The sequence below is a fragment of the Streptomyces sp. NPDC054834 genome (assembly GCF_053611185.1).
In genome coordinates, this window is the sequence record NZ_JBSGZV010000006.1 from 57330 (window position 1) to 113616 (window position 56287).

The window sequence follows — 56287 nt, forward strand, 5'->3', positions numbered from 1 at the left end:
TGCGTTCACATTCACAAGCCATTATGACGCATGGCCGTTCGACAGCGGAGAGGCGGGGGGTCCTTCAGTCGGGCCGACCGGTCCCACCAGGCAGGATCCGGTCGGCCCACGGCCCGTCTAGGACTCCTTGCGGAACGCTTCCGCCACCTTCAGGAAGATGTCGTTCGCCTCGGTCTCCCCGACGGTCACCCGCACGCCCTCGCCCGGGAACGGCCGGATCACGACACCGTGCTGCTCACAGGCCTGCGCGAACGCGACCGTGCGCTCCCCCAGCCGCAGCCACACGAAGTTGGCCTGGGTCTCGGGCACGGTCCAGCCCTGGGCGCGCAGCGCGTCGACCACGCGGTTGCGCTCGCACACCAGCGAGCCGACCCGGCCGAGCAGCTCGTCCTCCGCGCGCAACGAGGCGATCGCCGCCTCCTGCGCCAGCTGGCTCACGCCGAAGGGCACCGCCGTCTTCCGCAGCGCCGCCGCCACCGGCTCATGGGCGATCGCGAAGCCGACCCGCAGCCCGGCGAGACCGTACGCCTTGGAGAAGGTCCGCAGCACGCAGACGTTCGGCCGGCTCCGGTAGAACTCGACACCGTCGGGCACCTCGGGATCCCGGATGAACTCCCGGTAGGCCTCGTCCAGCACCACCAGCACATCGCGGGGCACCCGGTCGAGGAAGCGCTCCAGCTCGGCCCGCCGCACGACGGTGCCCGTCGGGTTGTTGGGGTTGCAGACGAAAATCAGCCGGGTCCGGTCGGTGATCGCGTCCGCCATCGCGTCCAGGTCGTGCACATCGCCCGGCGTGAGCGGCACCTGCACCGACCGCGCCCCGCTGATCTGCGTGATGATCGGGTACGCCTCGAAGGACCGCCAGGCATAGATGACTTCGTCGCCCGGCCCGCTGGTGGCCTGGATCAGCTGCTGGGCGACGCCCACGGAGCCGGTGCCGGTGGCCAGGTGGGAGACCGGCACGCCGAAGCGGTCCGACAGCTCGTCCATCAGACCGGAGCACGCCATGTCCGGGTAGCGGTTGAAGGAGCAGGCCGCCGCCGTCACGGTCTCCATCACCCCGGGCAGCGGCGGGTAGGGGTTCTCGTTGGAGGACAGCTTGTACGCGACCGGTCCACCGGCCGCGGCAGCCTTGCCCGGCTTGTAGGTGGGGATACCCTCCAGCTCGGCGCGCAGCTTGGGGCTCGTCTCGCTCACCGCAGTCCTCCTCGCGACCACCGGCGGACCGTCAGCGCCGCCGGCTTTTAATACTCCTCACCTTATGAGGATTCGGCGTTTCTGCGTACAGCTGAGCGGTGACCTCGTACGGCTCGCTGAACAATGCGTTCCGCCGGACCGGCATCAAGGGCATCACCACCCAAGGCGTACGTATCGGGGGGGCGCGCCTCACATATATCTATGCGCCGGTGGCTCGCGCCCTGGCGCGCATCACCCGTGAAGGTGAGTTGAGACCTCTTCGAAACATCGGGCACTTAGCAGGCCTATACGCGCCGACAAGCCACGTCTTGCCTTTGGAACGTTCAACTACCTTTGTTTCTAAGGTAGTTGGCCCTCTATGACCATGCAGAAACGTGCCTGTCAACGCGTGCATATGCGTCCGCACTACCCCACCGCATGAGCCCTACTATCGGCTCGCCATGACAGCAGCAGGGAAGCACCAGGTGAGCCGCGCGGAAACCTCACGTCGAGGCAGTCGGCCGGGCCGGGCGGGCATCAGAGACGTTGCCGCCGCCGCCGGGGTCTCCATCACGACCGTCTCCGACGCCCTCAACGGCAAGGGCCGGCTCCCGGATGCCACCCGCCGCCATGTCCGTGAGGTCGCCGACCGGCTGGGGTACCGCCCCTCGGCCGCCGCCCGCACACTCCGTACCGGCAAATCCGGTCTGATCGGCCTGACCGTGACGACCTACGGGGATGAACCTTTCACCTTCACCGAGTTCGCGTACTTCGCCGAGATGGCCCGCGCGGCCACCTCGGCCGCGCTCGCCCGCGGCTACGCCCTCGTGATCCTGCCCGCGACCTCCCGCCACGACGTGTGGTCGAACGTCGCCCTGGACGGCACGGTCGTCATCGACCCCTCCGACAAGGATCCCGTGGTCAGCGAGCTGGTCCGGCAGGGCCTGCCGGTCGTCTCGGACGGCCGTCCCGCCGGGTCCCTCCCGGTCACCGCCTGGGTCGACAACGACCACGAGGCCGCGGTCCTCGGCATCCTGGACCACCTCGCCGCCGCCGGGGCCCGCAGGATCGGCCTGCTCACCGGAACGACCACGGACACCTACACCCACCTGTCGACCACCGCGTACCTGAACTGGTGCGAGCGGGTCGGCCAGGATCCGGTGTACGAGGCCTACCCGGCGCACGACCCCTGCGCCGGAGCCGTCGCCGCCGACCGGCTACTCGCCCGGCCCGACCGGCCGGACGCCGTCTACGGCCTGTTCGACCCGAACGGCACCGACCTGCTGGCCGCCGCCCGCCGCTACGGCCTGCGCGTCCCGGACGACCTGCTCCTGGTCTGCTGCAGCGAGTCCACCGTGTACGCCAACACCGAGCCGCCCATCACCACGCTCTCCCTCAAGCCCCGCCGCATCGGCACGGCCGTGGTCCAGCTACTCATCGACGCCATCGAGGGCGTGGAGTCGGACCACCCGGTGGAGCAGGTGATACCGACGGAGCTGATCGTGCGCACCTCCTCCCAGCGCCGGCCGCCTCGTACGACCATCAGCCCGCCGCGCGCGCCGGAGAGGAGCTGACGGCCGGTCCTGGCGCCGCGACGGAAAGGGAGTGCCCGGAGACTCGCCGACGAGGCCCGAGGGGGGACCACAGTCGGCCGACACCGAAATCAACAGTCGGCCGAACCCCTGCCCAAACGGGGCGAATGCCGCGGTGAACTGGCGTCTTGCTCCGATTCACCACCCCTGGGTCATCACACGGCGCGATCCGCATTCCTATGATGGGCCCACGACACCGCGGGCCGCTGCGACCAGGCAGTCCGATGCGGTGCAGCTGCGGCGCGATGGTGGAGGGGTCTGATGACTCAGGGGGCCGGTCAGGGACCCGAGGTGGAGCGGACGACGACGTTGCGCGACTTCCGGGTGCCCGCGTACATCCACGAGACCGGTCCGTACGTGCGCAGCACCCACCCCGGCGACACCGTCCCCACCGCCGAGGAGGCGTATCCCGAGGGGTACACGCCCACCGAGCGCGACCTGCCCGTCATCAACCGGGGCGACACCGTCCAGGTGACCGTCGAGCCCGGGCCCGCACCGGCCGCGCAGCCCACCACCGGACCGGGCCCGCTGTACGTCGTCGGCGACGTGCACGGCTATCTCGACGAGCTGATCGCCGCCCTCCAGGAGAAGGGCCTGATCGACGCCGCCGGCCAGTGGTGTGCGGGTACCGCCCGGCTGTGGTTCCTCGGTGACTTCACCGACCGCGGCCCGGACGGCATCGGCGTCATCGACCTGGTCATGCGGCTGTCCGCCGAGTCCGCCGCCGCCGGCGGCTACTGCAAGGCACTCATGGGCAACCACGAGCTGCTGCTGCTCGGCGCCAAGCGGTTCGGCGACACCCCCGTCAACTCGGGCGCCGGCACCGCCACCTTCCAGGCGGCCTGGCTGCTCAACGGCGGCCAGAAGACCGACATGGACCGTCTCCAGGACCACCACTTGCAGTGGATGGCCCGCCTGGACGCCGTCGAGGAGGTCGACGGCTACCTGCTCGTGCACTCCGACACCACCGCCTATCTCGACTACGGCGACTCCATCGAAGCGGTCAATGACACCGTCCGCGAGACCATCACGCGCAACGACGCGGACGAAGTCTGGGACCTGTTCCGCAAGTTCACCAAGCGCTTCTCCTTCCGCGAGGGCGGCGCCGAAGCAGTGCGCTCCCTCCTCGATACGTACGGCGGCACCCGCATCGTTCACGGCCACAGCCCCATCCCCTACCTCCTGGGCGAGGTCGGCTCCGAGGAAGAGGACGAGGACACCGGCCCCGTGGTCGAGGGACCCCACGTCTACGCGGACGGGCTGGCCATCGCGATGGACGGCGGAGTGACGATGGCCGGAAAGCTGCTGGTCCAGCAACTTCCCCTGGGTGGCTGAGCGTTCGCCGGGCAGGTGTTCCCCCGGTGGCGTTCGTGCAGGCCGGCACCCAATTTCCGGCAACCCCCTGTCACCACGCGCCGTGACGGCTCTACCATCGGCTTATCCGTAGCAGGCTCCCCTCCGTTTCTGCCCGACGGCTCGTCGACATGCGAGCCCCAAGCCCTACGGAGCATCGGGGGATGCACATGAACAGCGTTCCGCAGCACCTGCTGAACGAGGACCGCCAGGAATACGAGCGGATCCTCGATGAGGCGCTGCGCTCCGCACCACACCGTCCGGAACTGGTCGCTGTAGGACAGCGGCTCAACCCCGAACAACTGCGCACCATGGCGCTCAACGCCACCGCACTCATCACGGCGGCCGCGGCGAGCGAGTACCAGCACTACGTGAAGGTCCGCGAGGAACTGCGCCGGCCGGCGCCGCCCACTCCGTCCTCCGTTCCCCTGTCCGGGTCCGCGGAGCCCGGCACGGGTCCGATGGGGCTCGCCACCTCCCTCGGCGAGGCCGCCGAGGGAGGTGGCGCGGGCGCCGTCGCCATCGTCGCCGTCCTCGCTCCCGTGCTCGCCGGCACCGCCGCGGCGATCTTCCTCCTCGTCGGCTACATCCTGAAGATGCTGGACCCGGCTCCGGCCTTCGCCCAGACGATGATCACCACCGGCTGGGTGTTCGGCGCCATGACGGCGGCCGCGATCCTGGTCGCCGCCGTCGGCCTGCTCCTCACCGCCCTGCGCAACAGCCCCTCGCTCGAGGACGGACCGCACGGGGAGGCGACCGCGGAAGTGACCCGGGCCAGGGAGGCCTGGCACGAGGCCCTGCTGGAGCGCGGAATCCTGCCCTTCCTCCAGGAGGCGCTCGCCGCCCCCGGCACCAGCACACTGCACCGCATGACCCCTCCCGCGCCGCCCGGGCGCATGCCCCGGCTCGGCTACGACCGACCGGGATTCAGCAGCCCCGACGACGGCACCACCCCGGGCCAGCGCCCGAGCTTCACCAGCCCGGACTACACGAGCCCGGACTTCGGTGGCCCGGAGCACCAGCCGGAATGACTCCCGGCTTGCGCCCCCGCCGGGGGCGCAAGCCGGACAGGCGGCGCCCCTGTGTCAGTCCGCGATCGGCAGATACACCCGGTTCCCCGCCTCAGCGAACTCCTTCGACTTCTGGAGCATCCCCTCGGCGACCTCCTCCGCCGACGCCCCCTCAGCCGCAGCACCACCGAACCGCTCTGTGATGCTTTGACTAATCTTCATGCTGCAGAATTTCGGCCCGCACATGGAGCAGAAGTGGGCCGTCTTGGCGGGCTCGGCCGGAAGCGTCTCGTCGTGGAACTCCCGTGCCGTGTCCGGGTCGAGGGCGAGGTTGAACTGGTCCTCCCACCGGAACTCGAAGCGGGCGTCGGACAGCGCGTCGTCCCATTCCTGGGCACCGGGGTGCCCCTTGGCGAGGTCGGCTGCGTGGGCGGCGATCTTGTAGGTGATGACGCCGGTCTTGACGTCGTCACGGTTGGGCAGGCCCAAGTGCTCCTTGGGCGTGACGTAGCAGAGCATCGCCGTGCCCCACCAGGCGATCATCGCGGCACCGATGCCGGAGGTGATGTGGTCGTACGCCGGTGCGACGTCCGTGGTCAGCGGGCCGAGCGTATAGAACGGAGCTTCATCGCAGATCTCCTGCTGAAGGTCGATGTTCTCCTTGATCTTGTGCATCGGGACGTGTCCCGGGCCCTCGATCATGGTCTGTACGTTGAAACGCTTGGCGATCCCGTTGAGTTCCCCGAGAGTTCGGAGTTCCGCGAACTGCGCCTCGTCGTTGGCGTCCGCGATCGAGCCGGGCCTGAGCCCGTCGCCCAGCGAGTACGTGACGTCGTAGGCGGCGAGGATCTCGCAGAGCTCCTCGAAGTTCTCGTACAGGAACGACTCCTTGTGGTGCGCCAGGCACCAGGCCGCCATGATCGAGCCGCCGCGCGAGACGATGCCGGTCTTGCGGTTCGCGGTCAGCGGCACGTACGCCAGACGCACGCCGGCGTGGACGGTCATGTAGTCCACGCCCTGCTCGGCCTGTTCGATGACCGTGTCCTTGTAGATGTCCCAGGTCAGTTCCTCGGCCTTGCCGTCGACCTTCTCCAGTGCCTGGTAGAGCGGCACCGTGCCGATGGGGACGGGGGAGTTGCGCAGCACCCACTCGCGGGTGGTGTGGATGTTGCGGCCGGTGGACAGGTCCATGACCGTGTCGGCGCCCCAGCGGGTCGCCCAGGTCATCTTCTCGACCTCCTCCTCGATGGAGGACGTCACCGCCGAGTTGCCGATGTTGGCGTTGACCTTCACCAGGAACCGCTTGCCGATGATCATCGGCTCGATCTCCGGGTGGTTGACGTTGGCGGGCAGCACGGCCCGGCCGGCCGCGATCTCCTCGCGGACGACCTCGGGAGAAACGTTCTCCCTCAGCGCCACGAACTCCATCTCCGGCGTGATCTCACCTCGACGGGCATAGGCGAGCTGGGTGACCGCCTGGCCGTCCCGGCCCCTGCGTGGCTGGCGGGGCCGTCCGGGGAAGACCGCGTCGAGGTTGCGCAGGCCGCCCCGGGGCGAGGTGTGCTTGATCCCGTCGTCCTCAGGACGGACGGGACGGCCCGCGTACTCCTCGGTGTCACCGCGGCCGATGATCCAGTTCTCCCGCAGCGGCGACAGGCCCCTGCGGACGTCGGTCTCGACGAGTGGATCGGTGTACGGGCCGGAGGTGTCGTACAGCGTGACCGACTGCCCGTTGCTGAGGTGCACCTGACGGACCGGCACGCGCAGGTCGGGGCGCGAGCCCTCGACATACCCCTTGTGCCAGCCGATGGACTTCCCGGCCTCCCCGTCGCTGGAGAGCTGCGTGAAGGCAGGCGTGCGTGCGTCCTTGTTGGTCATGAGACCTACTCCCTACGCCGGCATTACCCGGTAACAGGTTCGGCGGTCGACGCAGCGGTTTCCGTCTCTCGGTGTTCCACGTGAAACATCGCGAAGACGGAGGTCAGCGCCCTCTCAGCCCGGTGCTCCGAGCTCCCGCGTGTGCAAAGGTGTCTCCACGCTAGCGTCATTTGTGGCGCGGTCAACAGTGCCCCCCTGCCCGTTCTTGCAATGATCGGGCGGTGACCACGACACAACCGTCTCCGTACCCGCCCCCCGAGCCGCCCCACAGGCACGGCCCTGGCGACGGCTCAGGACTCGGCCATGACGCCGGTGAAGGGCACGGGCACAGCAGGGGACACGGGCACTCCCACAGTCACAACCACGGCCCCGCCGCCCCGGTCTCCAAGCATCTGCGCAAGGTCATCGCGGCCGTTCTGATCCCGTTCACCGCGGCGGTAGCGGTCGGGCTCGTGGTTCTCTGGCCCGGCGGCGCCCCTCCGCACCAGCGGACGGGAGTCGGCTTCGACCGGCAGACCCAGCAGGCAACGGTCACCAAGGTGGTCGAGGTCAGCTGCAAGTCGGTGAACGCCTCCGGGGGCACCCCGGCCGGCGACACCTCCACCGCCGAGGGCAGCTCCGCGCAGCAGGGGGCGAGTGGCACCTGCAAGAAGGCGACGATCCGGGTCGACAGCGGCAAGGACAGGGGCCGTACGTTCACGGAGATCGTGCAGCCGGACCAGTCGCGACAACTGCACCAGGGCGAGAAGGTCGTGGCCGCCTACGAGCCCTCGGCGCCCAAGGACTTGCAGTACTCGGTGACCGACGTCAACCGAGGCTTCCCGATGGCGCTGCTGGCCGGGATCTTCGCACTCGCCGTCGTGGTCGTCGGGCGGATGCGTGGCGTCATGGCGCTGGTCGCGCTGGCCATCAGCTTCCTGATCCTCAACTTCTTCATCCTGCCCGCGATCCTCCAGGGGTCGAACCCGCTGATCGTGGCGGTGGTCGGCGCCAGCGCCATCATGCTCATCGCGCTCTACATGTGCCACGGCCTGTCGGCCCGTACGTCGGTGGCGGTCCTCGGCACGCTGATCTCGCTGTCTCTGATCGGTGTCCTCGGCAAGCTGTTCATCGGCTGGGCCGCCCTCACCGGCAATACCGACGACAGCACCGGTCTGATCCACGGCCTGTATCCGTCGATCGACATGAGCGGTCTGCTGCTCGCCGGTGTCATCATCGGTTCGCTCGGTGTCCTGGACGATGTGACGGTGACGCAGACCTCGGCCGTGTGGGAGCTGCACGAGGCCAATCCGTCGTTGGGCTGGCGGGGGTTGTACCGCGCGGCCATCCGTATCGGCCGCGACCACATCGCATCCGTGGTCAACACACTCGTGCTGGCCTATGCGGGTGCCGCGCTGCCACTGCTGCTGCTGTTCTCCATCGCCCAGAGCAGCGTGGGCACGGTCGCGAACAGCGAGCTGGTGGCGGAGGAGATCGTGCGCACACTGGTGGGCTCGATCGGTCTGGTGGCCTCCGTACCGGTCACCACCGCCCTCGCGGCTCTGGTGGTGGCGGCCGATCGTCCGGCAGCGGACCCGGCCGCGGCCGCCGTGAGCTCGTCGGCTCCGGCACGCGGCGGACGGGGCAGGCGCCGGAAGCGATGAGGCTGCGTCGGGAGTTGGCGGCGCCCGCGGAGAAGCGTTACTGCAAGCTCCCCAGTGCCGAGGCGGAGCTTCCGAGCCCTGCGGCAACGCTTCAGCCGGCGCTCTGTTCCTCGGCCAGGATGCGGTCCAGGGCCTCGTCGAGGTGGGCGTCGAAGTCGGCCAGCGCCCCCTCCTGCCCCAGCGGCACCAGCTTGTCCGTACGGTCGAGGAAGGCCACCAGCGGGGGCGTCGAGGAGCGGAACAGGGCCTGATCGGCCCCCACCTGAAGCCGGATCAGCACCTCGCCCAGCGCCTCGGGGCCGGCGGGCGAGATGCGCACATCGCCGTCGCCGCACGGCCGGCCCACCCCGTCGATCAGCAGCTCCCGCCCGAAGGCCCAGGTCACCGGGGCATCACCGGGCAGGTGGAAGGTCAGCCGTACGGCATAGGGATCACATGTCTCGTACCGCAGTTCCACGGGGATGCGGAAGGAGAGCTCCTCCGACACGAGAAAGCTCATCATGACTTCTGCCTGTACGGACTCGCGCATCGCCCATCCCGTCATAGGACACCGACTGGCCGGTAAGGACACCTTTGACACTGATGAAATCTTGCTGAAAGTACACATGAGATCACAAGGAGTGAGTTTTCAGATACTGATAGAGACCGCGATCGAGCCCAGGTGCCGTCCGACCTCCGTCTGGAGCCGCTGGACCGCGGGCAGCAGCCGGTCGGCCTGGTGGGAAGGCAGGGAGATGGCCATCGTGGCAGCCGTGGTGCCGACGGTGATCGGGATCGCCGCGCAGACCGTGCCCAGCGCGTACTCCTGCCGCTCCGTCACCGGTTCCATCCGCCGGATCCGCTCGAGGCGCCGCAGCAGGGCGCGGTCGTCGCGCACCGTGTACGGAGTGAGGGACTGCACGGGGTAACGGCCGAGGTGGTCACGGCGGGCCTCCTCGTCCAGCTGGGACAGCAGGCACTTACCGATGGCGTGGGCGTGCCCGGTCTCGCGGAAGTCGGCCCACTCCTCGACCGCGGGGTTGCCCGGGGTGTCGGAGACGCACATGACCTCGATCTCGCCCTCGCGGTACATGGCGTAGTACACCGGTACACCGATGGAGTCCCGGCAGTGCGCGAGCGCGTCGGCGACCGTGCTGCGACGTTTCTGCTTCGCTCCGCTGCTGCTCAGCCGTTCGGCCGCTTCACCGAGGAAGAACAGTCCCTTCTCCCGGCGCAGATAGCCCTCATGCACCAGGGTGCGCAGCAGGTGGTACGCCGTGGGGAGGGCGAGGCCGGTCTCGCGGGCCAGTTGCTTGGCCGGGGCTCCGTACTCGTGACCGGCGACGGTCTCCAGCAGGCGCATCGCGCGCTGCACGGATCCGATGAGGGTCGCGGACTGCCGCTGTTCGGGGATCGCCACGGTGTGCGGCCGCCCGGCCGGAGGTGTGGCGGTGCGTGGCGGGGGCTGGGTGGGGGGTGCGTGCGGTTCCGTGGGTACGGTGTCGACCGTGGCCAAGAGGTCACTCCCGAAGCGCGAGGGGGCAGCCCGTGCAGGAGGAACACGGGGGTGGGGGTGTATGCCGTCCCCGGGGCTGGGCCCCGTGGCGAATTCCGGACTCTAATCGCCCGCCACCGCCCGCGGACCGCTCGCCCGGAAAACTTCCCTCGCCCGAGGGAACCGGCGATCCCTGTTACCGTCGCCGGCTCCCGCGGCGGCTCACCAGTCGCTGCGCGACGAGGAGCCCGCCATGAACTTCCGAACTATGTAGATGAGTCCGCCGACCAGGGCCACGAAGACCAGCGCCTTGAAGAGCAGGCCGATCACGAACCCGACGACGGTGGCTATCAGGCCGCCGAACACGACCAGGGCGATGACCGGCACCGCGACCCACTTCACCCACCACGGCAGACCCGCGAAGATCTCTCGCATTGCCCTTGTCCCTTGCTCTCGAAGTCGTGCTCCAGATGTCCTGCCTCGATGCTAGGTCCGCGGGCGGGCCCGGCGGGGGCCTCGCACCCCTTGTCCTCCCCTGACCGTTCCCCTAGGGAATCACCGGGGACGGCCTCACGCCTCGGGCGGAGAGAACACCACCAGGACCCTGAGGTCCTCGCTGATGTGGTGGAACTTGTGAGCGACCCCGGCCGGCACGTACACCACGCTGCCCCGTGCCACCTGGGTTGTCTCCAGGCCGACCGTGAGGGAGGCGCGGCCGCTGACGACGACGTACACCTCGTCCTGGTTGTGCGGCTTCTGTGGGTCGTGCTCGCCCGCGTCGAGGGCGTACAGGCCGACCGACATGTTCCGTTCGCGCAGGAACTGGAGGTAGGCGCCCTCGTTGGCGGCGCGCTCCGCCTCCAGTTCGTCCAGCCGGAATGCCTTCATCCTGTTGTCGCCCTCGCCCTACTGCTCGCAGCCGTTCAGGTCTGCCACGATCAGACACATGAAGAATTTCATAGTCAAGACGATCGCCAACGCAGGCGCCCTGGCGGTCGCCGTATGGCTGCTCGACAAGATCACTCTGACCGGTGACAACACCGCCAAGAAGGCCGGCACGCTGATTGCCGTCGCCCTGGTCTTCGGCCTGGTGAACTGGCTGGTCAAGCCGCTCGTCAAGGTGCTGACCTTCCCGTTGTTCATCCTCACGCTCGGTCTGTTCACCCTGGTGGTCAACGCGCTGATGCTGCTGCTGACCTCGTGGGTGTGTGACAAGCTCGACCTGAGCTTCCACGTGGAGGGCTTCTGGACGGCCGTGCTCGGCGGCCTGATCATCTCGCTCGTCTCCTGGGCGCTGCACGTCGTCCTGCCCGATGAGGACTGAGCCCGCCATGGCCTACCGCGTCTGCTTCGTCTGCACCGGCAACATCTGCCGGTCCCCGATGGCCGAGTCCGTCTTCCGCGCGCGCGTGGCGGAGGCCGGGCTGGAGGATCTCGTCGAGGTCGACAGCGCCGGCACCGGCGGCTGGCACGAGGGCGACGGCGCCGATCCGCGTACCGTCTCCGTCCTGGACGACCACGGCTACGACAGCGACCACACCGCCCGCCAGTTCCAGGCGTCCTGGTTCGCCCGTCTCGACCTGGTGATCGCCCTGGACACCGGCCACCTCAAGGCCCTGCGCCGCCTGGCGCCCACGGAGGAGGACGCACGCAAGGTGCGGCTCCTGCGCTCCCATGATCCCGACGCGGGCGACGACCTCGACGTACCGGATCCGTACTACGGGGGCCTGGACGGCTTCGAGGAGTGTCTTGAGATGGTGGAGGCGGCGAGCACCGGTCTGCTCGCCGCGGTACGGCACGAAGCGGAGGGACGGGCGGCATGAGCGAGCCGGCTGCGGGCAACGCCGGCCCGGGCGCCGAGAAGGGCCCTGGAGGCGCCGGGTACGGTCTCTCCGGCCCCGGCGAAGGCACGCGCGCGGTGCGGGCCGGGCTGCCCGAGCCGGTCAAGCACGAGCCCGCCCTGCCCGGGCCCGTGTTCGCCGCCCACTTCCACCTGCCGGGCGATCCCACGGGGCCGTACACCTACGGCCGCGACGAGAACCCCACCTGGACCCTGCTGGAGCGCGCCATCGGCGAGCTCGAGGCCCCTGGGCGGGACGGCGTGGAGACGCTGGTCTTCTCCTCCGGCATGGCCGCCACCTCGTCCGTGCTGTTCTCCCAGCTGCGTACCGGGGACGCTGTCGTGCTGCCCAGCGACGGCTACCAGGCGCTGCCGCTGGTGCGCGCCCAGCTGGAGGCCTACGGCATCGAGGTGCGCACCGCGTCCACCGGCGGCGACGCGCAGCTTGAGGTCCTCGACGGGGCGAGGCTGCTGTGGATCGAGTCGCCGGCCAATCCCGGGCTCGACGTCTGCGACATCCGGCGGCTCGTGGGCGCGGCTCACGCGCGTGGCGCCCTGGTCGCCGTCGACAACACGCTCGCGACGCCGCTCGGGCAGCGGCCGCTGGAACTGGGCGCCGACTTCTCCGTGGCCAGCGGCACCAAGCAGCTCACCGGGCATGGGGACCTCCTGCTCGGATACGTCACCGGCCGAAGCGGCGAGGCCATGGCAGCAGTACGCCGCTGGCGCAAGATCGCCGGAGCGATCGCCGGGCCCATGGAGGCCTGGCTGGCCCACCGCTCCCTGGCCACGCTCCAGCTGCGGGTGGACCGGCAGAACGCCACCGCCCTGACTCTCGCCGAGGCCCTGCGGGGACGGCCCGAGGTGAACGGGCTGCGATATCCGGGGCTGCCGGACGACCCCGCGCACGAGATCGCCGCACAGCAGATGCGCCGCTACGGGTGCGTCGTCTCCTTCACGCTGCCTACGCGCGCGCGTGCCGACCGTTTCCTCGACGCCCTCCGGTTCGTGGACGACGCGACCAGCTTCGGCGGGATCCGTTCGACGGCCGAACGGCGCGGCCGCTGGGGCGGGGACGCGGTGCCGGAGGGATTCATCCGACTGTCGGTCGGCGCCGAGGACCCGGAGGACCTGGTGGCGGATGTGCTCCGGGCGCTGGACGAGTCGGCGGACTGACGGCGGGACGAGGACCCGATGGGTTCCGGCCGTGCACGACGGACGGTCCGAGCCTCCCCCCTCGTGGCTCGGACCGTCCCGGTTCCGCGCGCGAAGAACCGCGCGAACAAGGCTAGTTGACTCTCTGTCAGTGTCCAATCACGCTAGCGACAGAGACCTATCGACTTATTTATAGTTGGACCTGCCGGGGGGCGGGAGAAGGGCAGGGAAAGGGGAGGGCGTTCCATGGATCTGGCCTTGCTGCGCACCTTCGTGACCGTGCACCGGGCCGGCTCCTTCACCCGCGCCGCCGCGCTTCTCGGTCTCTCCCAGCCGGCCGTCACCTCCCAGATCCGCACCCTGGAAAGACAGCTGGGCCGCCCGCTGTTCCTGCGGCAGGCCCGCGGGGTGACCCCCACGACCATCGGCGACGAGCTCGCGCACAAGGCCGCGCCGCATCTCGACGCGCTCGTGGAGATAGCCGAGACCGGGCTCGACGACGAGTCCTCGCTGCGCACCCTGCACCTCGCCGGGCCGCCGGAGTTCACCGCGGAACGCGCGCTCCCCGCCCTCACCGAGCTCGTCGGGGACGACGGGCAGGGCTTCGCACTGCGCGCCTCCTTCGGGACCGCCGAGGAGATTCTGGAAGGGCTCGCCGCCGGGCATCATGATCTGGTCATCTGCACGGCCCGTCCGCGCGGTGCACTGCTCACGGCGACTCCGCTGTGCGATGAGGAGCACGTCCTGGTCGCCGCCCCTCGCTGGGCCGAGCGGATCGACTCGGGGAAACCGCACCGCAAGGGGGCCGCCGCCCTGGAGAACCTGCCCGTGGTCGAGGTTCACGAGTCGCTGCCCTTCGTGTCCCGCTACTGGGCCTCCGTCTTCGACTCCCGTCCCTCCGCGTCCGGCACCGTCATCGTTCCCGACCTGCGCGCCGTCCTTGCCTGTGCGACCGCCGGGGCCGGGCTGGCGGTACTGCCCCGCTATCTGTGCACCGCCGCCGTCCAGCACGGTGACGTGGTCGCGCTGCACGAGCCGGCCGTGCCCCCGCTGCGGACATACTTCCTGGTGGTGCGCACCGGCACGCTCGCGATGCCCCATATCGCGCGGGCACACGAGTGGCTTCAGCGGGCGGCCACCGACTGGTGCTGAGCAGGGGGCGCACCGCGGTGACGGCGTGCGCTCGCCTGGTGGCGCTTTGCGATGTTTCACGTGGAACCAACCGGGTGACATTTCTCCCATGACCGTCCGACCCGTGGTCAAGCGCACCGCCCGTGCCGTTCTCCTCGACGGTGACGACCTGATCCTGATCAAGCGCACCAAGCCTGGTGTCGATCCCTACTGGGTCACGCCCGGTGGCGGGGTGGAACCGAGCGACACGACCGTCGTCGACGCCCTGCACCGCGAGGTGCACGAGGAACTCGGCGCCAAGATCACCGATGTGGTGCCCTGCTTCGTGGACACCGTGGAGCACATCGGCGAGGACGGCGGCGCGACCGGCGTGAAGGTGCAGCACTTCTTCGTCTGCCGGCTGGAGTCCATGGATCCCTCGCTTCGCCACGGGCCCGAAATGGACGAACCCGCCGGCGAGTACGAGATCGTCCGTGTGTCCTTCACGCGGGTCGGAATCGCCTCCGTCCACCTCGTCCCGCTGTCCTTGCGGCACTACCTGGACGGCAACATCGAGGGCGTGCGGGCCATGCACGCCCCGGATCTGGGCTGAGGCTCAGTTCCCGGCGACCACGAGCTCCTCGACCGAGTCGTGGCGTATCCGCTCCGAGGGGATACCGACGTCCCTGAGCGCGTCGACGCCGCTGCGGATCATTCCGGGCGGCCCGGAGAGATAGGCCTCGTACCGGGTCCGCGGGCCGTATTCGCGCACGGCGTCCGGGAGCTGGAAGTGTGCCTGCTGGTCGACGATGGCGCGGACGGAGAGCCAGGGATGGCTCTGCTGGAGCCGCAGCATGGTGTCGATGTCGTACAGGTCGTGGTCCGTGCGGGCGCCGTAGAACACCTCGACGGGACGGCGCTCGCCGTGCTCGGCGATGTCCTCGACCAGCGCCTTGATGGGCGCTATGCCGGTGCCGCCACCGAGACAGAGCAGACCGCTGTCGGTGGTGTGGTCGACGGTCATCGACCCGGTGGACGGACCGAGCCGGATGACGTCCCCGGGGCGGGCCCGGTGCACCAGGGCATTGGAGACCCAGCCCCCGGGAACGACCTTCACGTGGAACGTCAGCAGCCGCTCTCGCTGGATGTCCATCGCGGGCGGGAACAGCGGTCGCAGGCCGGGGTGGCGTACGAAGAGCAGGGCGTAGAAGTACGAGGTGACCTGGTCGGCCACGGGGGCGATCTCGGCCATGGTGCGGCGGATGAGGAGGGCGTCCGGGGAGGCGCCCACGGCGGCGGGGAGCTCCGCGTGCTCCATGGGGGCGGGAGCATCCGTGGAGGGGTGTTCACGCACGGGATGTATGCGTCTCACCCCGGACGTGAACCGGAGTCGACCCTACCGGCCACCACCCGCCACACAAGTCCCCCCTCGCTCCCCCGTGAATCGGGACCGGCCCCGAACCGGTGATTCCCTCAACTACCGGTCAGCGCCCACCAATTGGTAGGCATCCCAGAGATCCCGTCCTGTGTAGGAGTGTGTCGCGAGCCCCGTGAGGCTGGCGTCCGCATTGACCGCGACGGACACCGGCACCACCGTGAAGAGATCCCGGTCCGACATCGAGTCGCCGTAAGCGACACAGTCGGCACGCGTCACCCCGAACTTCTCGCACAGCTGGTCCGCGATACACACTTTGGCCGCGGAGTTGAGCGCACCGTCCGGGTCCACCGGCTCGGTGAACGGCACGGCGGGAAAGCGAGACCCGAACGCGGCATGCGCTCCCCAGTCCAGGAGCCGTTCCACGAAGAAGGAAGGCGAGAGCGACACCACTGCGCAATAGTCACCGGCACCCCTGATCTTCGCCCACACATCACGGATCCGGGCCAGCCAAGGAGCCCCCTCGAAAGCGGCGACCACATGCGCCTCGGTGAGTTCCGCCCACAGCGCACGTACATGGATCGCGTATTCCGGTGGTCCGATCCGCCCTGCCGCGATCTCCAGATCGAGGGCCAGCGCCTCGGCTTCCAGCCCGAGTTGGCGGGAGATTTCCACTGGCGCGGTCGTGCCATGCAGCAAAGTGCCATCAAGATCGAAGAGATGAAGTCTCGGCATGGCCTAGAGGCTAATGGGATGACTTGATGGCTCTCCTGCGGCCTGCCGGATGCTCGTCGTTCGCCGACGTTTCACGTGAAACACCCCGTGCCTGTCCGTGCGCTGTGTGGATGGCTACGACATGGCCAAAAGCACCTGCGTATGCCTCGAAACAGGTGGACGCAGAGGCCACCGGTCGGACAGCCTGACCTGCGTGCCGACTCCATCCCTCGACGCTCTGCCCATTCGCCGTCTGACGCTGCGCGATCTCACCGCCTGCGCCGACTTGTCCGAAGATCGGGGGTGGCCACGCGAGGAACACAAGTGGGGCTTCCTCCTCGTCGCCGGACGGGGTTACGGCATCGACGATCCCGATGGTGGTCTGGTCGCCGCGTGCGTCGTCACGCAGTACGGCCCGCAGGACCGCCCGGCTCTCGGTGCCCTCGGCATGGTCCTGGTCGCCGGGCGGCATGCCCGCCGGGGCGTCGGGCGCCGCTTGATGCGCCACGTCGTCTCCGCGGTGGGAACCACGCCCCTGACCCTGCACGCGACGCCGTACGGACGCCCGCTCTACGAGGAGCTCGGTTTCAAGGTCATCGGCCGGGCGGAGATGGTGATGGGGCACTTCACCCCGGGTGGGCCGGAGCACGGCGTCCCGACGCGTGCGGCCACCGCCGAGGACCTCACCTCGATCCTCCGGCTCGACGAGGAGGTGTTCGGGGCCGACCGCACCCACATCATCACGCGGCTTCCCGCCTTCGCCGACCAGTTGCGCGTCGCTGAGGAGAACGGCCGGATCACCGGGTACGCGGGCGCCTGGCCCAACATGGACACGCAGGTCGTCGGCCCGCTGGTCGCCCGGGACACCGAGACGGCGCGGGCCCTGCTCGCATCGCTCGCCGCCCACACGGACCGCCCGCTGCGGACCGACATCGACGTACGGCACGAAGGGCTGCTGGCGTGGGTGAAGGAGCGCGGGCTGGAGTCCGTCGCCTTCAACTCCGTCATGACGTACGGCGTCACAGACCTGCCCGGGGACTGGACTCGCCGATTCGCTCCACTGACGGTGGCGGCGGGCTGAGACGTCCCTGCACGCGGAACACCGGCCACCGCTGAAACGCGGGGCCGGTGTTCACCTCTGACGGTCTCCGATCAGGCGAGCGTCTCCACTGCGGTGAGGGCGAAGCCGTGGTCCTGTTCCGGGGTGCCACCGCCGACGCCGATCGCTCCGATCAGGCGGCCGTCGCGGTGGACCGGGATGCCGCCCGCGATGAACAGCAGGGGCCGGTCGAGCGCGGTGGGCAGGGTGTGGAAGGGGGCGCCGGGCTGGACGGCGTCGACAAGGTCGGCGGTGGGGGCGTCCAGCTGGAGCGCCGTGTAGGCCTTGCGGGTGCTGGTCTCACCGGAAATCAGTACGGCCCGGTCGTCCCGGCGGAAGGCCAGCAGGTGGCCGCCCGCGTCCAGCACGGTGACGCTCACGGTGGCTCCGGCGGCCTCGGCCGCTTCACGGGCCGCCTGCACGAGGGATTCGGCGTCCTGCGTGGTCAGCGGGGTGACGGTGGTGGTGCTCATGAGGGGTGCTTCTCCTTGTGGTGTTCCGGACATCGCGCTCGGGGAGCGCGGTGGTTCAGTGATGGACGGCTGCGCGCTGCTCGGCGGTCGTACCGGCGGCCATCACCGTGCCGCGAGCGCTGTCGCGGCGTTCGAGAGCCGCGGAGAACAGGGCCAGTACCAGGGCCGCCGCGGCGAGGACGGCACCGACCCAGTTGGGGGCGGTGTAGCCGAGGCCTGCGCTGATCACCAGGCCGCCGAGCCAGGCGGAGAGGGCGTTGCCCAGGTTGAAGGCGCCGATGTTCACGGCCGACGCCAGTGTCGGGGCGCCGTGCGCCTGGTCGAGGACACGCTTCTGAAGGGGCGGCACGGTCGCGAAGCCCAGGGCGCCGATCAGGGCGATGGACACCGCTGCCGCGATCTTGTTGTGCGCGGTGAGCGTGAACAGCGCGAGTACGACGGCCAGGGCGCCCAGCGAGACGTAGAGCATGGGCATCAGCGCGCGGTCGGCGAACTTGCCGCCTACCAGGTTGCCGCCGACCATGCCGAGGCCGAACAGCACCAGCAGCCAGGTGACGGTTCCGTCGGCGAATCCGGCGACGTGGGTCATCATCGGCGCGATGTAGGTGATGGCCGCGAAGACACCGCCGAAACCGAGAACGGTCATCGCCATGGCCAGCAGGACCTGGGCGTTCTTGAAGGCGGCCAGCTCGTCGCGCAGGTGCACGCCCTCCGGCATGGGCACCTCGGGCACCAGCCTGGCGATGCCGGCCAGGCCGACCACACCGAGGGCCGCGACGATACCGAAGGTGACACGCCAGCCGACGTGCTGCCCGACGAGCGTGCCCAGCGGGACACCGACGACATTGGCGACAGTCAGGCCCGTGAACATCATCGCGATGGCGCCCGCCTTCTTGTCCGGTGCCACCAGGTCGGCCGCGACGACCGAGCCGATGCCGAAGAACGCGCCGTGCGCGAGGGAGGCGACCACACGGCCGATCAGCATGACCGCGAAGACGGGCGCTACGGCGGACAGCAGGTTCCCGGCGATGAACAGACCCATCAGCAGCATCAGCATCCGCTTGCGGGAGATCTTGGTGCCGAGCACGGTCATCAGGGGAGCCCCCAGCACCACGCCGAGCGCGTAGCCGGTGACCAGCAGGCCCGCGGTGGGGATGGAGACCCCGAAGTCGCCCGCGACCTCGGGCAGCAAGCCCATGATCACGAACTCGGTCGTTCCGATTCCGAAGGCCCCGATCGCGAGGGCCAGTAGCGCGAGAGGCATGTGGGGGTAGACCTTCCCAGACGATTGCATGAGCGCTTTCCAAGCGTCGACAATAGTTGCAGACGCGGGCTAAATGCAAGTGCGGGCTATTGCGCCACTGTCCTATCCTTGGATTGCAGCCGCTCCGGGACAGAGGAGAACGCCACATGACAGCGACGGACCCCGCGCTCACCGCGCTCGCACAGGGCTGGTGCGCCCTCTCCCTGCTGCACGGGAGAATCGAGGCCCACATCGAGCGCGCCCTCCAGAGCGGGCACGACCTGAGCGTGCGCGAGTACTCCCTGCTGGACGTGCTCAGCCGCCAGCACGACGGCGAAGGAGGGCACCTACAGATGAAGCAGGTCGCCCACGCCGTCGTCCTCAGCCAGAGCGCCACCACGCGGCTGGTCACCCGGCTGGAGGACCGCGGGCTGCTCGAGCGCTACCTGTGCCCCACCGATCGCCGTGGCATCTACACGAACGTCACCGAGGCCGGGCTCAAACTGCTTGCGGAAGCGCGGCCCACCAATGACGCCGCCCTGCGGGAGGCACTCGACGAGGCGGCGAGGAGTCCTGAACTGGCGCCGCTGGTACGCGTGGTGGAGTCACTGAACGTGGCCGCATAGGGTGCGCCCATGGGAGATCATTTCGAGATACGCGCCGCCGTCGCCGACGACGTCCCCGCCATCATCGGCATGCTCGCCGACGACCCGCTCGGCGCACAGCGCGAGTCACCGGATGACCTGGCCCCGTACCTGACCGCGTTCGAGCGACTCGACGCCGACCCGAACCAGCATCTGGTCGTCGCCGAACGCGAGGGCCGAGTCGTCGGCACACTTCAGCTCACGATCATTCCCGGGCTGTCGAGGCGCGGGGCCACCAGGTCGATCATCGAGGGCGTCCGCATCCACGCGGACGAACGGGGCAGCGGCCTGGGCACGCGGCTCATCGAGTGGGCGATCGCGGAATCCAGGCGGCTGGGCTGCCAGTTGGTGCAGCTGACCTCCGACAACACACGCACCGACGCCCATCGCTTCTACGAGCGGCTCGGCTTCACGGCCTCGCACGTGGGTTTCAAGCTCGCACTCTGAGAACCGGCCGAGCCGGCCTGTTTCACGTGAAACAGGCCACCCGCCGCGGACCGCTAACCGATCCCCCGCCAGCCCTCCGCCTCCACCCCGCCGGGGACGGGAGCCCCCTCGTCATACGGCTGACGCGTGAACACGAACGACCCGAGGTCAAGATGACCGAGGGCTCCGTCCGGACGCCGTACGGGCCGCAGGAGCTCTCCGGCGTAGTAGCCCTCCAGCCCCGTCCAGGTGCCGTCACCGTTGGCCCGGAAACGCGAGCTGCGGCCGTTGCCGGACAGCGGCCCCAGGGAGACGAGCCCGTCAGCCGTCACCCGCAGAGCGAAGGCATGTGTGCCCCAGTACCACTGTCCCGCGAGTTCCAGCACCGAGTGGTCGACCTCGGACAGCGGTCGCCAGGGCTCGGGAATCCTTGGCTCGGCCTCGGCGACGATACGTACGAGGTCGGCGCCCACCACGGACAACGAGGGACCGGATGTGCAGTTGGCCAGCACCACGGCTGCGACATCGTCCGCCACACTGAAGGTGAGGTTCGCCAGAAAGCCCGGCAACGAGCCGGAGTGCCCCGCGAGCAGCCTGCCGTCGCGGCGCTGGACCTGAAGACCGAGACCGTAGGTGGCACCGTCCATCACATCCGCGGCCTCGGCCGGCGCCGCAGGCGTCCGCATCTCCCGTACCGACTCCGCGCTCAGCACACGGTCGTCGCCCTTGGCCAGGAAAGCAGCGAAGCAGGCCAAGTCGCCGGTGGTGGACCACAGTTGGCCGGCGGGAGCCATACGGCCGAGGTCCTCCACCGGCTCGGGCAGCAGTGCGTCGGCCCATGGGTGCACCGCCCAGCCACCTGCACAGGGTGCCTGCGGCTGGGCAGTCGTGCGGTTCAGGCCCAGGGGTTCGAGCACCTCGCGCCGGAGGACCTCCTCCCAGGAGGCGCCACGCAGCTCCTCCACCAGCGCGCCCAGAAGCGTGTAGCCGGGGTTCGAATAGTGGAACCGGCGGCCGACCGGATGCAGCAGGGGCTGCTCGCCCAAGACGTCACTCAGCTCCGGACGCAAAGAACCGGGAGTCCGCTCCCACCAAGGCCCGGGCGACTCGGCCGCCAGCCCACCCGTGTGCGCGAGCAGTTCGGCGATGGTGGCCTCCCCCGCACCGGTGCCCGGCAGATGCTTCTCCAGCGGGTCACCGAGGTCGAGCAGGCCTTCGTCGCGCAGTCGCAGAACCAGGACGGCGGTGAACGTCTTGGTGATCGAACCGATCCTGTACTGCACGTTCTCGTCCGGACCATGGCCGTCCACGCAGGTCCGCGCTCCGTGCCACACCGCTCGCCCGCCCCGCACCACCGCCGCGACCAGTGACGGTGCGCGCCCTTCGGCCTGGGCCACGGCGATCCGGTGCCGCAATGCCCGACGCGTGCCGGGCAGCAGCTCTTCCTCAGATGTCGTCATGCCGCCAGTCCATCCCGGAAGGCCCGTGGGCGTCGAGTTGATTTGGACGACGGTTGATGTGGGCGACGCCGTGTAGGGTCTCACATCGCGTGACATGCGCCATCTCAACGCGTCAGCGCCGACCTGGTGCTATGGCCGTCCCGGTCCTCGGCCGCGCGTCACCTTGAGATGCGGGCTTTGATCAGTGGTGAAGATTCGCTCCAGATAGGGCCCGAGTGCGGCCTGCCAACGCTTCTCGTCCATCCCGGTGGCCCGCTCGGCACGCCGCTCGGCGATCTCCCGACGCACCGCGCCGATCACGTACGCCTTGACTGCGGCGACCACCGGCATGATGGCGTCCACGTCGACGTCGCCCAGTGCGGCCACCACGGTCCCCCCACTGGCCAGCGCGTGCGGCGCGAGCTGGGGTCGGCCATCCAGCAGATCGGCGAGCCATTCGTGCTCGTGCGCGGCGTGCCGAGTGGCTTCGGCAAGAGACCCGCGTCGGCCAGCTGGCGGCTGACGGATACTCACCGTCGTAGTGACACTCCTACACGCCGGTGGATCAGGTCTGCGCCATGTCCACGAACCGCGAGTAGTGGCCCTGGAAGGCGACCGTGATCGTGGCCGTCGGGCCGTTTCGGTGCTTGGCGACGATCAGGTCGGCCTCGCCCGCGCGAGGGGACTCCTTCTCGTAGGCGTCCTCACGATGCAGCAGGATGACCATGTCGGCGTCCTGCTCGATGGACCCCGACTCACGCAGGTCGGAGACCATGGGTTTCTTGTCGGTGCGCTGCTCGGGGCCACGGTTGAGCTGGGAGAGCGCGATGACCGGGATCTCCAGCTCCTTGGCGAGCAGCTTGAGGTTACGGGACATGTCCGAGACCTCCTGCTGACGGCTCTCGGCACGCTTGGAGCCGCCGGACTGCATCAGCTGGAGATAGTCGATCACGACCAGCCGGATGTCGTTGCGCTGTTTGAGCCGACGGCACTTGGCACGGATCTCCATCATCGACAGGTTCGGGGAGTCGTCGATGAAGAGCGGCGCGGCCGACACGTCCGGCATACGGCGGGCCAGCCGCGTCCAGTCCTCGTCGGTCATCGTGCCCGAGCGCATGTGGTGCAGGGCGACGCGGGCCTCGGCGGACAGCAGACGCATCGCGATCTCGTTGCGGCCCATTTCGAGCGAGAAGATGACGCTCGGCAGGTTGTGCTTGATGGAGGCGGCCCGTGCGAAGTCCAGGGCCAGCGTCGACTTACCCATGGCGGGACGTGCCGCGATGACGATCATCTGGCCGGGGTGCAGACCGTTCGTCAGCGAGTCGAAGTCGGTGAACCCCGTCGGCACGCCCGTCATCTCGCCGCTCCGCGAGCCGATGGCCTCGATCTCGTCGAGGGCGCCCTCCATGATGTCGCCGAGCGGGAGGTAGTCCTCGCTGGTGCGCTGCTCGGTGACGGCATAGATCTCGGCCTGGGCGCGGTTGACGATCTCGTCGACGTCGTCGTCGGCCGCGTATCCCATCTGCGTGATGCGCGTGCCGGCCTCGACCAGGCGGCGCAGCACCGCGCGCTCATGGACGATCTCGGCGTAGTACTCGGCGTTCGCCGCCGTCGGCACCGTCTGGACGAGGGTGTGCAGATACGCCGCTCCGCCGATCTTGTTGATCTCACCTCGCTTGGTGAGCTCGGCGGCGATGGTGATGGGGTCGGCGGGCTCGCCCTTCGCGTAGACGTCGAGGATCGCCTGGTAGATCGTCTCGTGCGCGGGTTTGTAGAAGTCGTGGCCCTTGAGGACCTCGACGACGTCGGCGATGGCGTCCTTGGAGAGCAGCATGCCGCCGAGCACGGACTGCTCGGCGTCGAGGTCCTGCGGCGGCACCCGTTCGAAGGAGGAACCACCGCCGTCCCAAGCGCCGCCGTCGCCGCCCCGGTCGTGCTGCTCGTCACGGCCGCGGCCGCCACCGCTGCTCCGGCGGGAGGCGGGCAGACGATCGCTGGGACCGCTGTCGGCCCACGGATCGTCCAAGGGCTCGGAAATGCTCACCGAGCCACCTCCTCCCGTCCGCCCGGGCGGACCTCGCCGTGCCCTTTTTTTGTACGGCACAGCACTGACAACTGAGAGACCCAAATCCGGTTGCACCGCGTCGGTTTTGCGAGGTTTCCGAGGCCGGCGGAAGGAGCGGGCGCCGCACAACGGTAGGCCCCTCGGCACCGTCAGCCAATCTGGTTATCCACAGGCCATGTGGACGAAGGCCCGGATGCTGTGGAGAACTCGCCGAAACCTGTGCACGACCCGGTGGACAGGCCTGTGAACAAGCCCTCGATTCCTCCCTCGAAAGCGCCCTGACCAGCACCTTTCCCATCCACGGGCTGTGCAGAAGAAAAACTTCCCCAGTCGGACCAAGATCGCCCCAAGAGGGGTGCGCAAGCATGTGACCCACAACCATAAGTAAGGGCCACAACTCGTTTGCATCTCTTACCTGTGGACGATTAGATTAGTGCTCATGCCACAGGCTTCCACGATCCCCGGAGCCGGCCCACGACGGCACGACCGCGAGATCGTCGCCCTGGCCGTCCCCGCCTTCGGCGCACTCGTCGCCGAGCCCCTTTTCGTCATGGCCGACAGCGCGATCGTCGGCCATCTCGGCACGTCCCAGCTCGCCGGCCTCGGGGTCGCCTCGGCCCTCCTCACGACGGCCGTGAGCGTCTTCGTCTTTCTCGCCTACGCCACCACGGCGGCCGTCGCCCGACGTGTCGGCGCCGGCGACCTCCAGGCGGCCATCCGCCAGGGCATGGACGGCATCTGGCTCGCACTGCTGCTGGGCGCCACGGTCATCGCCCTTGTCCTGCCCCTGGCACCCGCCTTGGTCGGCCTCTTCGGTGCCTCGCCCACCGCGGCCCCGTACGCGACGACCTATCTGCGCATCTCCGCCCTGGGCATCCCGGCCATGCTGGCCGTGCTCGCCGCCACCGGTGTCCTGCGCGGGCTCCAGGACACCAGGACACCGCTGTACGTGGCCGTCGCGGGCTTCGTCGCCAATGCCGCTCTCAACGTCGGTCTCGTCTACGGCGCCGGCCTCGGCATCGCCGGTTCCGCCTGGGGCACGGTGATCGCCCAGTGCGGGATGGCGGCGGTGTATCTCACCGTGGTCGTCCGAGGAGCCCGCCGACACGGAGCATCCCTGCGGCCCGACGCATCCGGCATCCGGGCCTCCGCCCATGCCGGCGCCCCCCTGCTGATCCGGACTCTCTCGCTGCGGGCGATCCTCATGATCGCCACAGCCGTCGCGGCCCGCCTCGGCGACGCCGACATCGCGGCCCACCAGATCATCCTGTCCCTGTGGAGCCTGCTTGCCTTCGCCCTCGATGCCATCGCGATCGCCGGGCAGGCCATCATCGGGCGCTTTCTCGGCGCGGACGACGCCCAGGGAGCCCGGGACGCCTGTCGCCGGATGGTGCAGTGGGGCCTGGCAGTCGGGGTGCTCCTGGGACTGCTGGTGATCGTGACGCGACCGCTGTTTCTGCCGCTGTTCACCAGCGACGGCGTAGTAAAGGACACCGCGCTGCCCGCGCTGCTCATGGTGGCGCTCTCCCAGCCGATCTGCGGAGTGGTCTTCGTCCTCGACGGCGTACTCATGGGCGCGGGGGACGGGCCGTACCTGGCCGGAGCCATGCTGGTGACCCTTGCGGTCTTCGCCCCCGTGGCGCTCTTGGTCCCCGTCTTCGGGGGCGGACTCACCGCGCTCTGGGCAGCCATGACGCTGATGATGACCGTACGGATGCTGACGCTGTGGCTGCGTACCCGCTCGGGCCGCTGGATCGTCACCGGCGCAACGCGCTGACCGTTTCACGTGAAACCGCCGTTTCACGTGAAACACAACGAAGAGGGGGCCGCACCCAGCAGGTGCGGCCCCCTCTCTCAGCTGTTCAAGCCGAGCGCAGCGATCACGCAGCGACGACCTCGAGGTTGACCTTGGCGGCAACCTCGGGGTGCAGACGCACGGACGTCTCGTGAGCGCCCAGCGTCTTGATCGGCGAACCGACCTCGATGCGGCGCTTGTCGACATCGGGGCCACCGGCAGCCTTGATCGCCGAAGCGATGTCGGCCTGGGTGACGGAACCGAAGAGGCGACCGGCGTCGCCGGCACGCACGGCCAGGCGGACCTTGACGCCCTCGAGCTGGGCCTTCACCTGGTTGGCCTGCTCGATGGTCTGGATCTCGTGGATCTTGCGAGCACGACGGATCTGCTCGACGTCCTTCTCGCCACCCTTGGTCCAGCGGATAGCGAACTTCCGCGGGATCAGGTAGTTGCGAGCGTAGCCGTCCTTGACGTCGACGACGTCGCCGGCGGCACCGAGGCCGGAGACCTCGTGGGTGAGGATGATCTTCATTAGTCGGTCACCCTTCCCTTAGCGCGCGGTGGACGTGTAGGGCAGCAGTGCCATCTCACGGCTGTTCTTGACGGCCGTGGCGACGTCACGCTGGTGCTGCGTGCAGTTGCCGGTCACGCGGCGGGCACGGATCTTGCCGCGGTCGGAAATGAACTTCCGCAGCATGTTCGTGTCCTTGTAGTCCACGTACGTGACCTTGTCCTTGCAGAAAGCGCAGACCTTCTTCTTAGGCTTGCGCACAGGCGGCTTCGCCATGGTGTTTCTCCTGTGTGATCAAGAAGTTGGGATGTGAGCCCTTAGAAGGGGGGCTCGTCCGAGTAGCCGCCACCGCCACTGCCGCCGGAGCCACCGCCCCAGCCACCGCCGCCGCCCTGCTGGCCACCGGCGGGAGCGCCGGTCGCCCACGGGTCGTCGGCGGGAGCGCCACCGCCCTGCTGGCCGCCGCCGGGGGCTCCGCCCCAGTTGCCGCCACCCTGGCCGCCACCGCCACCGCCGCCGTAACCACCCTGGCCACCGCGGCCGGCGGTCTTGGTGACCTTGGCCGTGGCATTGCGCAGGCTGGCGCCGACTTCCTCGACGTCCAGCTCGTAGACCGTGCGCTTGACGCCCTCGCGGTCCTCGTACGACCGCTGCTTCAGCCGGCCCTGCACGATGACGCGCATGCCTCGCTGGAGCGACTCGGCGACGTTCTCCGCCGCCTGACGCCAGACCGAGCAGGTCAGGAAGAGGCTCTCGCCGTCCTTCCACTCGTTGGTCTGGCGGTCGAAGGTGCGGGGAGTGGACGCGACGCGGAACTTCGCGACCGCCGCACCGGACGGGGTGAAGCGCAGCTCGGGGTCGTCGACAAGATTGCCGACGACCGTGATGACGGTCTCGCCTGCCATGGGGGAACCTCTCGGCGGGTTTGCTGCTGGCTGCTTGGTGCTACTCGAATCCCGAGATCAGCTGAGCGGGAGAGCTCAGTGGGTCTCGGGGCGGAGGACCTTGGTCCGGAGGACCGACTCGTTCAGGTTCATCTGGCGGTCGAGCTCCTTGACGACCGCAGGCTCGGCCTGCAGGTCGATGACCGAGTAGATGCCCTCGGGCTTCTTCTTGATCTCGTACGAGAGACGACGACGGCCCCAGGTGTCGACCTTCTCAACCTTGCCGTTGCCCTCGCGGACGACGGAGAGGAAGTTCTCGATCAGGGGGGAGACAGCGCGCTCCTCCAGATCGGGGTCGAGGATGACCATCACCTCGTAGTGACGCATGTGGAACCCACCTCCTTTGGACTCAGCGGCCACGGTCGTTCCGTGGCAGGAGGGTTGTGATGCGTACGCAACGGTATCGGCCACCACTGACAACCAGGGTTCCTTCGGGAAGTCCCGAGTGTGACCTGAGCATGCCTGGGCAGACACCGGTGCAGAGGGTACAGAGTACCCGCACACCGGCTACCGGTTGAAATCCGGCCGGAGAGGCCGACAATCTGTACACATCGGGTGTGTACGGCGCTACCGTGCGCCGCGTTCCGCAGGAGGTGCCCCATGGCACAGGCATTGCGACCCAACACCGCCGGATCCCTCTTCGCCACCGACGGCAAGCCCCATCCGCTCCAGGACGCCCTGACGGCGGTGACCCTGGTGCTGGGACTGACTGCCTTCATCACGTCGTTCTTCCACAGCTTGCATCTGCTCAGCTCGTGGGCCGGCCTGGTGGGGCTCGTCGTCGGCGCGTACGGACAGTGGATCTCGGTGACGACGCGTGAGCGCTTCGGTCTGATCGTGGGTCTCGGTGCCTCGGGGGTGGGTTTCCTGATCGGTATGGCGCACGGCGGGCTGTTCGGCGGCCTCTTCAGCTGACCCCTCCGGGCACCGTCCGTCCGACATCCTTCTGAACACCACGGAACACCCCGGCGGACCGCAGGCCGGGGCGAAGGTGCCCCATGCCCAGTCGGGGCGCTCGCACGGCGCAGTAGGCTTCGGCGCGAGAGCCGGAGCCCCTGTACCCAGGGGGACACACCAGCCCGAGGAGCGCCCCGGAATGAGCCTGACCCTGAGGACCATCAGTCGAGAGCAGCATCTGGCCTACATCCAGAGCCTGCCGTCGGCGAGCCACATGCAGGTCCCGGCCTGGGCTGATGTGAAGGCGGAGTGGCGCTCCGAGAACCTCGGCTGGTTCGACGGGCGGACCGGCGAGCTGGTCGGCGTGGGTCTGGTCCTCTACCGTCAGCTGCCCAAGATCAAGCGCTACCTCGCCTACCTCCCCGAGGGCCCGGTCATCAACTGGTTCGCACCGAATCTGGACGACTGGATCCAGCCGATGCTGGCCCACCTCAAGCAGCAGGGCGCCTTCTCCGTGAAGATGGGCCCGCCGGTGATCATCCGGCGCTGGGAGGCCAACTCCATCAAGCAGGGCATCCAGGACCCGGACGTGAAGCGCCTGCGCGACGTCGAGGCCGACTTCATCGAGCCCCGCGCCTTCGAGGTGGCCGACAAGCTGCGCCGCATGGGCTGGCAGCAGGGCGAGGACGGCGGCGCCGGCTTCGGCGACGTACAGCCCCGCTACGTCTACCAGGTGCCGCTCGCCAACCGGTCCCTGGAAGAGGTCCACAAGAACTTCAACCAGCTGTGGCGCCGCAACATCAAGAAGGCCGAGAAGGCCGGCGTCGAGGTCGTCCAGGGCGGCTACCAGGACCTCGCCGAATGGCAGCGACTGTACGAGATCACGGCCGTGCGCGACCACTTCCGGCCCCGCCCGCTGTCGTACTTCCAGCGCATGTGGACGGCCCTCAACACCGAGGACCCCAACCGGATGCGGCTGTACTTCGCCCGCCACAACGGCGTGAACCTCTCCGCCGCGACGATGCTGATCGTCGGCGGGCACGTCTGGTACTCCTACGGCGCCTCCGACAACATCGGCCGCGAGGTCCGGCCCTCGAACGCCATGCAGTGGACGATGCTGCGCGACGCCTACGCGCTCGGCGCCACCGTCTACGACCTGCGTGGCATCTCCGACTCGCTGGACGAGACCGACCACCTCTTCGGCCTGATCCAGTTCAAGGTGGGCACGGGCGGACAGGCCGCGGAGTACCTCGGCGAGTGGGACTTCCCGCTCAACAAGCTGCTCCACAAGGCGCTCGACATCTACATGTCGCGCCGCTGAGCCCCAGCCGTTTGATTCCATAGCCTTCACACCGTTCACACCTCTGCCCCACCGCAGCCACGAGAAAGGTCCCAGGTCCGGCCATGGCGCTCACGCTCTACGTCGACACCGCGCGCTGGCGGGCGCACCACAAGCACGTGCAGGAGCAGTTCCCCGGGCTCGTCCCGGTCTGCAAGGGCAACGGCTACGGCTTCGGGCACGAGCGTCTGGCGGAGGAGGCCACGCGACTGGGCTCCGACGTCCTCGCCGTCGGCACGACGTACGAGGCCGCGCGCATCAAGGACTGGTTCGGCGGTGACCTGCTGGTGCTGACGCCGTACCGTCGCGGCGAGGAGCCGGTGCCGTTGCCCGACCGGGTCATCCGGTCGGTGTCGTCGATCGACGGCGTGTACGGGCTCGTGGGCGCCCGCGTGGTCATCGAGGTGATGTCCTCGATGAAGCGGCACGGCATCAGCGAGCAGGACCTGCCGCAGCTCCATTCGGCCATAGAGAACGTCCGGCTGGAGGGCTTCGCCATCCACCTGCCGCTGGACCGCACCGACGGCTCGGACGCCGTCGAGGAGGTCATCGGCTGGATGGACCGGCTGCGCGCGGCCCGGCTGCCGCTGCACACGATGTTCGTCAGCCACCTCAAGGCCGAGGATCTCGCCCGGCTCCAGCAGCAGTTCCCGCAGACCCGTTTCCGCGCCCGGATCGGCACGCGGCTGTGGCTGGGGGACCACGAGGCCACCGAGTACCGCGGGGCGGTCCTGGACGTCACGCGCGTCGCCAAGGGCGACCGCTTCGGCTACCGCCAGCAGAAGACGGCCTCGGACGGCTTCCTGGTGGTCGTGGCGGGCGGTACGTCGCACGGGGTGGGCCTGGAGGCCCCGAAGGCCCTGCACGGTGTCATGCCGCGCGCCAAGGGCGTCGCACGGGCCGGCCTGGCCACGGTCAACCGGAACCTTTCTCCGTTCGTCTGGGACGGCAAGCAGCGCTGGTTCGCGGAGCCGCCGCACATGCAGGTGTCGATCCTGTTCGTCCCGGCGGATGCGGCCGAGCCGAAGGTGGGCGAGGAGCTGGTGGCGCACCTGCGGCACACCACCACGCAGTTCGACCGGCTCGTCGACCGCTGATCCGGCCGGCCGGCAGCCGAAAGGCCGTACACGGGTCCTCTCGGACCACTGGGTACGGCCTTTTCCGTGCCCCGCCTCCGGTCTGTTCGCTCAGGGCGAACCGTCGATGGGGGAATCCGGTCCTCGGCTGCCCCACTCCACCTGGGGCCCGTACGCCGGCTCGAGGTGCGCGGCGTGCCGCGGCGGGTGGGCCGCCGGGCCGAGGACGAAGACGTCCTCCGCTCCGTCGAGCACCCCGCCCGAGGGATCGTCGTCTCCGGATCGGCGCACCACGTCGCGCTCCGGCATGAGGATGTCCCGCACTACGACAGCGCACAGATACAGCGTGCCCAGCAGGTGCATGGCGATCGCCCACTGGTAGCCATGGGTCGGCAGCCCCTTGTGGGCGTCCCCGCTGGTCGTGTACGCGAGGTACATCCAGATGCCCAGGAAGTACGCGACCTCGCACGCCTGCCAGATCAGGAAGTCCCGCCACTTCGGCCGGGCGAGCACGGCCAGCGGCACCAGCCACAGGACGTACTGCGGCGAGTAGACCTTGTTGGTGACGATGAAGGCGGCCACCACCAGGAAGGCCAGTTGCGCGAAGCGCGGCCGGCGCGGGGCCGTGAAGGTCAGCACCGCGATGCCCACGAACGACAGCGCCACCAGCAGTGTGGCGAAGAAGTTGACCGTGTCGGTGGTGGGCGGGTTGCTGGAGTTCTGGGCCCAGATCAGCCAGAAGGAGCCGAAGTCGACGCCCCGGTCATGGCTGAAGGTGTAGAACTTCGACCAGCCGTCGAAGGCGAAGAGCATCACCGGCAGGTTCACGGCCAGCCAGGCGACCAGCGCGCCCCCCACGGCCCTGAAGTACTCCCGCCACTTGCCGGCCCGCCAGCACAGCACGAGCAGCGGGCCGAGGAGGAAGACGGGATAGAGCTTGGCGGCCGTGGCGAGCCCCAGCAGGACGCCGAAGGCGACGGTGCGGCCCCGGGCCCACATCAGCATCGCCGCGGCGGTCAGAGCCACCGCCAGCAGGTCCCAGTTGATGGTGGCGGTCAGCGCGAACGCGGGCGCCAGCGCGACCAGCAGGCCGTCCCAGGGGCGCCGGGCGTGGGTCCGGGCGACACAGACGGCGATGACCGCCGCACACACCATCAGCATTCCGGCGTTGGCGAACCAGTACCACTGCTCCTGGTGCTGGATGCTGCCGCTGTGGGGCGTGAGCCAGGAGGCCACCTCCATGAACACACCGGTCAGGACCGGGTATTCGAGGTACTGCATGTCGCCCTGGAGCTTGTCGAAGTACGGCACCAGTCCGTCGGAGAAGCCGCGCCCCTGATAGAGGTGCGGGATGTCCGAGTAGCACGCGTGCGTGTACTGCGAACTGGCGCCGAAGAACCAGCCGCTGTTGTAGCAGGGCGCCTTCTGGACCAGGCCGAGGGCGAACATGCCGATCGCCACGAGCGCCACGACCCGCACGGGAGTCCACCAGGACGTCCCGAGCAGGGCGCGCCGCCCGATGGGGCCACCGATCAGCTCACTGCCGGCCGCGGCGACCTCGTCCTCCCTGGTCGGCCGCACCGGCTCCCCTCGGGCGGATCGCACCGGCTCGGGCTCGTGCACGCTCGCGGGCGTCGTTTCTGCACTGGGCATGGGGCACATCCTGCCGTACGGACCTGAGTATGGATCCCCCGTCACACAGCCGGCCCCGGCTCCCCTCGCAGAGGAGTGATCGGCTACTCCTGGAGCCAGTCGGTGCAGGAGCTCACTTGCCTGTCCCCCTCGTAGACAGCAGCCTGGACCCCCATGTCGTACAGGCCTTGGGAGTAGCTGGCCGTGCTGCCCCAGGATTTACTGGAGCCGTTTCCGTCGTAGTTCTCGTGCCACGGCCAGGTGATCAACCCACCCCCGTCATTCTTGCCGAGCACCCGAACACTCACATGGTGACCGTCCGCGCGATTGTCACCCACGGCAATGGAGACCTTGACGTCGGTCTTTCCGACATACCAGTCATTGATCGCCAGAACACCTCTCGCGCCCCCGTCCGGCGTGTCGCAGATCAGCGTGTAGTCGGGGTACGCCGAGGCAGGGGCGGCTGACATACCCACGGCCAACGCGGCTCCGGCGAGGGTGGAAGCGAGTCCCTTGCGGCTGATTTTCATGCCCATGACATCCCTTCTGAGCAAGATCCATTGCGTGACTGCCGAAGTGAAACCTACAAAAACACCGCACAGCAAGGGCTAAATCGCGCCACATTTCTTACCCGGCCATATCCTGAAACAGGAATTATCGAAGAGGATGTCCCATTGGCGCCGAATACCAACCAAAGACCGAAAGAGACAGGGTCACCGGTAGAACACCGGTGACCCTGTTCTCATTTTCACGTCGGCGCTGCCGTCACGCTGCCACGGGTTCAGCCGGTCTGGCCGGCGAAGAGGCCCCCATTGCCGTTGCCTCTCGTGTTGCCGTTACCCGTAGTGTCGGTTGGTGTCGGCGATGTGGTGATGCCTCCGTCCGTGTTGCCGGCGTCGGTGCCACCGTCGTTTTCACAGTTGCCCCAGCCGAACTGGCAGGTGTCGGTCGGCGAGGGCGACTCCGTGGTGGGCGTGTCACTGGGCGTGGGACTCGGGGACTCGGTCGGTGTCTCGCTCGGCTGCGTGGGCGTGAACGTCGGAGTCGGGGAGGGAGCGCCCGCCTCGTCGTCGACCTCACCGATCTTCTCGGCGTCCTCGAAGCCGGGGTCCGACTTGCCCTTGAGCGCGGCCTTCATGTACTCGGTCCACACGGAGGTCGGGATGTCACCACCATGGATGGATGGCACACCCGCAGTCCCGTTCATGGAGAGCAGCCTGTGGGTCTTGGGGTTCTCCCGGAACATCGCCACCGAGGTCGACAGCTGCCGGGTGTAGCCGACGAACCAGGCCGACTTGTTGCTGTCGGTGGTACCGGTCTTGCCCGCCGCCGTACGGCCCAGGGCCTTGGCGTTCTGACCCGTACCGTTCTGGATGACGTTCTCCAGCGTGTCCGTGACGTTGTTCGCCACGTTCGCGTCCATGGCCTGGCTGCTCTTCGGCTTGGAGAAGCCGGGCTGTTCCTCCCCGTTGTACTTGACCTGCGTCACCGAGTACGGGTCGGTGTGCTTGCCGGAGGCGGCGAATGTCGAGTAGGCGTCGGCCATGCGGATCGCGCTCGGGGTCGAGGTGCCGATGGCGAAGGACGGGTTGAGGTCGGCGAAGCCGTTCTGGATGCCGGACGCCTTGGCAACGTCTTTCACCTTCGTCATGCCCACGTCCATGCCGAGCTGGACGAACGGCGTGTTGATGGACTGCTCCATCGCCTTGCGCAGAGTGATGTAGCCCCAGGCGTGGTCGCTCTCGTTGCGCTGGTAGAAGACCGAGCCGTCCGGCTTCAGGACGGGACTGCCGTCCTGGTTCATGACCTTGAGCTTGTCGTTACCGTTGTACTTGCTCATCGGCGAGAGACCCGTGGGCGCGGTCTTGTATGTGCCGTACTCCATCGCCGCGGCCAACACGAACGGCTTCCACGTCGAGCCGACGGGGACACCGGACGTGTCCGCGTTGTTCGTGAAGTGGCCGTTCTCGTATCCCGCGCCGCCGTACAGCGCGACGATCGCGCCGTCATTGGGTACCACCGACGCCGCGCCGAACTGGACGTACTTGTCCAGCTCCCGCTTCTTGGGGTCGAGACGGTCCTTCTGGATCTTCTTCACGGCCGCGGTCAGGGCGGTGACCTTGTCCTTGTCGAAGGTCGTGTAGACCTGGTAACCGCCCTTGTCGAACTGCGCTTCCGTGATGTTGGAGTGCGCCAGGACGTACTTCTTCGCCGTGTCCGCCAGGTAGCTGATCTGACCGGTCATGCCCTTGATCGCCTTGCGGCCCTGGGGCGTGGGGTACTTCTTGATCGCTTCCTGGTACTCGGCGTCAGTGAGGTGCTTGTCCTTGTGCATCTCGCCGAGGATCCAGCTCCAGCGGTCCTTGGAACGCTTGGTATTGGCATCCTGAGTCGCCGACTTGTCGAGGTCCGTGGCTCCGGCCGGGTCGTAGTACGTCGGACCCTTGAGCAGGGCCGCGAGGACGGCGCACTCGCTCGGCTTGAGCTTGACCGCGTCCTTGCCGTAGTACGTCTGGGCGGCCGCCTGGATGCCGTAGGCGCCACGACCGTAGTAGGAGGTGTTCAGGTAGCCCTGGAGGATCTGCGGCTTCTTGAGCTTCGTCCCCACCTTGATGGAGATGAACATCTCCTTGAACTTCCGGGAGACCGACTGTTCCTGGGTCAGATATGTGTTCTTGACGAACTGCTGGGTGATCGTCGAACCACCCTGCGTCTGACCGCCCCGCGCCATGTTGGCCAGGGCGCGCGCGATGCCCATGGGGTCGACACCGGAGTCCGAGTAGAAGCTCTTGTTCTCCGCCGAGATCACCGCCCACTGCATGGCCTCGGGGATCTGTTCGATAGGGATGTTCTGCCGGTTCGCACCCGTACCGGTGGCCACCATCTGCTTGCCGTTGGACCAGTAGTAGACGTTGTTCTGCGACTGGGCCGCGTCGTTCTCGCTGGGGATCGAGACCATCGCGTAGGCGATACCGAACGTGGCGACCAGGCAGCCGACGAACCCGATGAACAGCCCGGAGACGAGCCTCCAGGACGGCATCCAGCGCTGCCATCCGTACTTGCCCGCGCGCGGGTAGTCGATGAAGCGCTTCCTGGCGGGCTCGCTCGCCCGGCCTCTGCCGCGCCCGGGGCCGGTCGGCCCACCACCTCGGCCGCCCGGCCCGGTGTTGTCGGCCCCTCTGCGGCGGCCGCCCGTGTTTCTCTGCGACGCCCGGCGGGCCTCGGCGCGGCCACCGTACTGGCGGTCATCACCTCCCGAGCCGTAGGCGTCGGAAGGGGACCCGGTGGCGTCACGCGGAGCCGCACGGCGGCCGGAGGACGAGCCGGACTGACCGCGTCGGGCCGCGGCACGTCCGCCTCCCTGCGGCTGCGGCTGTTTGCGACGGTGCTCGCTCATCGAACGATTACTCCTCGGGCAGGCGCACCCATGCGCGCCTGGAAACGGCGGCTTGTTTCCGGTCCCCCCGAAGTACGGATGCGGTCGTTCCTGCATTCACCCGTACTGCACCGAGGACATCGACGCTCCCCAGGCATCACTTGGTTCCCGGTGGTGTGCATGCCGCACAGACTACGCACCGTCAAAACCCTCCGAGCCCCGAGGTTCGCCGCAAATAGGGCAACTCGCCTCCTGCGAATCGGTGATGTGATCCCGTTCACCGTCACCCCTCTTGTCGCGTGCGGACGGCCGTTCTATCGTCGTGATGTATCGAGTCGATACATCAGAGCGAGATAAGCGAGACGAGGACGAGGGGAGGCGACGATGAGCCGGCGTTCCGGGATCCTCGAGTTCGCTGTACTCGGCCTGCTTCGCGAGTCCCCGATGCACGGCTATGAGCTGCGCAAACGACTCAATACGTCCCTCGGTGTGTTCCGCGCGTTCAGCTACGGGACGCTGTATCCCTGCCTCAAGACGCTGGTCGCCAACGGCTGGTTGATCGAGGAACCGGGGAGCACGCACGAGGACGCCCTCGCCGCGCCCCTGACCGGCCGCCGCGCGAAGATCGTGTACCGATTGACGGCGGAAGGTAAGGAGCACTTCGAGGAGCTGCTCTCGCAGACCGGCCCCGACGCCTACGAGGACGAGCACTTCGCCGCACGTTTCGCCTTCTTCGGGCAGACGTCGCGCGATGTGCGCATGCGCGTGCTGGAGGGCCGGCGCAGCCGCCTGGAGGAGCGCCTGGAGAAGATGCGCGCCTCTCTGGCGCGCACCCGGGAGCGCCTCGACGACTACACGCTTGAGCTCCAGCGCCACGGGATGGAGTCCGTGGAGCGCGAAGTGCGCTGGCTGAACGAGCTCATCGAGAGCGAGCGGGCCGGACGGGACCTGAAGGGTTCCGCGTCCGGGGGGCCCGCTCAGCAGGACACCACATCTGGAGCGCCGGGCGGCCTGCCCCGGTCCGGGGACACCCCCGGACCGGATACGCCCGACGACACCGCCACGTGAGACCCACTCAGGGCCTCACTCGTACACACAGGGAGCAACCGGAATGGGTTCGGTTCGCGTAGCCGTCGTCGGCGTGGGCAACTGCGCCGCGTCGCTGGTGCAGGGAGTCGAGTACTACAAGGACGCCGACGCGGCCTCCAAGGTCCCCGGCCTGATGCACGTGCAGTTCGGTGACTACCACGTGCGGGACATCGAGTTCGTCGCCGCCTTCGACGTCGACGCGAAGAAGGTCGGCCTCGACCTCGCGGACGCCATCGGCGCCTCCGAGAACAACACGATCAAGATCTGCGACGTGCCCACCACCGGTGTCACCGTCCAGCGCGGCCACACCCTCGACGGCCTCGGCAAGTACTACCGCGAGACCATCGAGGAATCCGACGCCGAGCCGGTCGACATCGTCCAGATCCTGAAGGACAAGCAGGTCGACGTTCTGGTCTGCTACCTGCCCGTCGGTTCCGAGGCCGCGGCGAAGTTCTACGCCCAGGCCGCCATCGACGCCAAGGTCGCCTTCGTCAACGCCCTCCCGGTCTTCATCGCCGGCACCAAGGAGTGGGCGGACAAGTTCACCGAGGCCGGTGTCCCGATCGTCGGCGACGACATCAAGTCCCAGGTCGGCGCCACCATCACGCACCGCGTCATGGCGAAGCTGTTCGAGGACCGCGGTGTCGTCCTGGACCGCACGATGCAGCTGAACGTCGGCGGCAACATGGACTTCAAGAACATGCTCGAGCGCGAGCGCCTGGAGTCCAAGAAGATCTCCAAGACGCAGGCCGTCACCTCGCAGATCCCCGACCGGGAGCTCGGCGAGAAGAACGTCCACATCGGCCCGTCCGACTACGTGGCCTGGCTGGACGACCGCAAGTGGGCCTACGTCCGCCTCGAGGGCCGCGCCTTCGGTGACGTCCCGCTGAACCTGGAGTACAAGCTCGAGGTCTGGGACTCCCCGAACTCCGCCGGCGTCATCATCGACGCCCTGCGCGCCGCGAAGATCGCCAAGGACCGCGGCATCGGCGGCCCGATCCTGTCGGCGTCCTCGTACTTCATGAAGTCCCCGCCGGTGCAGTACTTCGACGACGAGGCCCGCGAGAACGTCGAGAAGTTCATCCGCGGCGAGGTCGAGCGCTAGCCGACCGGCCACGCCGAAAAACGCTCCTGCCAGGGCTGAGAGGGTCCCCGGGTACTCCGCCCCGGGGGCCCTCCCTTGTGTGAGGCTGTGCCCCATGCCCGTCGTCCGTGACCTGCGCGTCCTGCTGCGCCTGCGTGACTTCCGGCGCCTGCTCGCCGTACGCCTGCTCTCCCAGGGCGCCGACGGCGTCTACCAGGTCGCACTCGCCGCCTACGTCGTCTTCTCGCCGGAGAAGCAGACCTCGCCCGCCGCGATCGCCTCGGCCATGGCGGTACTGCTGCTGCCGTACTCGCTGGTCGGCCCCTTCGCCGGGGTCTTCCTCGACCGCTGGCGGCGCCGCCAGGTCCTCCTGTACGGCAATCTGCTGCGTGCTCTGCTGGCGGCGGTCACCGCCCTCCTGATGGCCGGCGACGTCCCGGACGCGCTGTTCTACGTCTCCGCGCTGTGTGTCACCGCCGTCAACCGCTTCGTCCTCTCCGGCCTCTCCGCCGCGCTGCCCCGCGTGGTCGACACCGAGCGCCTGGTGATCGCCAACTCCCTCTCCCCGACCGCCGGGACGCTCGCCGCGACCGCGGGCGGCGGCCTCGCCTTCGCCGTACGGCTGGCGGTGTCGGACTCCGATGTGACCGTCGTCCTGCTGGGTGCGCTGCTGTACCTGTGCGCGGCCCTCGCGTCCCTGACCATGGCCCCCGGTCTGCTGGGACCCGAGCGCGCGCCGGGCCGGCCGCGCCTGCGTGCCGCGCTCGCCGGAACCGCGCGTGATCTGCTGGCGGGGATGCGCCACCTCGCCGCGCCCGCCCGCCGAGGAGCGGCCTGGGCGCTGGCGTCTATGACGCTGATGCGCTTCTGCTACGGCGCGCTGCTCGTCATGCTGCTGATGCTGTGCCGGTACGCCCTCTCCTCAGGCCCCGCTGAGGGGCTCGGTCTGCTGGGACTGGCCCTGGGGCTCTCCGGCGCGGGCTTCTTCGCCGCGGCCGCGGTGACCCCCTGGGCGGCCGGGTGGCTGGGTCCCGGACGCTGGATCGCCGTGTGCGCAGGGTCCGCCGCCCTCCTGGAGCCCGCGCTCGGCCTACCCTTCGCCACCGGTCCCCTGCTGGTCGCGTCCTTCGTCCTGGGGCTGATCACCCAGGGCGCGAAGATCGCCACCGACACCGTCGTCCAGTCGTCCGTCGACGACGGCTTCCGGGGCCGGATCTTTTCGGTGTACGACGTGCTCTTCAACGTCGCCTTCGTCGGCGCCGCGGCCGTGGCCGCCCTCATGCTCCCGCCGGACGGCCGGTCGGTCGTGCTGGTGGTCCTGGTCGCCGTGATCTACGGAGCGGTTGCTGTTGCTATGAGCCGCTTTGAGCGCCGGTAAGTGTCACATCACGGCCACAGAGGCTTCCTGGGTTACAGGGTTGTCAGCGGCAACCGCTAACTTACGTGGGTCTTATTTCGCGCCATGCGCATCCACGTTCGAGGGGGACCCCGAGTGACTACTCCGCCGCCGCAGGGCCAGGCTCCTTACCCGCCCCAGGGTCAGGCACCGTACCCGCCCCAGGGCCAGGCACCGTACCCGCCCCAGCCCGGCTTCCCCCAGCAGGCCACCGCGCCCTACGCGCCGGTGCCGGCGCAGGCCCCCAAGCGCAAGGTCAGCTTCAAGACGATCAGGTTGATCGTCGTCGTAGTGATCGCCCTCGGCGCAGCCATCGGTGGCTACCTGTCGAGCCGCGACGACGCCGACACGGCGAAGGTCGGCGACTGCATGCACCGGGGCAGCACGAACGACACCAACCCGGACCTCGAGGTCGTGGACTGCGGCTCGTCCAAGGCCCAGTTCGTGGTGCTGGCCAAGGTCAAGGGCACGTACTCCGGCACCTCGGCTCAGATCACCTGTGAGACCAAGGCCAAGGACTTCCAGTACGCCTACACCGAGCAGAAGAGCGGCAGCGACTTCCTGCTCTGCCTGAAGGACTACAAGAAGTAAGGAAGAAGCTGAGAGGGGCGGTGTTTCACGTGAAACACCGCCCCTCTTCATGTCCCGGCCGCATCCGCCGCGCATGTTTCACGTGAAACACGCGCCGCTTTCACGGCCTCAGTTCTGATCGGCCCACCAGTCCTTGAGCGCCGCCACCGCGTCCTCAGGACCCATGGGCCCGTGCTCCAGGCGAAGCTCCAGCATGTGCTTGTAGGCCTTCCCCACGACCGGGCCGGGACCGACCCCCAGGATCTCCATGATCTGGTTGCCGTCGAGGTCCGGGCGGATCGCGTCGAGCTCCTCCTGCTCCTGGAGCTGGGCGATGCGCTCCTCCAGGCCGTCGTAGGCGCGGGACAGTGCGGCCGCCTTGCGCTTGTTGCGGGTGGTGCAGTCGGAACGGGTCAGCTTGTGCAGACGGTCGAGGAGCGGGCCCGCGTCACGGACATAGCGCCGGACCGCGGAGTCCGTCCACTCTCCGGTGCCGTAGCCGTGGAAGCGCAGGTGGAGTTCGACCAGGCGCGAGACGTCCTTCACCAGTTCATTGGAGTACTTCAGGGCCGTCATCCGCTTCTTGGTCATCTTCGCCCCGACCACCTCGTGGTGGTGGAACGAGACCCGGCCGTCCTTCTCGAAACGGCGAGTACGCGGCTTGCCGATGTCGTGCAGCAGCGCGGCCAGGCGGAGAACCAGATCGGGACCGTCCTCCTCCAGCGCGATCGCCTGCTCGAGGACGATCAGCGTGTGCTCGTAGACGTCCTTGTGCCGGTGGTGCTCGTCGCTCTCCAGACGCAGGGCGGGCAGCTCGGGCAGCACTCGGTCCGCGAGGCCGGTGTCGACCAGCAGCGCCAGCCCCTTACGGGGGTTCGCGGACAGGATCAGCTTGTTCAGCTCGTCCCGGACCCGCTCGGCCGACACGATCTCGATCCGCCCGGCCATCTCCTTCATGGCGCTGACGACCTCGTCGGCCACCTCGAAGTCGAGCTGGGCGGCGAAGCGTGCGGCCCGCATCATCCGCAGCGGGTCGTCGGAGAAGGACGCCTCAGGCGTTCCAGGAGTACGCAGCACCCGAGCGGCAAGATCCTGCAACCCGCCGTGCGGATCGATGAACTCCTTCTCCGGCAGTGCCACGGCCATCGCGTTCACCGTGAAGTCGCGCCGGGCGAGGTCCTGCTCGATGGAGTCCCCGTACGACACCTCGGGCTTGCGTGAGGTGCGGTCGTACGCCTCCGACCGGTAAGTGGTCACCTCGATCTGGAAGCATCGATCAGCGTCTCCGACGCGGGCGTTTTTCTGCGCCCCCACCGTGCCGAAGGCGATCCCGACCTCCCAGACCGCGTCCGCCCACGGCCGCATGATCTTCAGTACGTCCTCGGGCCGGGCGTCGGTGGTGAAGTCCAGGTCGTTGCCGAGCCGGCCGAGGAGCGCGTCCCGGACCGAGCCGCCGACCAGGGCGAGCGAGAACCCCGCCTCCTGGAATCGGCGGGCGAGATCGTCGGCGACGGGGGCCACCCGCAGCAGTTCGCTCACCGCGCGCTGCTGCGCCTGGCTGAGGGCGTTGGGAGTGTCTTCGTTGGCGTTCGGCACAACAGAAGAGGGTACGTGGCCCGGCCGCCCGGCAGCGCCTCCATTAAGTACACGGGAACAGAGGGATGTCTTTCCTCACAAAGCCAGCCTTTACCGCGTACGCCTATTCTCCCCTTGATACTGGAAATACAGGGCGGGGCGGCAATGTCTCCCGATCTTGTGGAGCAGACCGCGGCACTTCCCCTCGGCGCGCATCGTTACCATGCGTGGACGCACATTCCGACGACCACTGACGACGACGAGGGACGGGCGAGCGCGTGGCCGAGGCGGCAGACTTCCAGGGGATGAGTCCCTCACCTGCCCGCCGCTGGCTGCGGCGCACCGGAGCACTGCTCGCCGGGGCGCCGCTGCTGGCCGGCCTGCTCCAGTTGCCCGCCGCCGCTCCGGCCCAGGCCGCTGTCTCGGACACGGTGGACGTCTCCCTGGACTCCCTGAGCCCCAGCGCGCCCACCGACGGGGACACGCTGACCGTCTCCGGCACGGTCACCAACAACGGCAAGCAGACGGTCGACAACGCGCACGTCGGGCTGCGCGTCGGTCCCCAGCTGGACACCCGGTCGGCGATCGACACCACCGCCAAGCGCTCCGACGACCTCCAGGCCTCCGTCGGCTCCGAGGTCGGCGGCAAGTACGTCGAGAAGTTCGCCAAACTGACTCCCGGCGTCGCCGAGCACTTCAGCATCTCCGTACCGATCGACAAGCTCGACCTCGGCCAGGACGGCGTCTACGAGTTCGATGTCTCGCTCTCCGGCCGGACGTCCGCGCAGCCGTGGGACCAGGTGCTCGGCATCCGGCGCACCTTCCTTCCGTGGCAGCCGGGCGAGGCCGACACCCGGACGAAGACCACGTATCTGTGGCCGCTGATCTCCACCGTCCACATGACGGCGAAGACCGGCGCCGGAGAACATCAGACACCGGTCTTCCTCAACGACGATCTCGCCAAGGAGATCGCCCCGGGCGGCCGCCTGGCGCAGATGCTGGCGCTGGGCAAGGACCTCGACGTCACCTGGGTGGTCGACCCGGACCTGCTGGCCGCCGTGGACGCGATGGCGGGCAACTACAAGATCCAGGGCCCGGGTGGCACCACCACGGCCGGCACCCATCAGGCGGTCGCGAAGCAGTGGCTCGCCGATCTTCAGGAAGCGGTGGCCGGCAAGGAGGTCGTCGCCCTGCCGTTCGCCGACCCGGACCTGGCATCCCTCGCCCACAACGGAACGAGCGTCACCGGGTCGCTGAGCCACCTCAAGGACGCCACGGACGTCGCCTCCACCACGGTGAAGACCGTGCTCCACGTCACACCGAGCACCGAGTTCGCCTGGCCCGTGGACGGCGCGGTCGACCCCTCGATCATCAAGGTCGCCACCTCCGCCGGTGCGGACAAGGTGATCGCCCGCAGCGACAGCCTCCAGGAGACCGGCAACCTGTCCTACACGCCGTCCGCCGCCCGTCCGGTCGGCGGCGGCACCACCGCGGTGGTCGCGGACGCCCGGCTGTCCACGGCGTTCGAGAGCGACCTGACGAAGGCGGGCGCCGCCACGCTCGCCGTGCAGCAGTTCCTGGCCCAGAGCCTGGAGCTCGACCACCAGACGGACAAGCAGCGCAGCATCCTCGTCGCCCCGCAGCGCATGCCGTCCACGGGGCAGGCCCAGGCGATGGCCCAGGCGATCACCGCGCTCCAGGGCGGAACCTGGAGCCAGTCCCAGGATCTCGCCGCGGCGGCCAAGGCAAAGCCGGACGCCGACGCCACCACGCGGATCCCGTCGAGGTCCGCCTATCCGTCCTCGCTGCGCAAGCAGGAGCTGCCGCGGTCGGCCTTCGAGCAGATCGCACGGACCGAGGACAAGCTCGAGAACTTCAAGGTGATCCTCACCGACCAGTCCCGGGTGGTGACCCCCTTCGGGCGGGCCATGAACCGCGAGATGTCCCTGTCGTGGCGGGGCCGGAGCAGCAGGGCGGACAGCTTCCGGCAGGCCGTGGAGAACTACATCGACGACCTCGCCCAGCAGGTCAAGCTGATCCCCAAGTCGGAGACCAAGCTCTCCGGCCGCAGCGCCACCATCCCGGTGACCGTCCAGAACAACCTGGTCCAGGGCGCCGACCACCTCATGCTGCGGCTCACCTCGACCATGCCGACCCGCCTCAAGATCGGCGGCAAGTCCTACATGGAGCAGCCCGTCGCCGTCTCCGGCGGACACAGCCAGTCCGTGAAGTTCACCACGTCGGCCAACGCCAACGGCCCCGTGATGGTGACCGCCCAGCTGTACACGCAGGACGGCCAGAAGTACGGCAAAGCGGTTCAGTTCAACGTGAAGGTCACCGAGGTCACGCCCACGGTGATGCTGGTCATCGGGGGCGGCGTCCTGCTGCTCGTCCTCGCCGGATTCCGCATGTACACCCAGCGCAAGCGCGCGGCCGCCCGGCAGACCGAGGGCGAGGGCCCCGACGAGGCGGGGGAGCGCGCGGAGGAACCGGATGAACCCGGAGACGCCGGCGACCGTCCCACGGAGGAATCCGACACGCACTCCCGGGCAGGCGACCCGGAGCAGCCGGGTGACCCGACACCGGACACCGCACCGGAAAGCACCGACCCGTCCGGGACGGGTGAGAGAGTGGACCGTTGAGCGATGTCGTGGCCGGTGGGCCCGGGGACGATGAGGTGGGGTAACCATGAATTCGCCGTACGACGGTGACCGCGGCCAGGCCGCGGCCGGCTCGGGCTACCCCGAGCCGCCCGAGCCCGGCCAGGTGCCGCCGCAGCACGCGGCGGACATGTACCTCCAGGACGCCTACGACCAGGACCCCTACCGGGCACAGGACCTCTCCGCCCAGGACCCGGTCGCCGAGGCGCTGTACGACCGTGCCGCCCACCCCCCGCCGCCCCCGGGCACGTATCCGCAGCAGCAGCCGTACGCCCAGCCGGCCCAGTCGCCGTACGCTCCCGACCCGAACCTGTGGGCCCAGACCCCCGCGCCGGAACCGTCCGGCCCGACGCAGTACCTGCCGTACGGCGACGACCCCCGTACGACCCAGTTCGTGGGCGTCGACGACCTGGTGACGCACTCCGGCGAGGAGCGCCACCAGCCGGACGCCTTCGCACACCTCTTCCGGGACCAGCAGCAGGGCGGCGGGCACCCGTCGACGGAGCCACCGTCCGTACCGGGTCCGGCCGCCGCACCGGGCGGGCCCCAGGCGCCCGCCGGGCAGTACCCGCCAGCCTCGTACTCCGCCGCTCCGCATGCCGGGGCCGGGGCGTACGGCGCCGCTTCCCACTCCGCCGCTTCGCCCGGCGCCGCGGCGTCGCCCGCCGTCGGCGCTTCCGCCTCCGCGCCCGCTCCGGCCGCCCCCGGCGGCCCCTCGGGCCCCGCGGGGCAGGAGGCCGCCGCTCCGGTGGCCCCCGTCGGGAAGAAAGGCGGCAAGGCCGCCGGCCTGCTGAAGTCCAGCGCCGTCATGGCGGCGGGCACGATGGTCTCCCGCCTCACCGGCTTCATCCGCTCCGCGCTGATCGTCTCCGCGCTGGGCCTCGGCTTCCTCGGCGACTCCTTCCAGGTCGCCTACCAGCTGCCGACGATGATCTACATCCTCACCGTCGGCGGCGGCCTCAACTCCGTCTTCGTCCCACAACTGGTGCGGGCGATGAAGGAGGACGAGGACGGCGGCGAGGCGTTCGCCAACCGGCTGCTGACGCTCGTGATGGTGGCCCTGGCCGCGCTCACCGCGCTCGCGATGTTCGCCGCTCCGCTGCTGGTCCGGATGATCTCCAACTCCGTCGCCACCAACCCGGCGGCCAACGAGGTAGCGGTCACCTTCACCCGCTACTTCCTGCCCTCGATCTTCTTCATGGGCATCCACGTGGTGATGGGTCAGATCCTCAACGCGCGCGGCAAGTTCGGCGCGATGATGTGGACCCCGGTCCTGAACAACATCGTCATCATCGTGACGCTCGGCATGTTCATCTGGGTGTACGGCTCCGCTGCCAACTCCCACATGACCGTCACGAACATCCCGCAGGAGGGCCAGCGCCTCCTCGGCATCGGTGTACTGCTCGGCCTGGTCGTCCAGGCCCTGGCCATGATCCCGTACCTGCGCGAGACCGGATTCCGGCTGCGGCTGCGCTTCGACTGGCGGGGCCACGGCCTGGGCAAGGCCGCGATGCTCGCCAAGTGGACGGTGCTGTTCGTCCTCGCCAACCAGGCCGGCGCCATGATCGTGACCCAGCTGTCGACCGCCGCCGGCAAGGGCGCCGGCGTCGCGGGCACCGGCTTCGCCGCCTACGCCAACGCCCAGTTGATCTGGGGCCTGCCGCAGGCCATCATCACCGTCTCCCTCATGGCGGCCCTGCTGCCGCGTATCTCGCGCTCGGCCGCCGAGGGTGACAGTGGCGCGGTCCGCGACGACATCTCGCAGGGCCTGCGCACGACCGCGGTCGCCATCGTGCCCATCGCCTTCGGATTCGTCGCGCTCGGCATCCCGATGTGCACGCTGATCTTCGGCTCGTCGGGCACCAGCGAGGCCACCAACATGGGCTACATGCTGATGGCCTTCGGCCTCGGCCTGATCCCGTACTCCGTGCAGTACGTCGTCCTGCGTGCCTTCTACGCCTACGAGGACACCCGCACCCCCTTCTACAACACCGTCATCGTGGCCGTGGTCAACGCGGGCGCCTCGGGGGCCTGTTACTTCCTTCTCCCCGCCCGCTGGGCCGTGGCCGGCATGGCGGCCGCGTACGGCCTCGCCTACGCGATCGGTGTGGGCGTCGCCTGGAAGCGGCTGCGCAAGCGACTCGGCGGCGACCTGGACGGCGCCCGGGTCACCAGGACGTACGCGCGGCTGTGCATCGCCTCCGTACCCGCCGCCCTGCTCAGTGGTGCGGCCTGCTACGGAATCGGCCACACTCTCGGTCAGGGCGCCCTCGGCTCCTTCGCCGCGCTGCTGGCCGGTGGCGCGGTCCTCCTGGGGGTCTTCTTCGTCGCTGCCCGACGCATGCGCATCGAGGAGCTCAACTCCCTCGTGGGCATGGTGCGCGGGCGCCTGGGGCGCTGAGGCGGGGGTAAGCGCACAACCATCGTTCGCCGCCGCGTGTCGTGCATAGCGGCGGACTGTGGGCACAATTGGTTTCGGCGTCGGACAGGGTGCAATGGATGGGGAGGCAGGGAACGACGGTGGCGGAACGTAGCACGGCTGCCGTCGACGTGGCAGACAACAGCGGTGACGAGCCGCTGACCGCCAAGGCGGACCAGTCCACGGCCGACGGGGTGGCCCAGAACCCGGAGCGGGACACAGACAGCGACGAGGCGGAGGGGAGCGGTGGGACGGACGGGCCTGGAAAGGCCTCGCCTCCCGAACTGCACAGCGGTCACAAGCTGGCCAGACGCTACCGTCTCGAGGAGTGCGTCACCCGTCTGGACGGATTCAGCAGCTGGCGAGCGGTGGACGAGAAACTCCGGCGTGCCGTCGGCGTCCATGTCCTGCCCGCGGATCACACGCGGGCCCGTTCGGTGCTGGCCGCCGCACGCTCCTCCGCGCTGCTCGGCGATCCCCGCTTCGTCCAGGTCCTGGACGCGGTCGAGGAGAACGATCTCGTGTACGTCGTGCACGAGTGGCTGCCCGACGCCACCGAGTTGTCCACGCTGCTGGCCGCCGGGCCGCTGGAGCCGCACGACGTCTACCAGATGGTCAGCCAGGTGTCCTCCGCCATGGCCGCGGCCCACCGTGAGGGCCTCGCCCACCTGCGCCTCAACCCGAACGCCGTCCTGCGTGCCTCCACCGGCCAGTGGCGCATCCGCGGCCTCGCCGTCAACGCGGCACTGCGCGGCATCAGTTCCGACACCCCGCAACGCACCGACACCGAGGCGATCGGCGCCCTGCTGTACGCGGCGCTGACCCAGCGCTGGCCGTACGAGAACGACGCCTACGGCCTGTCCGGCCTACCCAAGGACATCGGTCCGATCCCGCCGGACCAGGTGCGAGCCGGTGTGCACCGCGGGCTGTCCGAGCTCGCCATGCGGGCACTCGCCAACGACGGTGCCACCGCCTCCCGGCACGAGTCGCCCTGCACCACGCCCGAGGAGCTGGTGAAGGCGATCGGGGAGATGCCGCGCATCCGGCCGCCGGAGCCCGCGTTCACCGCCCCGCCGGAGTACCAGCGCACGACGTACCAGCAGGGCACGTACGGCCGCCCCGCCCCGCACCCCGGCGTCACCCAGCCGCTCACGACCCCGCCGCCCCCGCTGCAGAGCCGCACCGGCAAGGCCCTGAAGTGGGCGGTTTCCGCCCTGCTCATCGCCGCCCTCGGCCTGGGCAGCTGGCAGCTCGCGGACGCCCTGATGCACCAGGGAGGTAAGTCCGAGGACACGCCGACCACGCAGACCACGGACGGGGGCGGCAAGGGCGGCACGAAGAAGCCGGCCGCCTCCGGCAAACCGATCGCCATCACCAAGGCCTGGGACTTCGACCCCTTCAGCGAAGACCATTCCGAGAAACCGGCCGACATAGGGAAGGCCTTCGACAACAGCCCTGCCTCGTACTGGCAGACGGACTTCTATCTGAGCGCGAACTTCGGCAATCTGAAATCGGGCGTCGGCGTCATCCTCGACCTCGGCAAGGTCCAGCAGGTCGGGAAGGTGACCGTCACCTTCGAGGGGGACACGTCGGTCGAGCTCCGTAGCGCAGGTGCGGACGCAGGTTCGCGGCCGACCTCCTTCGCCGCCTACACCAAGGTCGCCGAGGGCTCGGGGACCACCGTGGAACTCAAGCCCGGCAAATCCATCAAGTCGCGTTACCTCCTGGTGTGGCTGACCAAGCTGCCGCTCCAGCCGGACGACGGTCATTGGCGCGGCAGGGTGGCAGACATCAAGGTGACCAGCTGAGGCTGGATTCCCGCCGGGAAGTCCGTAAGGTTGCCCCCGAGGGAGGGGCGGATGGCAGATGGCGCCGGCTACGGCGACGCGAAGGACGAGGATCTCCTCGCCCGACACGTCGAAGGTGATCCCGACGCCTTCGGGGAGATCGTTCGACGGCACCGGGACCGGCTGTGGGCCGTGGCCCTGCGGACGCTGGGGGACCGCGAGGAGGCCGCTGACGCGGTCCAGGACGCGTTGGTGTCGGCCTACCGGGCCGCACACACCTTCCGGGGCCAGTCGGCCGTCACGACCTGGCTGCACCGGATCACGGTGAACGCCTGTCTGGACCGTGCCCGCAAGGCCGCCTCACGGAAGACCGCTCCCGTCGACGACACCGAGCGCCTCGAACAGCTGCTGGAGCCGCACGAGGCGGCCTCGGCTCCCGCTGAGAGAAACGACCTGCACCGCCAGCTCCTCGAAGCCCTCGGCACTCTTCCGCCCGACCAGCGCGCCGCCCTCGTCCTCGTGGACATGCAGGGCTACCCCGTGGCCGAGGCCGCCCGTGTCCTGGATGTACCGACGGGCACGGTGAAGAGCCGCTGCGCCCGAGGCAGAGCCAGACTGCTGCCGCTGCTGTCCCACCTACGGCCGGAAAAGCCCGGCGACGGGAAAGAACCGGGCCAAGCACGGAACCGGACGCAGGGGACATCCGTCCCACCCGCAGCGGGGCCTCAGGACACAGTGAAGGGCGGAGGTGGGCGAGCGTGACTTCCACGACAGACGCGGCCGGGCACCCGGACGTCGCCGAGATCTCCGACCTCACCGAGGGCCTCCTCCCACCGTCCCGGACCGAGGACATACGACGCCATCTGGAGGAGTGCGAGCTCTGCGCCGACGTCCATGCCTCTCTGGAAGAGATTCGGGGCCTTCTGGGCACGCTGCCCGAGCCGCCCCGCATGCCCGCCGATGTCGCCGACCGCATCGATGCCGCCCTCGCCGCCGAGGCACCGGTGACTCATGTTTCACGTGAAACACCGACCGCGGCAGACCGCCCCGCCGGACGCCCGCAGGCGGCTACCGGACCGGGCCGCAAGGATCGCGGACGCGGGCGCCGTCGCCGGACCGTCGTCCTGGGCGCCGTCCTCACCGCGGCCGTCCTGGGTGCCGGGTCTCTATTCCTGCAATCCCTCGGCACCGACAAGTCGAGCTCGACGGCACAGGGCACGCAGACGGCCTCCGTGGGCACCTTCTCCGGAAGCGACCTCAGGAGTCAGGTGGACGGCCTTCTCTCGGCGAAGAAGAAGCCACAACGAGGCTCCGAGAGCGCCAAGACCCTGATGCAGACCTCTGTCCCCGTCCCGGAGTGCGTCCGGGACGGCGTCAACAGCAACGGTGACGTCCTCGGAGCGAAGACAGGGACCTACGAAGGAAAGGACGCCTTCCTCGTCGTGGTGTCCGACGCCTCCGACCCCACTCGGGTCACGGCCTACGTCGTCGACGCCGCCTGTGTCAGCCGGCAGCCCGTCTCGGCGGGCAAGGTCCTGGCGAAGCAGTCCCTCGTACGTCCCTGAACAAGGCGGCTTCGTCTTGGCCCAGCGCGGTTATCCGTACCGTGGGTGAACCCCCCGTGTGCCCGGACACACCGGGAATGCGCGCCCCTTAGGATCCGTTGGGTGGGGTGAGAGTTCTGACAGGGCTCCCACCGGTCGAATGACGCAGACCAGAGACGAGGAATCAAGCCGTGAGCGACGTCCGTAACGTGATCATCATCGGCTCCGGGCCCGCCGGCTACACGGCGGCGCTCTACACCGCGCGCGCGTCGCTGAAGCCCCTGGTGTTCGAGGGAGCCGTCACTGCTGGCGGTGCGCTGATGAACACCACCGAAGTGGAGAACTTCCCGGGCTTCCGCGACGGCATCATGGGCCCCGAGCTCATGGACAACATGCGCGCCCAAGCGGAACGCTTCGGTGCCGAACTGATCCCGGACGACGTCGTCTCGGTCGACCTGACCGGAGAGATCAAGACCGTCACGGACACCGCGGGCACGGTCCACCGGGCCAAGGCCGTCATCGTCACCACCGGCTCGCAGCACCGGAAGCTCGGTCTGCCGAACGAGGACGCGCTGTCCGGCCGCGGTGTCTCCTGGTGCGCCACCTGTGACGGGTTCTTCTTCAGGGATCAGGACATCGCCGTGATCGGTGGTGGTGACACCGCGATGGAGGAGGCCACCTTCCTCTCCCGGTTCGCCAAGTCCGTGACCATCGTGCACCGCCGGGACACCCTGCGCGCCTCCAAGGCCATGCAGGAACGCGCCTTCGCCGACCCGAAGATCAAGTTCGTGTGGGACAGCGAGGTCGCCGAGATCCAGGGCGACCCCAAGCTCTCCGGCCTGAAGCTGCGCAACCTCAAGACCGGCGAGCTGTCGGATCTGGCGGTGACGGGTCTGTTCATCGCGATCGGCCACGACCCGCGCACCGAGCTGTTCAAGGGCCAGCTGGACCTTGACGAGGAGGGCTACCTGAAGGTCGCCGCGCCCTCCACCCGTACCAACGTGACCGGTGTCTTCGCCGCCGGTGACGTGGTCGACCACACCTACCGCCAGGCGATCACCGCGGCCGGCACGGGCTGCTCCGCCGCCCTGGACGCCGAGCGCTTCCTCTCCGCCCTCGCGGACGAGGAGGAGCCGGAGCCCGAGAAGACCGCCGTCTGACCCCCTTCCACCCCACCGCACGCACCCGTTAGGAGCCACCCGTGGCCGACCTGAAGAACGTGACCGACGACTCCTTCGAGCAGGACGTCCTCAAGAGCGACAAGCCCGTCCTGGTGGACTTCTGGGCCGCCTGGTGCGGTCCGTGCCGTCAGATCGCTCCGTCCCTCGAGGCGATCGCCGCCGAGTACGGCGAGAAGATCGAGGTCGTGAAGCTCAACATCGACGAGAACCCGGGCACGGCTGCGAAGTACGGCGTCATGTCGATCCCGACCCTGAACGTCTACCAGCACGGCGAGGTCGCCAAGACCATCGTCGGCGCCAAGCCGAAGGCCGCGATCGTCCGCGACCTCGAGGACTTCATCGCCGAGTGACGTTTCACGTGAAACACGAATGGGCCAACCCCTCGGGGTTGGCCCATCTGCTTTACAGAGACACTTAGAGGGGACGCAGCGCCGGTTCCTTCTGCACGGCTCCCAGCAGCCGGTCGAGCGCCATCTCCACGTCTTCCTTCCAGGAGAGCGTCGACCTGAGCTCCAGTCGCAGCCGGGGATGCAAGGGGTGCTGCCGGACCGTCTTGAAACCCACGGCCAGCAGATGGTCGGCGGGCAGCAAACAGGCCGGTTCCTTCCAACGGGCATCACCGAACGCCTCGATGGCTTTGAACCCGCGACGCAGCAGATCCTTGGCGACCGTCTGGACCATCACCCGGCCGAGCCCCTGCCCCTGATAGCCCGGCATGATGAAGCTGGTGATCAGCTGCACCGCGTCCGGGGACACCGGGCTTGTGGGGAACGCGGTGGACCGGGGGACATAGGCAGGCGGAGCGTAGAGCACGAAGCCCACCGGGATGTCGTCGACATAGACCACCCGGCCGCAGGACCCCCAGTCCAACAGGACGGCGGAGATCCATGCCTCCTTCTCCAGAGCGGCTGTCCCTGCCTTTACCGCGGCCTCACCGCTGACCGGGTCCAGCTCCCAGAAGACGCACGAGCGACAGCGCTTGGGAAGGTCCTGAAGGTTGTCCAACGTGAGCGGTACGAGTCGGCGCCCCATGAAGGCTGTTCCTCGCTTCCTTCGCCCGCGGTCTCGCGAGCGGCTGTCAGTGCGCTCCGTTCCCTGAGCAGACTGCCGACGAACCCGCCGACCACGCCGAGCCCGAGGCCCGCGCTCACCAGTCCGGTGCGGCTCACCGATCGCATGGCCCCCGCCTCCCACTCAGAGGTGCCGTCAGGTGGATGCGCCATACTCCATCGCATGGTATCCACGATGCGATTGCCTAGAAACCGCCTGAAAGCAAAGAGCGGACCGTGTTCCGGTACTTACCGGACATGATCCGCTCCTCTGCCCGTCCGCGCGGATCAACCGCGCGGTCAGGCCTCCGTCTCCTCGAACTCCGAGGACTCACCGTCGTGCAGGCCCTTCTGAAGGACCGGCCCCTCGCCCGGAGCGAGTGAGCTCAGGATCCGCTCCAGGTCTTCCATGGAGGCGAACTCGACCGTGATCTTGCCCTTCTTCTGCCCCAGGTCGACCTTCACCCGAGTCTCGAAGCGGTCCGAGAGCCGGGTGGCGAGATCGGTCAGCGCCGGGGAGACCCGGGCGCCGGCCCGCGGTCCCTTCGAGCGCTGCGCCTTCTGCGGCCGCGAGCCCATCAGCGTCACGATCTCCTCGACCGCCCGCACGGAAAGCCCCTCGGCCACGATCCGGTGGGCCAGCCGGTCCTGCTCCTCCGAGTCCTCGACCGAGAGCAGCGCTCGGGCATGCCCGGCGGAGAGCACACCGGCGGCCACCCGCTTCTGCACGGCAGACGAGAGCTTCAGCAGACGCAGCGTGTTGGAGACCTGCGGACGGGAACGTCCGATGCGGTCCGCCAGCTGGTCGTGCGTGCAGTTGAAGTCCTTCAGCAACTGGTCGTAGGCGGCCGCCTCTTCCAGCGGGTTCAACTGTGCCCGGTGCAGGTTCTCCAGCAGTGCATCCAGGAGGAGCTTGTCGTCCTCCGTGGCCCGTACGATCGCCGGGATCGCCTCGAGCCCGGCCTCACGGCAGGCCCGCCAGCGCCGCTCGCCCATGATGAGCTCGTAGCGGTCCGGACCCAGCTGCCGTACGACGACGGGCTGGAGGAGGCCGACTTCCTGGATGGAGGTCACAAGCTCCTGGAGCGCGTCCTCATCGAAGACATCACGCGGCTGACGAGGGTTGGGCGTGATGGAGTCGAGGGGGATCTCGGCGAAGTGCGCACCCATCGGGGGCGCGGGCACCTCCGCGGCTCCGTTCACCGAAGGCTCCTCGGGCTCCTCGGAAACGGGCGGCAGCGTGGCCACCTTCGCCGCGGCCACTCCCCGGTCGGTCGTCAGGACCGGTACCGTCGCGGGTGACGGGGACACCGCAACCCCCACCGGGGCCGGGGGCGGGTTCTTCTCCGTGGGGGCAGCAGGAATCAGTGCGCCAAGACCACGGCCCAGTCCCCTCCGTCGCTCGCTCACTGGATCCCCTCCACCATGCTCGGATTGCTCTGTGCGCCGATGTGGGCCTGAATCGGGTCGTAGCTGACGCCGACACCCTTCAGCGCGATTTCTCGTGCGGCCTCAAGATAGGAGAGGGCACCGCTCGAACCTGGATCGTACGTCAGGACCGTCTGGCCGTAACTCGGCGCCTCGGAGATGCGGACCGATCGGGGAATACTCGTCCGCAGCACCTCGTCACCGAAGTGGGTGCGCACCTCATCCGCGACCTGGGACGCGAGCCGCGTCCGGCCGTCGTACATGGTGAGCAGGATCGTCGATACATGCAGGTCGGGATTGAGGTGCCCCCGTACCAGGTCGACATTGCGCAGCAGTTGACCCAGTCCCTCCAGCGCGTAGTACTCGCACTGGATCGGAATGAGCACCTCCTGTCCGGCGACCAGCGCGTTGACCGTCAACAGGCCTAGCGATGGCGGGCAGTCGATGAGGATGTAGTCCAGTGGCTGCTCGTAGGCCCGGATCGCCCGCTCCAGCCGGCTCTCCCGGGCCACCAGGGACACCAGCTCGATCTCCGCACCGGCGAGATCGATCGTGGCCGGGGCGCAGAACAGCCCCTCGACATCGGGAACCGGCTGGACGACCTCCGACAAGGGCTTGCTCTCGACCAACACGTCATAGATGGACGGAACTTCTGCGTGGTGGTCGATACCGAGGGCGGTGGACGCATTGCCCTGCGGATCGAGGTCGATCACCAGGACGCGGCCGCCGTGGAGAGCCAGCGAAGCGGCAAGGTTGACGGTCGTCGTCGTCTTGCCGACACCGCCCTTCTGGTTGGCGACCACCATGACCCGGGTCTGCTCAGGCCGTGGCAGGCCTTCACCTGCGCGGCCGAGAGCCTCCACCGCAAGTTGGGCAGCGCGACCGATGGGAGTGTCGTCCATCGGAGGCGGTGTTTCACGTGAAACATCCGCCCCCATCGACTCGGTACGGGGACCGGGGACCGGATCGGTCATCGGTCCCGCGATGTTGGCGTCGGACCGCAAGGATTCACTCTCCTCGACTTCAGGCTCGCAATACACAGAGCCTCCCATGCCTTCGGGGTCGTGAACCAGTGAGGCCTGGCGTTCTGTGGAGAAATCCACCTCTGTGGGCAACTCAGCTGCCTCTCCGAGTGAGCCGAGAGGCTTCCGGTCCCGCGGTTCGGCCGCAGCGCGGCCGCGACTGATGATGCCGTGCAGCAGTGAGCGACGTTTCACGTGAAACACGATGCACAGTGAGCGCGTCCGGACTGTCGCGACACTCCGTCATGCGTAGGTTTGGCAGCTTGTGTGGAGTACGTCTCGTCGTCAGGATGGATCAGCGCGGCCGATCCGCCCTGACTTCTTCACCGACGCCTGCGCGCTCGTCCCGTACGGGCCGCCTTGGCCCGTTTGGCCGCGAAGCGAACACCACCGGGGCTTTCACCCACCTCGACCCGTACAACGGTGGACAGGGGATCCACCACTCCCTCACCGACCTGAAGGATGGACGTCGACACCGCACCGAGCTTGCTCAGCGCGGTGGTCGCGGCCTTCAGCTCCTCCTCCGCGGTGTCCCCCTTGAGCGCGAGCATCTCGCCGTAGGGCCGCAGCAGCGGGATCCCCCACGCGGCCAGCCGGTCCAGGGGAGCCACCGCACGGGCCGTGACCACATGAACCGGCGGCACCTTGCCCATGACCTCCTCGGCGCGACCACGCACGACGGTCACATGGTCCAGGCCCAGCAGCTCGACGACCTCGGTCAGGAAGTTGGTACGCCGAAGGAGCGGCTCCAACAGAGTGATCTTCAGGTCACCTCGGACAAGCGCCAGCGGAATCCCGGGCAGACCGGCACCAGAGCCGACATCGCACACGGTCACGCCCTCCGGGACCACCTCCGAGAGCACCGCACAGTTCAGCAGGTGCCGCTCCCAGAGGCGGGGCACCTCACGGGGGCCGATCAGCCCACGCTGCACACCGGCTTCCGCGAGCAGCTCCGCATAGCGCACCGCATCGGCGAAGCGATCACCAAACACCGCTCGCGCCTGCTCGGGCGCAGGGGGGAGCTCCGCTGCCTCCGTCACGGGGACCGTCCTTCCCTACCGCATCGGCGCGCATGCGCCGACCACCAGAACTACCAGGCTGACAAAATTCGGCCCCGCCTGCGCAACAGACGGGGCCGAGGGAACGTACGAACCGAATCAGTTGGGCAGCACGACGACGAAGCGCTGCGGCTCCTCGCCCTCGGACTCGCTGCGCAGACCCGCGGCCTTCACCGCATCGTGCACGACCTTCCGCTCGAACGGGGTCATCGGCTTGAGCTTCACGGGCTCGCTGCTGCTCTTGGCCTCCGCGGCGGCCTTGGCGCCCAGCTCGGACAGCTCGGAGCGCTTCTTGGCCCGGTAGCCGGCGATGTCCAGCATCAGCCTGCTGCGGTCCCCGGTCTCCCGGTGCACGGCCAGCCGCGTCAGCTCCTGGAGCGCCTCCAGTACCTCGCCGTCCCGGCCGACCAGCTTCTGAAGGTCGCGGGTGCCCGTGTCGCTGATGATCGACACAGAGGCACGGTCGGCCTCGACGTCCATGTCGATGTCGCCGTCGAGGTCGGCGATGTCCAGCAGGCCCTCGAGGTAGTCCGCCGCGATCTCGCCCTCCTGCTCCAGGCGAGTCAGGGTGTCTGCACCCTCGGCAGCGGCGGAGGTGGTGCCTTCCGTCACGGGATGGGCTCCTTCTTACTTCTTGGAGGGGGACTTGGGCCGCTGCGGGCCACCCTTGCGCTGGCCGGACTGGGCCTTGCTGCGGGTGCCGCTGCCGGACTTCGGGGCGGCCTTCTCGGCGGGCTTGGCGTCCTCGGGCTCCTCGGACTTCTCCAGCGACGTGGACGGCTCGGCATCACCCGCCTGCTTGGTGCCGCCGGACTGGCGCTGGGCCTTGCTCTGCCGCTTGGGCTGCTGCCGCTTGGCGGCGGCCGTGGTGCTGGTGGTGGTCACACCGTCATCGGTCTCCGCCACGGCCTGGCCCTCGCCCTTCACCACGGACCCGTCGGCCTGGGCCGCGAAGCCCGCCTTGGTCAGGCCGTTGATGAACTTGCGCTCGAACTCGTTGCGGTCACGGCCCTTGGTGACGATCGCCTTGACGATGGCCTTCTCGCTCCGCCGGCGGACCTTGCCGTGGTGCGTGACGTGCTTGGTCAGACGCTCCAGGTAAGCGGCCTGAGCCTTGGAACCCGGGGTCGGGTTGTTGTGGATGAC

53 protein-coding genes and 1 pseudogene (1 of these 54 running past the window's edge) are annotated in these 56287 nt (G+C 68.7%); 27 read left to right on the top strand and 27 right to left on the bottom strand.

Translation table 11 applies throughout. The features are described 5' to 3' along the window. Positions 1 to 117: 117 nt before the first annotated feature. Positions 118 to 1197, bottom strand: a complete 1080-nt coding sequence (gene hisC, locus ACWGJM_RS10635; protein ID WP_453411290.1) for a histidinol-phosphate transaminase — start codon at positions 1195 to 1197, stop codon at positions 118 to 120. A gap of 440 nt (positions 1198 to 1637) precedes the next feature. Between hisC and ACWGJM_RS10640 the strand changes: the two genes are divergently transcribed. From ACWGJM_RS10640 to ACWGJM_RS10650, 3 genes are all read left to right on the top strand, one after another. Further along, complete coding sequence (locus ACWGJM_RS10640) at positions 1638 to 2750, top strand: LacI family DNA-binding transcriptional regulator (protein WP_453411291.1); 1113 nt, start codon at positions 1638 to 1640, stop codon at positions 2748 to 2750. A 279-nt stretch (positions 2751 to 3029) separates the two neighbouring features. Then, the gene (locus tag ACWGJM_RS10645; RefSeq protein WP_453411292.1) at positions 3030 to 4103 is read left to right on the top strand and encodes a metallophosphoesterase family protein; all 1074 of its coding nucleotides are present in this window, start codon (positions 3030 to 3032) and stop codon (positions 4101 to 4103) included. A gap of 182 nt (positions 4104 to 4285) precedes the next feature. Continuing rightward, positions 4286 to 5152, top strand: coding sequence for a hypothetical protein (locus ACWGJM_RS10650; RefSeq protein WP_453411293.1), 867 nt, complete (start codon positions 4286 to 4288; stop codon positions 5150 to 5152). A gap of 54 nt (positions 5153 to 5206) precedes the next feature. Here ACWGJM_RS10650 and thiC read toward each other — a convergent pair whose 3' ends face one another. Further along, a complete protein-coding gene (gene thiC / locus ACWGJM_RS10655; RefSeq protein ID WP_453411294.1) occupies positions 5207 to 7009 on the bottom strand; it encodes a phosphomethylpyrimidine synthase ThiC in 1803 nt (600 codons plus the stop codon). 221 nt (positions 7010 to 7230) lie between these two features. Here thiC and ACWGJM_RS10660 point away from each other — a divergent pair, with 221 nt between their 5' ends. Beyond that, positions 7231 to 8652 carry a YibE/F family protein gene (locus ACWGJM_RS10660; protein WP_453411295.1) on the top strand — a complete coding sequence of 474 codons (1422 nt, stop codon included), beginning with the start codon at positions 7231 to 7233 and terminating at the stop codon, positions 8650 to 8652. A gap of 91 nt (positions 8653 to 8743) precedes the next feature. Here ACWGJM_RS10660 and ACWGJM_RS10665 read toward each other — a convergent pair whose 3' ends face one another. The 4 genes from ACWGJM_RS10665 to ACWGJM_RS10680 form a co-directional block, all read right to left on the bottom strand. Beyond that, a complete protein-coding gene (locus ACWGJM_RS10665) occupies positions 8744 to 9181 on the bottom strand; it encodes an SsgA family sporulation/cell division regulator (RefSeq protein ID WP_390738976.1) in 438 nt (145 codons plus the stop codon). A 99-nt stretch (positions 9182 to 9280) separates the two neighbouring features. Further along, on the bottom strand, positions 9281 to 10147 hold the full coding sequence (locus ACWGJM_RS10670; RefSeq protein WP_453411296.1) for an IclR family transcriptional regulator: 867 nt from the start codon (positions 10145 to 10147) through the stop codon (positions 9281 to 9283). Positions 10148 to 10348: 201 nt separating this feature from the next. After that, positions 10349 to 10561 carry a DUF5326 family protein gene (locus ACWGJM_RS10675; RefSeq protein ID WP_361441945.1) on the bottom strand — a complete coding sequence of 71 codons (213 nt, stop codon included), beginning with the start codon at positions 10559 to 10561 and terminating at the stop codon, positions 10349 to 10351. A 135-nt stretch (positions 10562 to 10696) separates the two neighbouring features. Beyond that, positions 10697 to 11014: a cupin domain-containing protein gene (locus tag ACWGJM_RS10680; RefSeq protein WP_355928804.1), complete on the bottom strand. Its 318-nt coding sequence runs from the start codon at positions 11012 to 11014 to the stop codon at positions 10697 to 10699. Positions 11015 to 11072: 58 nt separating this feature from the next. Between ACWGJM_RS10680 and ACWGJM_RS10685 the strand changes: the two genes are divergently transcribed. The 5 genes from ACWGJM_RS10685 to ACWGJM_RS10705 all read left to right on the top strand — a co-directional run bounded on the left by ACWGJM_RS10685 (position 11073) and on the right by ACWGJM_RS10705 (position 14844). After that, positions 11073 to 11450, top strand: coding sequence for a phage holin family protein (locus tag ACWGJM_RS10685; protein WP_453411297.1), 378 nt, complete (start codon positions 11073 to 11075; stop codon positions 11448 to 11450). Between the two features lie 7 nt (positions 11451 to 11457). Next, positions 11458 to 11949 (top strand): low molecular weight protein-tyrosine-phosphatase, encoded by a 492-nt coding sequence (locus ACWGJM_RS10690; protein ID WP_453411497.1) that lies wholly within the window; start codon positions 11458 to 11460, stop codon positions 11947 to 11949. Beyond that, positions 11946 to 13142: a cystathionine gamma-lyase gene (locus ACWGJM_RS10695; RefSeq protein WP_453411298.1), complete on the top strand. Its 1197-nt coding sequence runs from the start codon at positions 11946 to 11948 to the stop codon at positions 13140 to 13142. Before ACWGJM_RS10690 ends, ACWGJM_RS10695 begins: the two co-directional genes overlap by 4 nt. A gap of 225 nt (positions 13143 to 13367) precedes the next feature. Continuing rightward, positions 13368 to 14273 carry a LysR family transcriptional regulator gene (locus tag ACWGJM_RS10700; protein WP_453411299.1) on the top strand — a complete coding sequence of 302 codons (906 nt, stop codon included), beginning with the start codon at positions 13368 to 13370 and terminating at the stop codon, positions 14271 to 14273. 88 nt (positions 14274 to 14361) lie between these two features. Beyond that, the gene (locus ACWGJM_RS10705; protein WP_453411300.1) at positions 14362 to 14844 is read left to right on the top strand and encodes an NUDIX domain-containing protein; all 483 of its coding nucleotides are present in this window, start codon (positions 14362 to 14364) and stop codon (positions 14842 to 14844) included. Positions 14845 to 14847: 3 nt separating this feature from the next. On the opposite strand, the pseudogene ACWGJM_RS10710 reads toward ACWGJM_RS10705, so the two are convergent. Continuing rightward, positions 14848 to 15363: pseudogene (locus ACWGJM_RS10710) on the bottom strand (flavohemoprotein); the annotation flags it as partial. A 345-nt stretch (positions 15364 to 15708) separates the two neighbouring features. Continuing rightward, entirely contained in the window at positions 15709 to 16341 is a 633-nt protein-coding gene (locus ACWGJM_RS10715; RefSeq protein ID WP_453411301.1) for an HAD family hydrolase, read from the bottom strand. A gap of 193 nt (positions 16342 to 16534) precedes the next feature. On the opposite strand from ACWGJM_RS10715, the gene ACWGJM_RS10720 reads away from it, so the two are divergent. Further along, positions 16535 to 17401 carry a GNAT family N-acetyltransferase gene (locus tag ACWGJM_RS10720; RefSeq protein ID WP_453411302.1) on the top strand — a complete coding sequence of 289 codons (867 nt, stop codon included), beginning with the start codon at positions 16535 to 16537 and terminating at the stop codon, positions 17399 to 17401. 71 nt (positions 17402 to 17472) lie between these two features. Here ACWGJM_RS10720 and ACWGJM_RS10725 read toward each other — a convergent pair whose 3' ends face one another. Both ACWGJM_RS10725 and ACWGJM_RS10730 read right to left on the bottom strand, forming a co-directional pair. Next, positions 17473 to 17892 carry a GlcG/HbpS family heme-binding protein gene (locus tag ACWGJM_RS10725; protein ID WP_453411303.1) on the bottom strand — a complete coding sequence of 140 codons (420 nt, stop codon included), beginning with the start codon at positions 17890 to 17892 and terminating at the stop codon, positions 17473 to 17475. Between the two features lie 55 nt (positions 17893 to 17947). Next, positions 17948 to 19156, bottom strand: coding sequence for an MFS transporter (locus tag ACWGJM_RS10730; protein WP_453411304.1), 1209 nt, complete (start codon positions 19154 to 19156; stop codon positions 17948 to 17950). Between the two features lie 146 nt (positions 19157 to 19302). On the opposite strand from ACWGJM_RS10730, the gene ACWGJM_RS10735 reads away from it, so the two are divergent. Then, positions 19303 to 19761 (top strand): MarR family winged helix-turn-helix transcriptional regulator, encoded by a 459-nt coding sequence (locus ACWGJM_RS10735; RefSeq protein ID WP_453411305.1) that lies wholly within the window; start codon positions 19303 to 19305, stop codon positions 19759 to 19761. 9 nt (positions 19762 to 19770) lie between these two features. After that, positions 19771 to 20226: an N-acetyltransferase family protein gene (locus ACWGJM_RS10740; protein WP_453411306.1), complete on the top strand. Its 456-nt coding sequence runs from the start codon at positions 19771 to 19773 to the stop codon at positions 20224 to 20226. Positions 20227 to 20279: 53 nt separating this feature from the next. Here ACWGJM_RS10740 and ACWGJM_RS10745 read toward each other — a convergent pair whose 3' ends face one another. From ACWGJM_RS10745 to dnaB, 3 genes are all read right to left on the bottom strand, one after another. Further along, a complete protein-coding gene (locus ACWGJM_RS10745) occupies positions 20280 to 21665 on the bottom strand; it encodes a serine hydrolase domain-containing protein (protein WP_453411307.1) in 1386 nt (461 codons plus the stop codon). 129 nt (positions 21666 to 21794) lie between these two features. Beyond that, a complete protein-coding gene (locus ACWGJM_RS10750) occupies positions 21795 to 22178 on the bottom strand; it encodes a hypothetical protein (RefSeq protein WP_453411308.1) in 384 nt (127 codons plus the stop codon). A 31-nt stretch (positions 22179 to 22209) separates the two neighbouring features. Then, a complete protein-coding gene (gene dnaB, locus ACWGJM_RS10755) occupies positions 22210 to 23688 on the bottom strand; it encodes a replicative DNA helicase (RefSeq protein ID WP_453411309.1) in 1479 nt (492 codons plus the stop codon). A gap of 460 nt (positions 23689 to 24148) precedes the next feature. On the opposite strand from dnaB, the gene ACWGJM_RS10760 reads away from it, so the two are divergent. Further along, on the top strand, positions 24149 to 25486 hold the full coding sequence (locus tag ACWGJM_RS10760) for an MATE family efflux transporter (RefSeq protein ID WP_453411310.1): 1338 nt from the start codon (positions 24149 to 24151) through the stop codon (positions 25484 to 25486). 103 nt (positions 25487 to 25589) lie between these two features. On the opposite strand, the gene rplI is transcribed toward ACWGJM_RS10760, so the two are convergent. The 4 genes from rplI to rpsF form a co-directional block, all read right to left on the bottom strand. Further along, positions 25590 to 26036, bottom strand: a complete 447-nt coding sequence (gene rplI, locus ACWGJM_RS10765; RefSeq protein WP_453411311.1) for a 50S ribosomal protein L9 — start codon at positions 26034 to 26036, stop codon at positions 25590 to 25592. A gap of 18 nt (positions 26037 to 26054) precedes the next feature. Beyond that, entirely contained in the window at positions 26055 to 26291 is a 237-nt protein-coding gene (gene rpsR / locus ACWGJM_RS10770) for a 30S ribosomal protein S18 (protein ID WP_003949403.1), read from the bottom strand. Positions 26292 to 26332: 41 nt separating this feature from the next. After that, complete coding sequence (locus ACWGJM_RS10775) at positions 26333 to 26920, bottom strand: single-stranded DNA-binding protein (RefSeq protein ID WP_453411312.1); 588 nt, start codon at positions 26918 to 26920, stop codon at positions 26333 to 26335. Positions 26921 to 26995: 75 nt separating this feature from the next. After that, on the bottom strand, positions 26996 to 27286 hold the full coding sequence (gene rpsF, locus ACWGJM_RS10780) for a 30S ribosomal protein S6 (protein ID WP_006604399.1): 291 nt from the start codon (positions 27284 to 27286) through the stop codon (positions 26996 to 26998). A gap of 273 nt (positions 27287 to 27559) precedes the next feature. Here rpsF and ACWGJM_RS10785 point away from each other — a divergent pair, with 273 nt between their 5' ends. From ACWGJM_RS10785 to ACWGJM_RS10795, 3 genes are all read left to right on the top strand, one after another. Then, the gene (locus ACWGJM_RS10785; protein ID WP_453411313.1) at positions 27560 to 27874 is read left to right on the top strand and encodes a hypothetical protein; all 315 of its coding nucleotides are present in this window, start codon (positions 27560 to 27562) and stop codon (positions 27872 to 27874) included. Positions 27875 to 28055: 181 nt separating this feature from the next. Further along, positions 28056 to 29177 carry a peptidoglycan bridge formation glycyltransferase FemX gene (femX, locus tag ACWGJM_RS10790; RefSeq protein WP_361798914.1) on the top strand — a complete coding sequence of 374 codons (1122 nt, stop codon included), beginning with the start codon at positions 28056 to 28058 and terminating at the stop codon, positions 29175 to 29177. 83 nt (positions 29178 to 29260) lie between these two features. After that, the gene (locus ACWGJM_RS10795) at positions 29261 to 30292 is read left to right on the top strand and encodes an alanine racemase (RefSeq protein ID WP_453411314.1); all 1032 of its coding nucleotides are present in this window, start codon (positions 29261 to 29263) and stop codon (positions 30290 to 30292) included. A 90-nt stretch (positions 30293 to 30382) separates the two neighbouring features. Here ACWGJM_RS10795 and ACWGJM_RS10800 read toward each other — a convergent pair whose 3' ends face one another. The 3 genes from ACWGJM_RS10800 to ACWGJM_RS10810 form a co-directional block, all read right to left on the bottom strand. Beyond that, positions 30383 to 31924: a glycosyltransferase family 87 protein gene (locus ACWGJM_RS10800; RefSeq protein ID WP_453411315.1), complete on the bottom strand. Its 1542-nt coding sequence runs from the start codon at positions 31922 to 31924 to the stop codon at positions 30383 to 30385. Positions 31925 to 32007: 83 nt separating this feature from the next. Then, positions 32008 to 32439: a hypothetical protein gene (locus tag ACWGJM_RS10805; RefSeq protein ID WP_453411316.1), complete on the bottom strand. Its 432-nt coding sequence runs from the start codon at positions 32437 to 32439 to the stop codon at positions 32008 to 32010. Between the two features lie 245 nt (positions 32440 to 32684). Further along, complete coding sequence (locus ACWGJM_RS10810; RefSeq protein ID WP_453411498.1) at positions 32685 to 34943, bottom strand: transglycosylase domain-containing protein; 2259 nt, start codon at positions 34941 to 34943, stop codon at positions 32685 to 32687. A gap of 720 nt (positions 34944 to 35663) precedes the next feature. Between ACWGJM_RS10810 and ACWGJM_RS10815 the strand changes: the two genes are divergently transcribed. The 4 genes from ACWGJM_RS10815 (at position 35664) to ACWGJM_RS10830 (ending at position 39439) form a co-directional block, all read left to right on the top strand. Beyond that, the gene (locus ACWGJM_RS10815; protein ID WP_453411317.1) at positions 35664 to 36347 is read left to right on the top strand and encodes a helix-turn-helix transcriptional regulator; all 684 of its coding nucleotides are present in this window, start codon (positions 35664 to 35666) and stop codon (positions 36345 to 36347) included. Positions 36348 to 36390: 43 nt separating this feature from the next. Beyond that, positions 36391 to 37473, top strand: a complete 1083-nt coding sequence (locus ACWGJM_RS10820) for an inositol-3-phosphate synthase (RefSeq protein WP_453411318.1) — start codon at positions 36391 to 36393, stop codon at positions 37471 to 37473. Between the two features lie 94 nt (positions 37474 to 37567). Further along, positions 37568 to 38830, top strand: a complete 1263-nt coding sequence (locus ACWGJM_RS10825; protein WP_453411319.1) for an MFS transporter — start codon at positions 37568 to 37570, stop codon at positions 38828 to 38830. A 114-nt stretch (positions 38831 to 38944) separates the two neighbouring features. Continuing rightward, on the top strand, positions 38945 to 39439 hold the full coding sequence (locus ACWGJM_RS10830) for an LppU/SCO3897 family protein (RefSeq protein ID WP_453411320.1): 495 nt from the start codon (positions 38945 to 38947) through the stop codon (positions 39437 to 39439). 108 nt (positions 39440 to 39547) lie between these two features. Here the strand turns inward: ACWGJM_RS10830 and ACWGJM_RS10835 are convergent, their stop codons facing one another. Next, positions 39548 to 41014, bottom strand: a complete 1467-nt coding sequence (locus ACWGJM_RS10835) for a CCA tRNA nucleotidyltransferase (RefSeq protein ID WP_453411321.1) — start codon at positions 41012 to 41014, stop codon at positions 39548 to 39550. Positions 41015 to 41271: 257 nt separating this feature from the next. On the opposite strand from ACWGJM_RS10835, the gene ACWGJM_RS10840 reads away from it, so the two are divergent. The 7 genes from ACWGJM_RS10840 (at position 41272) to trxA (ending at position 50934) form a co-directional block, all read left to right on the top strand. After that, complete coding sequence (locus ACWGJM_RS10840) at positions 41272 to 43635, top strand: DUF6049 family protein (RefSeq protein WP_453411322.1); 2364 nt, start codon at positions 41272 to 41274, stop codon at positions 43633 to 43635. Between the two features lie 46 nt (positions 43636 to 43681). After that, positions 43682 to 46054 (top strand): murein biosynthesis integral membrane protein MurJ, encoded by a 2373-nt coding sequence (gene murJ, locus ACWGJM_RS10845; protein ID WP_453411323.1) that lies wholly within the window; start codon positions 43682 to 43684, stop codon positions 46052 to 46054. Positions 46055 to 46173: 119 nt separating this feature from the next. Further along, positions 46174 to 47880, top strand: coding sequence for a protein kinase family protein (locus tag ACWGJM_RS10850; RefSeq protein ID WP_453411324.1), 1707 nt, complete (start codon positions 46174 to 46176; stop codon positions 47878 to 47880). Positions 47881 to 47931: 51 nt separating this feature from the next. Beyond that, positions 47932 to 48621 (top strand): RNA polymerase sigma factor SigM, encoded by a 690-nt coding sequence (gene sigM / locus ACWGJM_RS10855; RefSeq protein WP_453411325.1) that lies wholly within the window; start codon positions 47932 to 47934, stop codon positions 48619 to 48621. Continuing rightward, on the top strand, positions 48618 to 49424 hold the full coding sequence (locus ACWGJM_RS10860) for an anti-sigma factor family protein (protein ID WP_453411326.1): 807 nt from the start codon (positions 48618 to 48620) through the stop codon (positions 49422 to 49424). Before sigM ends, ACWGJM_RS10860 begins: the two co-directional genes overlap by 4 nt. Before the next feature lie 170 nt (positions 49425 to 49594). Further along, the gene (gene trxB, locus ACWGJM_RS10865) at positions 49595 to 50563 is read left to right on the top strand and encodes a thioredoxin-disulfide reductase (protein ID WP_453411327.1); all 969 of its coding nucleotides are present in this window, start codon (positions 49595 to 49597) and stop codon (positions 50561 to 50563) included. A 41-nt stretch (positions 50564 to 50604) separates the two neighbouring features. After that, positions 50605 to 50934 carry a thioredoxin gene (gene trxA / locus ACWGJM_RS10870; RefSeq protein WP_453411328.1) on the top strand — a complete coding sequence of 110 codons (330 nt, stop codon included), beginning with the start codon at positions 50605 to 50607 and terminating at the stop codon, positions 50932 to 50934. 64 nt (positions 50935 to 50998) lie between these two features. Here the strand turns inward: trxA and ACWGJM_RS10875 are convergent, their stop codons facing one another. The 6 genes from ACWGJM_RS10875 to yidC all read right to left on the bottom strand — a co-directional run. Further along, the gene (locus tag ACWGJM_RS10875) at positions 50999 to 51616 is read right to left on the bottom strand and encodes a GNAT family N-acetyltransferase (protein ID WP_453411329.1); all 618 of its coding nucleotides are present in this window, start codon (positions 51614 to 51616) and stop codon (positions 50999 to 51001) included. Positions 51617 to 51933: 317 nt separating this feature from the next. Next, complete coding sequence (locus tag ACWGJM_RS10880; RefSeq protein ID WP_453411330.1) at positions 51934 to 53043, bottom strand: ParB/RepB/Spo0J family partition protein; 1110 nt, start codon at positions 53041 to 53043, stop codon at positions 51934 to 51936. After that, positions 53040 to 54113, bottom strand: a complete 1074-nt coding sequence (locus ACWGJM_RS10885) for a ParA family protein (protein WP_453411499.1) — start codon at positions 54111 to 54113, stop codon at positions 53040 to 53042. Before ACWGJM_RS10885 ends, ACWGJM_RS10880 begins: the two co-directional genes overlap by 4 nt. A gap of 293 nt (positions 54114 to 54406) precedes the next feature. Beyond that, a complete protein-coding gene (gene rsmG / locus ACWGJM_RS10890) occupies positions 54407 to 55123 on the bottom strand; it encodes a 16S rRNA (guanine(527)-N(7))-methyltransferase RsmG (protein WP_453411331.1) in 717 nt (238 codons plus the stop codon). Between the two features lie 117 nt (positions 55124 to 55240). Beyond that, the gene (locus tag ACWGJM_RS10895) at positions 55241 to 55753 is read right to left on the bottom strand and encodes a Jag family protein (RefSeq protein WP_453411332.1); all 513 of its coding nucleotides are present in this window, start codon (positions 55751 to 55753) and stop codon (positions 55241 to 55243) included. Between the two features lie 15 nt (positions 55754 to 55768). Beyond that, positions 55769 to 56287, bottom strand: the 3' end of a protein-coding gene (gene yidC, locus ACWGJM_RS10900) for a membrane protein insertase YidC (RefSeq protein ID WP_453411333.1). 759 nt of this gene lie beyond the right edge of the window; 519 of the gene's 1278 nt are visible here — the last part of the coding sequence; its start codon lies off the right edge, out of view — the gene reads right to left on this strand; its stop codon occupies positions 55769 to 55771.

What these genes read in the sequence shown, in the direction of transcription:
- ACWGJM_RS10795 (WP_453411314.1), top strand. Translation starts at nt 29,261, where the DNA reads ATGGCGCTCACGCTCTACGTCGACACCGCGCGCTGGCGGGCGCACCAC.
- ACWGJM_RS10745 (WP_453411307.1), bottom strand. Translation starts at nt 21,665, where the DNA reads ATGACGACATCTGAGGAAGAGCTGCTGCCCGGCACGCGTCGGGCATTG.
- ACWGJM_RS10740 (WP_453411306.1), top strand. Translation starts at nt 19,771, where the DNA reads ATGGGAGATCATTTCGAGATACGCGCCGCCGTCGCCGACGACGTCCCC.
- murJ (WP_453411323.1), top strand. Translation starts at nt 43,682, where the DNA reads ATGAATTCGCCGTACGACGGTGACCGCGGCCAGGCCGCGGCCGGCTCG.
- femX (WP_361798914.1), top strand. Translation starts at nt 28,056, where the DNA reads ATGAGCCTGACCCTGAGGACCATCAGTCGAGAGCAGCATCTGGCCTAC.
- rplI (WP_453411311.1), bottom strand. Translation starts at nt 26,036, where the DNA reads ATGAAGATCATCCTCACCCACGAGGTCTCCGGCCTCGGTGCCGCCGGC.
- ACWGJM_RS10820 (WP_453411318.1), top strand. Translation starts at nt 36,391, where the DNA reads ATGGGTTCGGTTCGCGTAGCCGTCGTCGGCGTGGGCAACTGCGCCGCG.
- ACWGJM_RS10685 (WP_453411297.1), top strand. Translation starts at nt 11,073, where the DNA reads ATGAAGAATTTCATAGTCAAGACGATCGCCAACGCAGGCGCCCTGGCG.
- ACWGJM_RS10800 (WP_453411315.1), bottom strand. Translation starts at nt 31,924, where the DNA reads ATGCCCAGTGCAGAAACGACGCCCGCGAGCGTGCACGAGCCCGAGCCG.
- ACWGJM_RS10815 (WP_453411317.1), top strand. Translation starts at nt 35,664, where the DNA reads ATGAGCCGGCGTTCCGGGATCCTCGAGTTCGCTGTACTCGGCCTGCTT.
- ACWGJM_RS10695 (WP_453411298.1), top strand. Translation starts at nt 11,946, where the DNA reads ATGAGCGAGCCGGCTGCGGGCAACGCCGGCCCGGGCGCCGAGAAGGGC.
- ACWGJM_RS10810 (WP_453411498.1), bottom strand. Translation starts at nt 34,943, where the DNA reads ATGCCGTCCTGGAGGCTCGTCTCCGGGCTGTTCATCGGGTTCGTCGGC.
- ACWGJM_RS10730 (WP_453411304.1), bottom strand. Translation starts at nt 19,156, where the DNA reads ATGCCTCTCGCGCTACTGGCCCTCGCGATCGGGGCCTTCGGAATCGGA.
- ACWGJM_RS10690 (WP_453411497.1), top strand. Translation starts at nt 11,458, where the DNA reads ATGGCCTACCGCGTCTGCTTCGTCTGCACCGGCAACATCTGCCGGTCC.
- ACWGJM_RS10775 (WP_453411312.1), bottom strand. Translation starts at nt 26,920, where the DNA reads ATGGCAGGCGAGACCGTCATCACGGTCGTCGGCAATCTTGTCGACGAC.
- ACWGJM_RS10805 (WP_453411316.1), bottom strand. Translation starts at nt 32,439, where the DNA reads ATGGGCATGAAAATCAGCCGCAAGGGACTCGCTTCCACCCTCGCCGGA.
- ACWGJM_RS10640 (WP_453411291.1), top strand. Translation starts at nt 1,638, where the DNA reads ATGACAGCAGCAGGGAAGCACCAGGTGAGCCGCGCGGAAACCTCACGT.
- ACWGJM_RS10650 (WP_453411293.1), top strand. Translation starts at nt 4,286, where the DNA reads ATGCACATGAACAGCGTTCCGCAGCACCTGCTGAACGAGGACCGCCAG.
- ACWGJM_RS10675 (WP_361441945.1), bottom strand. Translation starts at nt 10,561, where the DNA reads ATGCGAGAGATCTTCGCGGGTCTGCCGTGGTGGGTGAAGTGGGTCGCG.
- rpsF (WP_006604399.1), bottom strand. Translation starts at nt 27,286, where the DNA reads ATGCGTCACTACGAGGTGATGGTCATCCTCGACCCCGATCTGGAGGAG.
- rpsR (WP_003949403.1), bottom strand. Translation starts at nt 26,291, where the DNA reads ATGGCGAAGCCGCCTGTGCGCAAGCCTAAGAAGAAGGTCTGCGCTTTC.
- sigM (WP_453411325.1), top strand. Translation starts at nt 47,932, where the DNA reads ATGGCAGATGGCGCCGGCTACGGCGACGCGAAGGACGAGGATCTCCTC.
- ACWGJM_RS10700 (WP_453411299.1), top strand. Translation starts at nt 13,368, where the DNA reads ATGGATCTGGCCTTGCTGCGCACCTTCGTGACCGTGCACCGGGCCGGC.
- ACWGJM_RS10885 (WP_453411499.1), bottom strand. Translation starts at nt 54,113, where the DNA reads ATGGGAGGCTCTGTGTATTGCGAGCCTGAAGTCGAGGAGAGTGAATCC.
- ACWGJM_RS10760 (WP_453411310.1), top strand. Translation starts at nt 24,149, where the DNA reads ATGCCACAGGCTTCCACGATCCCCGGAGCCGGCCCACGACGGCACGAC.
- ACWGJM_RS10680 (WP_355928804.1), bottom strand. Translation starts at nt 11,014, where the DNA reads ATGAAGGCATTCCGGCTGGACGAACTGGAGGCGGAGCGCGCCGCCAAC.
- thiC (WP_453411294.1), bottom strand. Translation starts at nt 7,009, where the DNA reads ATGACCAACAAGGACGCACGCACGCCTGCCTTCACGCAGCTCTCCAGC.
- ACWGJM_RS10645 (WP_453411292.1), top strand. Translation starts at nt 3,030, where the DNA reads ATGACTCAGGGGGCCGGTCAGGGACCCGAGGTGGAGCGGACGACGACG.
- ACWGJM_RS10725 (WP_453411303.1), bottom strand. Translation starts at nt 17,892, where the DNA reads ATGAGCACCACCACCGTCACCCCGCTGACCACGCAGGACGCCGAATCC.
- ACWGJM_RS10665 (WP_390738976.1), bottom strand. Translation starts at nt 9,181, where the DNA reads ATGCGCGAGTCCGTACAGGCAGAAGTCATGATGAGCTTTCTCGTGTCG.
- ACWGJM_RS10785 (WP_453411313.1), top strand. Translation starts at nt 27,560, where the DNA reads ATGGCACAGGCATTGCGACCCAACACCGCCGGATCCCTCTTCGCCACC.
- ACWGJM_RS10825 (WP_453411319.1), top strand. Translation starts at nt 37,568, where the DNA reads ATGCCCGTCGTCCGTGACCTGCGCGTCCTGCTGCGCCTGCGTGACTTC.
- ACWGJM_RS10705 (WP_453411300.1), top strand. Translation starts at nt 14,362, where the DNA reads ATGACCGTCCGACCCGTGGTCAAGCGCACCGCCCGTGCCGTTCTCCTC.
- ACWGJM_RS10875 (WP_453411329.1), bottom strand. Translation starts at nt 51,616, where the DNA reads ATGGGGCGCCGACTCGTACCGCTCACGTTGGACAACCTTCAGGACCTT.
- ACWGJM_RS10715 (WP_453411301.1), bottom strand. Translation starts at nt 16,341, where the DNA reads ATGCCGAGACTTCATCTCTTCGATCTTGATGGCACTTTGCTGCATGGC.
- ACWGJM_RS10735 (WP_453411305.1), top strand. Translation starts at nt 19,303, where the DNA reads ATGACAGCGACGGACCCCGCGCTCACCGCGCTCGCACAGGGCTGGTGC.